This is a genomic window from Spirosoma aerophilum (assembly GCF_054782495.1).
In genome coordinates, this window is sequence record NZ_BAAGSJ010000019.1 from 57,672 (window position 1) to 115,342 (window position 57,671).

At 51.7% G+C, this 57,671-nt stretch carries 41 protein-coding genes, 1 tRNA gene and 2 pseudogenes (2 of these 44 cut by a window edge); 24 read left to right on the forward strand and 20 right to left on the reverse strand.

From position 1 onward, the window contains the following. From ACYVK4_RS25535 to ACYVK4_RS25595, 13 genes and pseudogenes are all read left to right on the forward strand, one after another. Nucleotides 1–569, forward strand: partial view of a FecR family protein gene (locus tag ACYVK4_RS25535; protein ID WP_461130408.1) — the 3' portion only. 433 nt of this gene lie to the left of the window's left edge; only the last 569 of its 1,002 coding nucleotides appear in the window; its start codon lies off the left edge, out of view; it ends in the stop codon at nt 567–569. A 130-nt stretch (nt 570–699) separates the two neighbouring features. Next, nucleotides 700–4,197: a SusC/RagA family TonB-linked outer membrane protein gene (locus tag ACYVK4_RS25540; protein WP_461130409.1), complete on the forward strand. Its 3,498-nt coding sequence runs from the start codon at nt 700–702 to the stop codon at nt 4,195–4,197. Nucleotides 4,198–4,217: 20 nt separating this feature from the next. Continuing rightward, nucleotides 4,218–5,723 carry a RagB/SusD family nutrient uptake outer membrane protein gene (locus tag ACYVK4_RS25545; protein ID WP_461130410.1) on the forward strand — a complete coding sequence of 502 codons (1,506 nt, stop codon included), beginning with the start codon at nt 4,218–4,220 and terminating at the stop codon, nt 5,721–5,723. 182 nt (nt 5,724–5,905) lie between these two features. Then, nucleotides 5,906–6,808, forward strand: a complete 903-nt coding sequence (locus ACYVK4_RS25550; protein WP_461130411.1) for a ThuA domain-containing protein — start codon at nt 5,906–5,908, stop codon at nt 6,806–6,808. Nucleotides 6,809–6,812: 4 nt separating this feature from the next. Next, nucleotides 6,813–10,046: a PVC-type heme-binding CxxCH protein gene (locus ACYVK4_RS25555; protein ID WP_461130412.1), complete on the forward strand. Its 3,234-nt coding sequence runs from the start codon at nt 6,813–6,815 to the stop codon at nt 10,044–10,046. Nucleotides 10,047–10,315: 269 nt separating this feature from the next. Next, nucleotides 10,316–11,209, forward strand: coding sequence for a sugar phosphate isomerase/epimerase family protein (locus ACYVK4_RS25560; RefSeq protein ID WP_461130413.1), 894 nt, complete (start codon nt 10,316–10,318; stop codon nt 11,207–11,209). 712 nt (nt 11,210–11,921) lie between these two features. Further along, on the forward strand, nt 11,922–12,368 hold the full coding sequence (locus tag ACYVK4_RS25565; RefSeq protein ID WP_461130414.1) for a cold-shock protein: 447 nt from the start codon (nt 11,922–11,924) through the stop codon (nt 12,366–12,368). Between the two features lie 120 nt (nt 12,369–12,488). Beyond that, entirely contained in the window at nt 12,489–12,668 is a 180-nt protein-coding gene (locus ACYVK4_RS25570) for a hypothetical protein (protein ID WP_460940605.1), read from the forward strand. Nucleotides 12,669–12,887: 219 nt separating this feature from the next. After that, nucleotides 12,888–13,574, forward strand: a complete 687-nt coding sequence (locus ACYVK4_RS25575) for a response regulator transcription factor (protein ID WP_461130415.1) — start codon at nt 12,888–12,890, stop codon at nt 13,572–13,574. Beyond that, complete coding sequence (locus ACYVK4_RS25580) at nt 13,571–14,947, forward strand: sensor histidine kinase (RefSeq protein ID WP_461130416.1); 1,377 nt, start codon at nt 13,571–13,573, stop codon at nt 14,945–14,947. Before ACYVK4_RS25575 ends, ACYVK4_RS25580 begins: the two co-directional genes overlap by 4 nt. Nucleotides 14,948–15,034: 87 nt before the next feature. Beyond that, a pseudogene (locus tag ACYVK4_RS25585) lies at nt 15,035–15,619 on the forward strand (TolC family protein); the annotation flags it as partial. Nucleotides 15,620–15,622: 3 nt separating this feature from the next. Next, nucleotides 15,623–16,228, forward strand: a pseudogene (locus tag ACYVK4_RS25590) (efflux RND transporter permease subunit); the annotation flags it as partial. Between the two features lie 274 nt (nt 16,229–16,502). Further along, nucleotides 16,503–16,898 (forward strand): LytR/AlgR family response regulator transcription factor, encoded by a 396-nt coding sequence (locus ACYVK4_RS25595; protein ID WP_461130417.1) that lies wholly within the window; start codon nt 16,503–16,505, stop codon nt 16,896–16,898. Nucleotides 16,899–16,948: 50 nt separating this feature from the next. On the opposite strand, the gene ACYVK4_RS25600 is transcribed toward ACYVK4_RS25595, so the two are convergent. Then, on the reverse strand, nt 16,949–17,953 hold the full coding sequence (locus tag ACYVK4_RS25600) for a YpdA family putative bacillithiol disulfide reductase (protein ID WP_461130418.1): 1,005 nt from the start codon (nt 17,951–17,953) through the stop codon (nt 16,949–16,951). Between the two features lie 342 nt (nt 17,954–18,295). Here ACYVK4_RS25600 and ACYVK4_RS25605 point away from each other — a divergent pair, with 342 nt between their 5' ends. Further along, on the forward strand, nt 18,296–19,150 hold the full coding sequence (locus ACYVK4_RS25605; RefSeq protein ID WP_461130419.1) for a M12 family metallopeptidase: 855 nt from the start codon (nt 18,296–18,298) through the stop codon (nt 19,148–19,150). 85 nt (nt 19,151–19,235) lie between these two features. On the opposite strand, the gene ACYVK4_RS25610 is transcribed toward ACYVK4_RS25605, so the two are convergent. Then, nucleotides 19,236–22,454, reverse strand: coding sequence for an SdrD B-like domain-containing protein (locus tag ACYVK4_RS25610; protein WP_461130420.1), 3,219 nt, complete (start codon nt 22,452–22,454; stop codon nt 19,236–19,238). A gap of 212 nt (nt 22,455–22,666) precedes the next feature. Between ACYVK4_RS25610 and priA the strand changes: the two genes are divergently transcribed. The 3 genes from priA (at nt 22,667) to pyk (ending at nt 27,100) form a co-directional block, all read left to right on the forward strand. After that, entirely contained in the window at nt 22,667–25,195 is a 2,529-nt protein-coding gene (gene priA, locus ACYVK4_RS25615; protein ID WP_461130421.1) for a replication restart helicase PriA, read from the forward strand. Nucleotides 25,196–25,397: 202 nt separating this feature from the next. After that, the gene (locus tag ACYVK4_RS25620; protein ID WP_461130422.1) at nt 25,398–25,550 is read left to right on the forward strand and encodes a PIN domain-containing protein; all 153 of its coding nucleotides are present in this window, start codon (nt 25,398–25,400) and stop codon (nt 25,548–25,550) included. 113 nt (nt 25,551–25,663) lie between these two features. Continuing rightward, nucleotides 25,664–27,100: a pyruvate kinase gene (pyk, locus tag ACYVK4_RS25625; RefSeq protein WP_461130423.1), complete on the forward strand. Its 1,437-nt coding sequence runs from the start codon at nt 25,664–25,666 to the stop codon at nt 27,098–27,100. Nucleotides 27,101–27,427: 327 nt separating this feature from the next. Here pyk and ACYVK4_RS25630 read toward each other — a convergent pair whose 3' ends face one another. Then, nucleotides 27,428–27,952: a DUF5606 family protein gene (locus ACYVK4_RS25630; RefSeq protein ID WP_461130424.1), complete on the reverse strand. Its 525-nt coding sequence runs from the start codon at nt 27,950–27,952 to the stop codon at nt 27,428–27,430. 162 nt (nt 27,953–28,114) lie between these two features. Next, entirely contained in the window at nt 28,115–28,717 is a 603-nt protein-coding gene (gene yihA, locus ACYVK4_RS25635) for a ribosome biogenesis GTP-binding protein YihA/YsxC (protein ID WP_461130425.1), read from the reverse strand. A 183-nt stretch (nt 28,718–28,900) separates the two neighbouring features. Between yihA and ACYVK4_RS25640 the strand changes: the two genes are divergently transcribed. Continuing rightward, nucleotides 28,901–29,374, forward strand: coding sequence for a thioredoxin family protein (locus tag ACYVK4_RS25640; RefSeq protein WP_461130426.1), 474 nt, complete (start codon nt 28,901–28,903; stop codon nt 29,372–29,374). Between the two features lie 72 nt (nt 29,375–29,446). Here ACYVK4_RS25640 and ACYVK4_RS25645 read toward each other — a convergent pair whose 3' ends face one another. From ACYVK4_RS25645 to tgt, 14 genes are all read right to left on the reverse strand, one after another. Continuing rightward, nucleotides 29,447–30,472 (reverse strand): MraY family glycosyltransferase, encoded by a 1,026-nt coding sequence (locus ACYVK4_RS25645; RefSeq protein WP_461130427.1) that lies wholly within the window; start codon nt 30,470–30,472, stop codon nt 29,447–29,449. Then, on the reverse strand, nt 30,469–31,386 hold the full coding sequence (locus ACYVK4_RS25650) for an NAD-dependent epimerase/dehydratase family protein (protein WP_461130428.1): 918 nt from the start codon (nt 31,384–31,386) through the stop codon (nt 30,469–30,471). Before ACYVK4_RS25650 ends, ACYVK4_RS25645 begins: the two co-directional genes overlap by 4 nt. After that, nucleotides 31,383–32,597: a glycosyltransferase family 4 protein gene (locus ACYVK4_RS25655; RefSeq protein WP_461130429.1), complete on the reverse strand. Its 1,215-nt coding sequence runs from the start codon at nt 32,595–32,597 to the stop codon at nt 31,383–31,385. The genes ACYVK4_RS25650 and ACYVK4_RS25655 overlap by 4 nt, the downstream gene beginning before the upstream one ends. Beyond that, nucleotides 32,594–34,249 (reverse strand): heparinase II/III domain-containing protein, encoded by a 1,656-nt coding sequence (locus ACYVK4_RS25660; protein ID WP_461130430.1) that lies wholly within the window; start codon nt 34,247–34,249, stop codon nt 32,594–32,596. The genes ACYVK4_RS25655 and ACYVK4_RS25660 overlap by 4 nt, the downstream gene beginning before the upstream one ends. After that, nucleotides 34,236–36,440 (reverse strand): bi-domain-containing oxidoreductase, encoded by a 2,205-nt coding sequence (locus ACYVK4_RS25665; protein WP_461130431.1) that lies wholly within the window; start codon nt 36,438–36,440, stop codon nt 34,236–34,238. The genes ACYVK4_RS25660 and ACYVK4_RS25665 overlap by 14 nt, the downstream gene beginning before the upstream one ends. Before the next feature lie 16 nt (nt 36,441–36,456). Beyond that, nucleotides 36,457–37,590: a non-hydrolyzing UDP-N-acetylglucosamine 2-epimerase gene (wecB, locus tag ACYVK4_RS25670; RefSeq protein WP_461130432.1), complete on the reverse strand. Its 1,134-nt coding sequence runs from the start codon at nt 37,588–37,590 to the stop codon at nt 36,457–36,459. 56 nt (nt 37,591–37,646) lie between these two features. Next, complete coding sequence (locus ACYVK4_RS25675) at nt 37,647–38,798, reverse strand: Gfo/Idh/MocA family protein (protein ID WP_461130433.1); 1,152 nt, start codon at nt 38,796–38,798, stop codon at nt 37,647–37,649. Nucleotides 38,799–38,802: 4 nt separating this feature from the next. Then, a complete protein-coding gene (locus tag ACYVK4_RS25680; RefSeq protein WP_461130434.1) occupies nt 38,803–39,930 on the reverse strand; it encodes a glycosyltransferase in 1,128 nt (375 codons plus the stop codon). After that, complete coding sequence (locus tag ACYVK4_RS25685) at nt 39,927–40,946, reverse strand: glycosyltransferase family 4 protein (RefSeq protein WP_461130435.1); 1,020 nt, start codon at nt 40,944–40,946, stop codon at nt 39,927–39,929. The genes ACYVK4_RS25680 and ACYVK4_RS25685 overlap by 4 nt, the downstream gene beginning before the upstream one ends. A gap of 7 nt (nt 40,947–40,953) precedes the next feature. Further along, the gene (locus tag ACYVK4_RS25690) at nt 40,954–42,285 is read right to left on the reverse strand and encodes a hypothetical protein (RefSeq protein ID WP_461130436.1); all 1,332 of its coding nucleotides are present in this window, start codon (nt 42,283–42,285) and stop codon (nt 40,954–40,956) included. After that, a complete protein-coding gene (locus tag ACYVK4_RS25695) occupies nt 42,282–43,316 on the reverse strand; it encodes a CgeB family protein (RefSeq protein ID WP_461130437.1) in 1,035 nt (344 codons plus the stop codon). Before ACYVK4_RS25695 ends, ACYVK4_RS25690 begins: the two co-directional genes overlap by 4 nt. Before the next feature lie 13 nt (nt 43,317–43,329). After that, nucleotides 43,330–44,622 (reverse strand): nucleotide sugar dehydrogenase, encoded by a 1,293-nt coding sequence (locus tag ACYVK4_RS25700; protein ID WP_461130438.1) that lies wholly within the window; start codon nt 44,620–44,622, stop codon nt 43,330–43,332. 14 nt (nt 44,623–44,636) lie between these two features. Then, nucleotides 44,637–45,761: a Wzz/FepE/Etk N-terminal domain-containing protein gene (locus ACYVK4_RS25705; protein ID WP_461130439.1), complete on the reverse strand. Its 1,125-nt coding sequence runs from the start codon at nt 45,759–45,761 to the stop codon at nt 44,637–44,639. 191 nt (nt 45,762–45,952) lie between these two features. Continuing rightward, complete coding sequence (tgt, locus tag ACYVK4_RS25710; RefSeq protein WP_461130440.1) at nt 45,953–47,083, reverse strand: tRNA guanosine(34) transglycosylase Tgt; 1,131 nt, start codon at nt 47,081–47,083, stop codon at nt 45,953–45,955. A gap of 248 nt (nt 47,084–47,331) precedes the next feature. Between tgt and ACYVK4_RS25715 the strand changes: the two genes are divergently transcribed. The 4 genes from ACYVK4_RS25715 (at nt 47,332) to ACYVK4_RS25730 (ending at nt 49,858) form a co-directional block, all read left to right on the forward strand. Continuing rightward, nucleotides 47,332–48,543: a glycosyltransferase gene (locus ACYVK4_RS25715; protein ID WP_461130441.1), complete on the forward strand. Its 1,212-nt coding sequence runs from the start codon at nt 47,332–47,334 to the stop codon at nt 48,541–48,543. 100 nt (nt 48,544–48,643) lie between these two features. Next, nucleotides 48,644–49,273: a 16S rRNA (guanine(527)-N(7))-methyltransferase RsmG gene (gene rsmG / locus ACYVK4_RS25720; protein ID WP_461130442.1), complete on the forward strand. Its 630-nt coding sequence runs from the start codon at nt 48,644–48,646 to the stop codon at nt 49,271–49,273. Nucleotides 49,274–49,380: 107 nt separating this feature from the next. Continuing rightward, nucleotides 49,381–49,683 carry a hypothetical protein gene (locus ACYVK4_RS25725; RefSeq protein WP_461130443.1) on the forward strand — a complete coding sequence of 101 codons (303 nt, stop codon included), beginning with the start codon at nt 49,381–49,383 and terminating at the stop codon, nt 49,681–49,683. 101 nt (nt 49,684–49,784) lie between these two features. Continuing rightward, nucleotides 49,785–49,858, forward strand: a tRNA-Asn gene (locus ACYVK4_RS25730). Nucleotides 49,859–49,967: 109 nt separating this feature from the next. On the opposite strand, the gene ACYVK4_RS25735 is transcribed toward ACYVK4_RS25730, so the two are convergent. Further along, nucleotides 49,968–51,488: a S41 family peptidase gene (locus ACYVK4_RS25735; RefSeq protein ID WP_461130444.1), complete on the reverse strand. Its 1,521-nt coding sequence runs from the start codon at nt 51,486–51,488 to the stop codon at nt 49,968–49,970. A 444-nt stretch (nt 51,489–51,932) separates the two neighbouring features. On the opposite strand from ACYVK4_RS25735, the gene ACYVK4_RS25740 reads away from it, so the two are divergent. After that, complete coding sequence (locus tag ACYVK4_RS25740; RefSeq protein ID WP_461130445.1) at nt 51,933–53,993, forward strand: hypothetical protein; 2,061 nt, start codon at nt 51,933–51,935, stop codon at nt 53,991–53,993. Between the two features lie 252 nt (nt 53,994–54,245). On the opposite strand, the gene ACYVK4_RS25745 is transcribed toward ACYVK4_RS25740, so the two are convergent. Then, entirely contained in the window at nt 54,246–55,574 is a 1,329-nt protein-coding gene (locus tag ACYVK4_RS25745; protein ID WP_461130446.1) for a glycoside hydrolase family 2 TIM barrel-domain containing protein, read from the reverse strand. Between the two features lie 327 nt (nt 55,575–55,901). Between ACYVK4_RS25745 and ACYVK4_RS25750 the strand changes: the two genes are divergently transcribed. Further along, a protein-coding gene (locus ACYVK4_RS25750; protein WP_461130447.1) for a glycosyltransferase crosses the window boundary here: on the forward strand, nt 55,902–57,671 show its 5' portion. It continues 756 nt past the right edge of the window; the window shows 1,770 of its 2,526 coding nt (coding positions 1–1,770); it begins with the start codon at nt 55,902–55,904; its stop codon lies off the right edge, out of view.

The following is a 57,671-nucleotide window of genomic DNA, read 5'->3' on the forward strand; positions in this document are numbered from 1 at the left end:
CCCAACTACAGGTACCCCGCTGGGGGTTCGGCGAAAGCACCCGGGAGGTTACACTGACGGGCGAAGCCAACTTCGATGTAGCCCATACACCCACGAATCAAAAGTTCATTGTAAAGACCAGTAAGAACCTGAATGTCATCGTCCTGGGCACTAACTTTACCGTTTTTACCCGCCAACGGGGCAGTCGAGTGACCCTGAACCAGGGGCAGATCAAACTTCAGTATAAAGAAGGCGCTACCACCCGGCAACTGCTGATGAAACCCGGTCAACGGGCCACCTTCGATCCGCAAAATCACATCGCCCTCAATACCACCCGGCAACCCGAACAACAGCCGGTCTGGAACGGAAAACGCTTTGTCTTTAATGAAACGCCCTTGCTGGAGGTCGCTTACATGCTGGAAGAGAATTACGGTTTGCAGGTCGAAATCCGTGATCCTGAACTGGCCCGGCGAGTGCTGATCGGCTCTATTGACGCCGAAAGTGCCGACCAACTGCTGCAATCCATTTCCGAACTACTTGATATCAATGTTATCCGGCAGGGTAACCGGGTACAACTCATAAGCCATTGATCCAGTAAACGAGCCTCAAACCACACAACGGTTGGCTTGAATGAAAATATAACCTATGTAATCGACAGAATCTGTGTAATCATTTTCTCTCAACCTCCTAACTCCAACAAATCAACTTCCTGTTCTTCTTATGAATAATCATCTACCCCGATTCCTGTTTTCAGGAATCACACTCTTGCTATTGCTTTTTGGGTTACAACCCGGATGGTCGCAGGCCGTTATATTGGCCAGTAATATGCAGCCGGGGCAGGTTCATCCAGCCAGCACGCAGGTCCGACAGCTCAAAGACGTGCTAAACGAACTGAACAGTCGCTATGGTGTCAACATTCTTTTCGAACTCCGGTCTGTCGAAGGGCTCTCGGTGCCCATGGAAACGATCCGCAACAAGGCCACGCTCGAAAAAAATCTGGAAAACGTACTGGGTCCGCTGGGCCTGCGCTACAAAAAAGTGAATGCCAGTTCGTACCTGATCGTTGGCAGCCGAAAAGCCAAAAAAGTGGCCGAAACGAGCGTACGGCTATCCGATGGTGAGCTATCCGGGCTAAACAGCCGTCAGCCCCTGATGGCCGACCGCAGCCCGAATATCCCTCAGCCGACCGCAGCTGCGGCCGAAGTCGCCGACCGAACCATTACGGGTACCGTAAAAAGCGAAACGAACGAAGGTTTACCGGGGGTTAGTGTGGTCATTAAAGGCACCACCCGCGGCACCACTACGGACGCTACCGGCGGCTACAAAATGACGATACCCGACGAAACCGGTACAGTACTGGTGTTTTCATTTGTAGGCTATATCAATCAGGAAGTTGCCCTTGGCAACCGCACCACCGTTGATGTGCAGCTGGTACCCGACGATAAAACACTAAACGAAGTGGTCGTGATCGGCTACGGTGTTCAGAAAAAGTCTGACCTGACCGGAGCTGTGGGCACCGTGAAAGCCGAAGCCCTTCAGGAACGGCCGGCAGCCTCGCTCAACCAGGGGCTGGCGGGTCGTATCACCGGCGTCAATGTATCGGTTAACTCAGGGCGCCCGGGTGGTCGGGCCAACATCCGTATCCGGGGAAATACATCGGTGAGCGTGGCCAATAACCCGCTCTATGTGATCGACGGGGTGATCCTGAACGCGTCTGGCCTGACCAATGGCAGTACGCCAATCGACTACATCAACCCCAACGACATTGCCAGCATCGAAGTCCTGAAAGATGCGTCGGCAACGGCTATTTACGGGGCCAGAGGTGCCAATGGCGTTATTCTGGTGACGACCAAACGGGGCAGCTCATCGGGCGGGCGCATCACCTACGACACTGACCTGAGCGTGGGCGTACTACCCCGCAAAATTCCGCTGCTGAACTCAAAAGAATTTTTGGCGGTGGAAGATGTGGCGTACCAGAATGCGCAGAAATACGACCCCGTTGGCTGGGCGGGCGGCAAATACAAAGACCCTAAGCTGAAGCGGACCAACCCCCTCCTGTTCGATCCCAGCGGTAATCCGCTCTACGACACCGACTGGCAGGAGGAAGCCTTCCAGAAGGCGTTTACCCAAAACCACCAGCTGTCGTTCTCGGGCGGCAATGCCAAGGATAGCTACGGGGTGTATCTGGGCTACCGCAACGAAAATGGTCTGGTCAAAGAGTCGTTTCTGAAACGCTACGCCGGTCGGTTTGTGTTCGACAGTCAGATCAAGAACTGGATCAAAGTAGGCGGTACGCTGAGTTACAATGACCAGAAAGAGAACCAGGTCGACCCCCTGGGTGCGGGCGGTATCATTGCCATGCGGCAGGTACTGGAAGCGCTGCCCATTATTCCGGTCAAATACCCCAACGGACGCTGGGGCGGCAACGAGGACTATCCCGGTATGGAAGGCGGTGGCAACCCCATCAATATTCTAAAGGAACGGTTCTATTACGTCAAGACCCAGACCATGCTGGGCAACGTGTATGCCAACATCAATCTGACAAAAGATCTGGAGTTCCGAACGACCCTCGGCACCAACGTAATCAATCAGGAAATTGACGAGTACGCTGGCCGAACCCTCAACTATATCTCCCGAAATCAGGGCGGTATCGCCAGTGTAACCAACGAACGACACAACTCCTGGCAGTTCGAAAACTACCTGACCTACAACAAGCGCTTTGCCCAGCATCATTCGGTTACGGGTCTGCTGGGTCTGGCGTGGCAGCACGTCGATCGGTTTACGAGCCGGGCCGCCACGCAGAATTTCCAGGACGACTATTTCCAGTTCAACAACCTGGGGGCAGGTTCCGTCCCGCTAGCTCCGAGTTCATCGGCCGTGGCCTATGGGTTGAACTCTTACTTCGGTCGGGTCAATTATGGTCTGAAAGACAAGTACCTGCTCACACTTACGGGCCGGGTAGACGGCTCCTCGAAGTTTGGTTCGGCTAACCGCTACGCCTTCTTCCCCTCGGCAGCACTAGCCTGGCGGGCAATCGAAGAGGACTTCATGAAAAACGTCCGGCCCGTGTCGAACCTGAAATTACGGAGCAGCTTCGGCGTAACCGGCAACTCGGAAATTACGGCCTATCAGGCGCTGGCGGGCATGAGCAACTATTCCGTCATCTTCGGCGGGGCGCGGGCCATTGGCGTTGGTATCGGACGATTGGCCAACCCGGACCTGCGCTGGGAGAAAACCTATCAGGTCGACGCGGGTCTGGAGCTGGGCCTGTTCCAGAACCGGCTCTCGCTGGAAATGGACATCTACCGCAAACTGACAACCGATATGCTGCTGAGCGCTCCCGTGCCCTATAGCAGTGGCTACGAAACGGTGTCGAAGAACGTTGGCAGCATGGAAAACCGGGGTATCGAACTGGCGGTGAACAGTGTCAACATAAACCGGGGCGGGTTCTCCTGGAATACCACCTTCAATATCTCGTTCAACAAAAACAAAGTAATCGCCCTCACCGGCGGCTCCGACATCTTTGTGGGCTATACCGTAGTGCGCGAAAAGGAGCCCGTTGGGTCCTATTTTGGCTTTGTGCACCAGGGAACTTGGAGTACCGCCGAAGAATCGGAAGCGGCCAAATATTTGAAACGGCCGGGTGACGTGAAGTATCAGGATGTGAACCAGGACGGGGTGATCAACGATAAAGACCGCGTCATCATCGGAAAAGGTATTCCGGACGGGTTCGGCACGCTGCTCAACAGCTTCAAGTTCAAAAACTTCGACCTCACCGTCGATTTGCAGTTCATGTACGGCAACGATGTGTTGTTCCGAAGCCAGCACTCGGCCGAAGACCGCCAAGGCATTGCCAACAGTTTCAAGACCGTGCTGAATGCCTGGACGCCCACGAACCAGGACACGCCCATTGCCCAGCTACGGCCCGTATCGGCGGGGTACAACACCAACGAAGATACCCACCGGGTTCAGGATGGTTCGTTTGTTCGGGGCCGCAACCTGCTGCTGGCCTACACCTTCCCATCAGCAATTACCAGTAAGTTGAAAATGAACCGTTTGCGGGCGTATGCGTCGGTGCAAAACTTCTTCCTGAAAACAAAATACGTTGGTTATGACCCGGAAGTATCGACAACCGGCAATGCCTTCGATCAGGGAGTGGCGCTGTACGACTATCCCAAGCCACGGGTGTTCATGTTCGGTTTAAACATTGGCCTTTAACCTAATCTGATTCTTTGATTATGAAAACGTATAAAAAAATCATTACCCGGTGGCTGTTTCTAACGGTACTGGTCATTAGCGGATCGTCCTGCTCCGATTTCCTGGACGAAATGGACCGAACCAATTTTACCGTCAATAATTACTTTACCAAACCCGAACACGCCACCAGTCAGGTCAACTCTATTTACGAGAACCTGAAAACAACTACCGGGGGCGGCTTTGGGGGAGCCCCCTGGATGATGCTGGAGTTTGCCACGGGACTGGCCAATACCGAACTGGGACAGGCGCAGAACAGTATTTTTGTTCGTAACCTCGTCAACACCTCCGACAATGAATACAGCCGGGTATACTGGGTGGCCAGCTATCGGGGCATTGGCAACGCGAACCTGGCGATTGCCAAAATACCCGCTATTGCCATGGATGAAGTCGCGAAGAAAAAATCGCTTGGCGAAGCGCGTTTCCTGCGTGCCTACTATTACTATAATCTGGTACGTATTTTTGGAAAGGTACCCCTGATTACGGAACCCATCGAACTGACGTCCACCAACCTGTATCCCGAACAGGCAAATGAGGAAGACATCTACAAACTGATCGTCGATGATCTGCTCGTGGCCGAAGCAGCCGGACTACCCTTTACTGATCCCAGCGGCCGTGTATCGACCGGGGCGGTCAAGTCCATGCTGGCCAGTGTATACCTGACGATGGCAGGCTATCCGCTGCAAAAGGGTGCGGAATATTTCAAAAAAGCCGCCGACAAGGCCAGTGAGGTAATCGCAGCGAATCAGTACAGCCTGTTTCCAACGTATGACGACCTGCACAGTCCATCGAAAAAGAACATTGGCGAAAATATCTTCATGGTTCAGTTTGCGACCAACATTCAGCCGTCGGGCTGGCAAACATCCATTATCCCCTACAATCAGGGAATCTCCGCTTACTCCGACCAGACAGGGGCTATTTTCGCCAATAAAGAGTTTGTGGAATCCTACGAAAAAGGTGATTTACGGGCGCAGGAAAAGCAGTTCTATTACCGGTCGTTTTCGCTCAGCCGCGACCGTTCGATCGTCGTTGATCTGGGTGGCTACTACATCTACAAGCATTTCGATACCCAGGCGCAGCTGGTTACGGCCAACAGCGATTTGAACTGGCCCCTGTACCGCTACGCTGAAGTGCTGCTGACCTACGCCGAAGCCGCCAATGAGGTGTCGGGCCCAACCGCCGACGCCTACGAAGCCGTCAACAAGATTCGCCGGCGAGCTAAGCTGCCCGAGTTGACTGGTCTGACAAAAGAGCAGTTGCGGGAAGCGGTCTGGAAAGAGCGGTGGTATGAACTGAGTTTCGAAAACAAAACCTGGTTCGATATGGCCCGGCTCCGCAAGGCGTTCAACGTAACGACCAAAGCGTTCGATAATTACGTTGGGCACAAATTCTCCTACGGACCCGTGCTGAAAGAGCGGGAACTGCTCTTCCCCATCCCCACTGCCGAAATCAGGAACAACAGCAAGCTGAAACAGAACCCCGGTTATTGACCTCAACCACTTAAGCCTACAAAATCTATAAGATATTGTAGGCTTAAGTAATAGTCTAAGATTCAACAGCTCCATCAGTCATCCAAAATGAATAACTTACTATTGAGTAAGTAAAATCAGGTAAATTTCAGCCCCGGATGTCTTCTATAGTAGCTTGAGTTAATTGTACCGTCTTGCCCTTTATGAGAACGAAACGCCGAGTTTTTCTTCAACAAGCCGCAGCTCTGCTGGCCCCTATCTCCCTGAACTGGACCGATGCGTTTGCCAGTTTCGCCCAGTCAACAGGAACGAAAGCCGATAAACCGCATGTGGTGTTTGTTACAGGCGACCATGAATACAGTGGCGAACTGACCCTGCCCCTCATTGCGGCCGAACTGGAAAAGAACTACGGCATTCGCACAACCGTGCTGAAAGCCTATCCCGACTACAACGGCGAAAAAGACATTCCCGGCCTGGAGGCTCTCAAAGACGCCGACCTGGCCGTTTTTTACCTGCGCTGGCGGCAACTGCCCGAAGACCAGCTCAAGTTTATTGATGACTACCTCAAATCAGGAAAACCCGTAATGGGCTTCCGCACCACCACCCACGCCTTCAACTATCCCGACGGCGATCCAAGAAAGCGGTGGAATGCCTTTGGTGAATTTGCCTTTGGTGCCCCTCCGGGCTGGGGCGGTGCGGCCAAACACACGCACTATGGCCACAAGAGTACCACCGACGTGACGATCATCCCGGCAGCGGCCAAAAACCCGATTCTGACCGGCGTTGAACCCAGTTTCCACGCGTCGTCCTGGCTCTATCGCGTGCTACCCGATTATCCGGCCAAAGGAGCCGTTCCGTTGCTCATGGGTAAGTCGGTCAATCCCGATAAAGAGGCCATCGACAACCCGGTTGCCTGGACGTGGCAAAACCAGTGGGGTGGCAAAGCCTTTCTGACAACCCTGGGCCACCCCGAAGACTTCCAGGTCGAGTCATTTCAGCGCCTGGTTATCAACGCCATTCATTGGGAACTTGGCAAACCAGTTCCTAAAAAATGGAAAGGAAAAATTGCTATCGACGTCCCTTATGGTCACCCTAACAAATCCTGATTAGATGAAAGCTTTACTTCCCAGGAAATTCACCCTTAACGTAGTACTCGCCGGATTGGGTCTGGCCGTTATTGCGTTCAGTGCCTTTCAGTCGATCATGCGCTCGGGCAGCGCATCGCAGACACTGAAAATCAACCGGGGCTCCCATATCGCCTTGATCGGCAACAATTTGGGGTCGAGGATGATGAACTATGGCTATTTCGAAACCGAAATGCAGCTTCGCTACCCCGACAATCAATTGTACATCCGCAACATGTGCGACCCCGGCGATACGCCCGGTTTCCGGCCCCGTTCGAGTCGTTTTTCGCCCTGGGCTTTTCCGGGTGCCGAGAAATTTCAGACCGAGTATGCCAATCCATCCGACAGTCAGGGCACGTTCGAATCGCCCGACGAGTGGCTGGCCCGGCTCAAGACCGACGTGATCGTTGCATTCTTTGGCTACAACGAATCTTTCCAGGGCAAAGAAGGGCTGGCGAATTACAAGGCTGAACTGGAAGCCTTCATCAAGCACACGCAGAACCAGAAATACAATGGTGCTACGGCTCCGCAACTGGCTCTGGTATCGCCCATTGCTTTCGAGGACTTATCGGCCACCTACGATCTGCCGAACGGCAAAAAAGAGAACGAGAACCTGTTGCTGTATACCAAAGCAATGAAGGAAGTGGCTGAACGGAACAACGTGCTTTTCATCGACGCCTTTACGCCCTCTCAGCAATGGTATAGCGCCAGCAAAGCCCCCTTGACCATTGACGGGTCGCAGCTTAACGATGCTGGTTATCAGAAATTAGGTCTTCTGCTCGCCGATCAGGTTTTTGGCAAGACACCCGCTAAAGCCGAAGCGAACCGCAAACTCGTGCATGAGGCCGTTCTGGAAAAGAACTGGATGTGGCACAACGACTACAAGATTCCGAACGGCGTTCACGTTTACGGTCGTCGGTACAACCCATTCGGACCGGACAACTACCCGGCGGAGATCGAGAAAATCCGGCAGATGACCGCCATTCGGGATACCGCCGTTTGGCTGGCCGTTTCGAAGGGTCAGAAAATGGACATTGCCGCTGCCGACAAGAACACCCGCCAGCTACCGCCGGTAAAAACCAACTTCAACCCCGAGAAGAACGGAAGCCTGAAATACCTCTACGGACAGGAAGCGCTGAGCAAACTAAAAGTGCCGCAGGGTTATAAGATCGAGCTTTTTGCGTCGGAAGAAGAGTTCCCCGATCTGGCGAAACCCATGCAGATGTCGTTCGATAATAAGGGGCGGCTATGGGTAGCGGTAATGCCCAGCTACCCCCACTACAAGCCCGGCGATGCCAAGCCTAACGATAAAATCCTGATCCTGGAGGATACCAACAACGACGGGAAGGCCGATAAGCAAACCGTTTTTGTTGATCACCTGCACCTGCCGCTTGGCTTCGAAATTGCCAAAGAAGGTGTTTACGTGTCGCAGGGGACTAATCTCAAACTTTTCACCGATACCAACGGCGACGACAAAGCCGACAAGAGTGAAATCCTGCTGAGCGGCTACGACGACCATGACACCCACCACAACAGCCACGCGTTCTGTGTTGATCCATCCGGGGCTATCTACTCCGGCGAAGGAGTGTTTCTGCATACCAACGTCGAAACGTCCTATGGTCCCGTTCGGGCAACCAATGGTGGTTTCTACCGGTATGCTCCCCAGCTTCGTAAACTGGAGCGCACGGCCCAATTAGCCATTCCGAACCCCTGGGGCATTGCTTTCGATGATTGGGGGCAACCCTTTTTCGCCGAAACATCCAGCCCCGATGTGCGCTGGATGATGCCGGGCACCGTGTTGCCCCGATATGGCGAAGCTACCCATAAATCAGTCCAGTTAGTTGAAGAAGCACATCGGGTTCGGCCCACCTCGGGTCTGGAGTTTGTTTCCAGCCGTCACTTCCCCGACGACATTCAGGGTGATTTCCTGATCAACAACACCATCGGCTTTTTGGGCATGAAAGAACATACCCTCGTGGATGATGGCACGGGTTACAAAAGTCGCCACCGGGCTGATCTGGTCGTGAGTGAAGACCGGAACTTCCGGCCCGTCGACATGGAGTTTGCACCGGATGGTTCGCTGTACCTGATCGACTGGCACAACATCCTGATCGGTCACATGCAGCATAACGCCCGCGACCCCCTGCGCGACCATTCGCACGGACGCGTGTACCGGATTACCTACCCATCCCGTCCGCTCGTAACGCCCGCCAAGATCGACGGTGCCAGTATCGAGCAGTTACTGGATAACCTTAAACTGCCCGAATACCGGACCCGCTACCGCACCCGGCGCGAACTTCGGGGCCGCGATGCCGGTCAGGTACTGGCTAAATTGAAGACCTGGGTGGCTGGCCTGGACAAAAAAGACCCTCGCTACGAGCACCACATGCTAGAGGGCCTTTGGGTAAGCTGGGGCATGGATAAAGTAGACCAATCCCTGCTGCGCCAGCTTCTCAAAGCGAAAGATTACCACGCCCGGGCCGCTGCGGTTCAGGTAGTGCGCTACACAGGGCATCAGGTACCCGATCAGGCTGACCTGCTGATGCAGGCTGCCCGGGATGAGAACAGCCGTGTTCGGTTGGATGCCATCGTAGCCGCATCCTGGATCGGCAAAGAAAAAGGCCTACCCATTCTGGCCGAGGCCGCAAAAAAACCGCTGGACGATTGGATGATTCACGCGCACGAAACCGCCGTGGCACACCTGAAAGGCATGAATGTGGCGAAGGAGAAAGAGATCGCTGTAAAAACGAACCTGAAAGGCGAAGAACTGGCTCTGTTCAACAAGGGCAAAGAAATCTACACACGGGATGGCTATTGTTCAACCTGTCATCAGGCGGATGGCAAAGGGCTCGCAGCCTCGGGCTTCCCCCCACTGGCAGGGACCAAATGGGTATCGGGCAATGAGGAACGGCTCATCAAAATTGCGTTGAAAGGCTTGATGGGGCCCATTGAGGTGGAGGGCAAATCCTACCCCGGCCAGGTGCCCATGACGCCCTTTGGCGGCTTGTTGAAAGACAACGAAATAGCTGCCGTGCTCACCTACGTCCGCAACTCCTTCGGGAACGAGGCACCGGCCATTCTACCGGCCAAGGTGAAGCAGGTACGGGCGGCTACGGTAGCCAAAGTCGATTTCTATTCACCGACCCAGTTGCTCAAGGAGCACCCAATGGAAAATGAAGGCAATCGAGCCACGAGCAAAGTAACCGGTGGCAGTAAGTAAGTCCAGTCCATTAGGTAGGTTGTACCCCTTAACTGATGTACACGGAGTTTACTTATAAAATGGGATCCGCACGGGTGGACCCGGCGGATGAGACGGAGTAAGCGGATAAACTTGTAACCGGTCATTTTATTGGTAAAAATCCGTTCGATCCGTCTCATCCGCGATCCTATTATTTTCGGTTTATGTACGTTAGTGGAGCCACTTGACCATCCAAAATCCGAAATCACAGATTCGGAATCATATTACTCATCACCCGATACCCCTTTTCTATGTCATTCGAGAATACATCGGCTGAACCGGCAAAAAAACTAACCTCGCCCGTTGGGTTTAATATCCTGGTCTGGACAGCCGCTTTATCCGAAAAAATGAATCCGATTGCCGACCGGCTTAAAAAGATTGGTTACGATGGCGTCGAATCCTTTGTCGATACGCAGGATGTCAGTGTTTATCGAAAGTTTGGCGATCACCTTCGGCAGGTAGGCTTACAAAGCACCTGCGTTACGGTGGTTGGTCCGGAGCAAAACCCGGCCAGCGAGTCGGCCAGTGTGCGCGAACAGGCGGTTATCCATCTGAAAGGAGCCATTGACCGGGCACACGCCATGGGGGCCTCGGTTTTGTGTGGTCCCTTTCATTCAGCCTTTGCCACCTTTAGTCGGCGCGAGCCGCAACCGGACGAATACGCCCATAGTGCCGAAGTGCTGCACACGGTTGGTGACTACGCCAGGCAAGCCAACATCATTCTGGCACCGGAAGCCCTGAACCGTTTCGAGTGTTATCTGTGCAACACCATGGGGCAGTTGCTGGAGTTAGTGCGTCGGGCCGATCACCCAAACGTACAGGCTATGTTCGATACCCATCACGCCAATATGGAGGAAAAGCGTTTCCCGGAAGCCATCCGCACGATAGCGCCGGTACTGGCACACGTCCACATCAGTGAAAACGACCGCGGAACGCCGGGCGATGGCCATATCCCCTGGGACGATACGTTCAGAACACTGGCCGAAATAAACTACTCCGGCTGGATGACCATTGAGGCTTTTACGCGAAATGACATTGATTTTGCCAATTCGATCAATGTATGGCGGGAATATAATGACCCCTGGAATATTGCCGAAAACGGTTTCAAATTCATCAAAGAGATGCAGGCGCAGTATGCGGGCTAATGCGGACAAAAAAACCATTCGCGTTTAGACCCAGCCATTTCTTTTCTTATGTATGGTGAATAAGCTTGTTTAAGCGAGTAGCAGAGCGATCGAACCAACAGATAAACAAAGCCCCAATCAGCTGACACAGGCGTTTATGCTGATTGGGGCTTTGTTTATAATTATTCGGTATTGACAACCAACCACTTGCTATACCGAAACGTAAATTAATTCCTTTTTAATGGGATCCGTTGGGGAAAAAGACATAAGTTTACTTATTCTGTCGTTTATCAATTGTTTTATTGAACGAAATTTAGGTATAGTAACATAAAGCCCGATTACGCTGTAATCGGGCTTTATTGATATAGGCTACACTACCCGATCAGATGAACTGATTCACACTAAAGCCGCAGCATAGATACCTGGTCAGAAGTAACTAATTTCTTTCCATTTATCCGTCCTATTCAGCAACGGAATAAGCCCTTTACAGTGAATACGCACCCTTTTCAGGCAATATAATAGGGTAAAAGGCGGCTTAGGTGAACGCTATACGTTAGTAAAATCAACAATCAACCACAGGTCAACCAACTTATTTCAACTCTTTATGGTTCTTAATAAGGTGGGGCGGTTAAATCCGCTTGATAATCAGGTTTTCAATCTATTTACGCCACCTCTGTTGCAACACACTATGCCCAGAACAGGCATGATAACCTCACACGAATAAACACAAGGAATGGAGACATTTAGTAAAAAAGAAAAAGAAAAGGCAAGACAGAAAAAGAGAAAAGATAAAGAAGAAAAAAGAGAAGACCGGAAAGCAAATGCCGTGAAAGGACAGGGCCTGGATGAAATGCTGGCCTACGTCGATGAAAATGGCAATATTTCGTCGACACCTCCCGATCCCCGCAAAAAGAAGCGTATCGATCAGGAAGACATTCAGATTGGCGTTGCCAAACAGGAAGCCGGGGCTCCTCAGGACTTAACCCGGCAAGGCATCGTGACCTTCTTTAATGACTCAAAAGGGTACGGTTTTATCCGGGATCTCCAAAGTCAGGAAAGTATTTTCGTCCATATCAATGGGCTGAAAGACGCCATTACAGAGCATGATAAAGTGTCTTTTTCTGTCGAAATGACCCCCAAAGGGCCAAATGCCGTTGACGTAGCTAAGCAAGTCGCGTAACGTTTTAGACTTATTCTAAGAGCTATTTGTCTCTATATGACACTAATCCTAATGAAATAGGGTTATGGGGATAGACATGCACTCATGAGGTCGCATGCACTCATTATTATCCCCTAGGTTATGAGCCAACAAACGTACACCTCCATTCCCCCCACCACTGATAGTGTCTACTGGATGCTCAAATCTTCGGACGGCAAAACAAGCATTTTCGTACCTCGCGATAAAGAGCTTGATCGGAAGTTAAAAGTGAAGTTTCAGGCTGAAGTTGCAGCCAGAACATCGGTTAAGCGGAAACGGTAAGGAAAGGAGTTAGTGACTTATTTGTTTGTAATAACATGGCCCGGCCCTTAAAGCCGGGCTTTTTTGTTGACCAAACCAGATAGTTTACTACATTATCCGTCGAGTTAACCGAATGATGAGGTTTTTCTGTTCAGTAAGCGCTCATGCACTGTAGAAAATTAAACAACGTTTTGTGGGTATGAGCCTCGCATACGAGCAAAAAAGGTATAACAGCACCGTATGAAAACGATTCTGCTTGTTGAAGACGACCGACGCATTGCCCAGAATATCAGCCGTGGACTAACCGACGAAGGTTATGCCACGGATGTTGCCTATAATGGACTTGATGGTCAGGAAAAGCTGCGCACTCACGAGTTCGACATGGTCATCCTGGACGTTAACCTGCCGGGTATAAACGGCTACGAGCTCTGTCGGGAAATACGAAGCCACAACCCGCATTTGCCGGTCCTGATGCTCACGGCGCTGGGCGAAATAGAAGATAAAGTTACCGGCCTCGGCGTAGGTGCCGACGACTATCTGGTGAAACCCTTCGATTTCCGGGAGTTGCTGGCGCGGGTAGCCGCCTGCCTTCGTCGTACTGACCATCGGACGGGAGCCGACGATATCATACGGGTAGCCAACCTAACGCTGAACCGCACTGCCCGGCAAGTTCGGCGGGATGATACCATCATTGAACTGACCACACGGGAATTCATTTTGCTAGCCTATCTCATACAGCACGCAGGTCGGCCTGTCTCGCGGCTCGAACTGACCGAACACGTCTGGAGTATGCCATTCGATACCGGAACCAATGTGGTGGAAGTGTACATCAATTACCTCCGCAAAAAAATTGACCGGGATTTCTCACCCAAATTAATCCATACCCGGAGCGGGTATGGGTACGTTTTGAAAGAAGAACCTGTATGACTATACGCAACCGTATTTCGGGCCAGTTCACGCTGATCGTTGCTTCCATTCTGATCGGGTTCTCGTTACTGATCTACCTGGTTTCAGCAACCTACCGACGGGAGGAGTTTTACGAACGGCTGAAAAATAAAGCTCGTACAACAGCCCGGTTTCTGGTAGAAGTGAAAGAAGTGGATTACGATCTACTACGGATCATCGATCGAAATACACTGACGGCCCTCATCGACGAAAAAGTACTGGTCATCAACGATAAAAATCAACTGGTTTACAGCAGCGTCGATGACCATCCGGTACGGTATAAGCCAGCCCTTCTGGACGAAGTTCGCCGGAGCAAAGAAGTGGAAACCACTAACGGTGATAACGAACTGGTTGGCATTCTGTACGAATCCAACGGTCGGCGGCTGGTGGTGCTGGCTTCGGCCTACGATCAGTTTGGCCAGAGTAAACTGGCGAACCTGCGCCTGACACTTTTCTGGGGGTTACTGGGCGGTATTGGCCTCACCGTCGTGTTAGGCTTTTTCTTTGCCGGGCAGTCACTTCAGCCCATTGGTAATATTAACCGGCAGGTACAAACCATTACGGCCCGAAATCTCCGGCAGCGGCTCGACGAGGGCCGCCGACAGGACGAGATCGACCAGTTAGCCGTTAATTTCAATGCGGTGTTACAGCGTCTCGAACAGGCTTTTGAGCAGCAACGCAGTTTTGTCTCGCATGCGTCGCATGAGTTGCGGACACCGCTGGCTGCCCTGAAATCTGAAATTCAGCTTGGCCTCCTGCGCCCTCTTTCGCTGGAACGGCACACCGAAATTCTTAAGAACCTGCTGATGGATACCGATCGGCTCATTGCCCTGTCGAACAGCCTGCTTCTTTTGGCCCGAACGCTGGAGAATCTGGATGCTGTCATGATGAAACCTATACGACTGGATGATGTGCTCTTTTCGGCGCAGGATGAACTCCTGACAACTCATCCTGACTACACGGTGCAGTTTCAGTACGATCAGGTCCCCGAAACCGAAACCGATATGATTGTGGCTGGCAACGAGACGCTACTGTCGCGGGTGGTGTTCAATCTGCTCGACAATGCCTGTAAATACGCTGGTGACCATCGGGCTCGGGTCAGTATCGGTACCAGTTCTCAGCATGTCTGGCTGAGTGTAACGGATACCGGCATTGGCTTGAGTGCCGATGAACAGGCGCATATTTTCGAACCCTTTTACCGGGCTCCCGGAGCTATCCAATTTGAGGGATTTGGCGTCGGACTTGCTGTATGCCAACGCATTATGGAACTCCACAATGGCAACATCAGCGTGGATAGTATACCGGGTCAGGGCAGCACCTTTACCATTATCTTACCCACCATTAAGTCTACTTAAAAAAACTAATTTTTCCTAATTCCTTAACGACGGTCTTCCTGAGTAGCCTTAGCAACTTTGTGGCTGGTACCAACAAAACCACCCGTAATGCGTTCCTGGCTTTTACTTTTAATTCTGCTTCTGGCTGGTCAGGTCAGAGGGGAGAATTCTCTTCGTCTGACCCGACAGCCGGCTGATAGTCTGTTCATTAAAAATAACCTGTTGCTGCTGGCCGAACGATTTCGGATCGATATTAGCCAGGCACAGATTTTACAGGCCAGCCTGCGCGATAACCCCACTGCTACGCTTGAATTTAGTGCGTTCAACAACCAAACCAGCCGCGTGCTGGACGTAGGTCGTGGGGGCGTGAAAATCATTTCGATCCAGCAACTGCTTTATACCGCCGATAAACGAAACAAACGAATTGCACTGGCTATCGAAGCCGCTCACCTGAGTGAACTCGAACTGCTCGATCTGCTACGCGGCCTTCGGTTCGACCTGCGCAGCCGGTTCTACGCCATTTATTTTCAGCAGCAGACCCTTGCCCGCTATGATCGCCGGATCGCCACGATCCAGACAACCGTGACGGCCTATGAGCGGGAGTATGAACGCAATAACGTATCGCTTCGTGAATTACTGCGACTTAAAGCCCTGCTGTTTCTGTTAAGCAACGACCGCACCGAAATCCGGTTTTAACTCGCCGAAGCCCAACAGCGGGTGAAGGAGACAGTAAAAGACATACCAAAAGGCTACGGTATTAACTGGACCGGCGAATTTGAAAATCAGGTACGGGCAACGGGTCGTCTGGCTCAGGTGGTACCGATCAGTCTGGCAACTATTTTCGTCATTCTGTTCATTCTCTTCGGCAGTGCCAAAGATGCAGGGCTTGTCTTGTTGAACGTACCTTTTGCGCTCATCGGGGGCATTCTGGCCCTGCACGCTACGGGCATGAACTTCGGAATATCGGCCGGGGTGGGCTTTATTGCCCTATTCGGCATCTGCGTGCAGAATGGCGTTATTCTCATTTCGGTATTCAATAACAACCGGAAGGTCCATATGCCGCTCGATCAGGCCATTCGCGAAGGGGTGCGATCACGCATCCGGCCCGTGGTCATGACTGCCCTGATGGCGGCTATTGGCCTGTTTCCGGCGGCCATCTCAGCCGGTATTGGCTCCGAAACCCAGAAACCATTGGCAATTGTCGTTATTGGGGGCCTCATCACGGCTACGATACTGACACTACTTATTTTCCCGATCATTTACCGAATGTTCAGCCGGAAAGACCACACGCTGGCCAACTGATACGACGATAGCCTGTTTATCAAAAACGCCCGTCTACCTGATGTAGACGGGCGTTTTGTGTTCTGGCCTGCGTGCGGATCTATCAGCCGGTTACCCCGTCTGCTGGATAGGACTCAACGATACTGACTTTCAGCGGCTTTTGTAACTCACGTCTATTTTACTGCCGTTCAGCTACTATTTCTGGTTACTGACAACATAATTCCGATAGAGTCTATTTAGTCACTTATGTTTACCTACTGGTTATCACACACATCCTTCTTTTTAATGAATAACTATGGTACCACATCAATGCCCTGTCACATCAGCCGTTTCCCCGCCTACCGCAGGTATTAAGATGTATGTCCGTTCCAGCGGGCAACTTACCTTACCAGTAGCCGACCTACAATTTTTGCAGGCTACAGGTAACTATACGTGGCTTCACTGGCGGGATGGCCAGCGCATGCTGATGCCCCGCACGCTGAAATATTACATTCCGCTATTGCCCGCCGACTGGTTTATTCGATTACACCGCAACTGCGTGGTAAACCTTGACTGCATTGAGCGAATTGAACGGATCGACCCGGATAAAGGTGGGCTTGTTTACCTACGATCCGGGGTTGTTTTGCCCGTTTCGCGCCGTCGTTGGTTTGCCACCAAGCGGCTCTTAGCCAGGCATTCTCTATCTAATTAAATCTAATTGATCTGGTACGGACAAATTTAAATTTGTCCGTACCAGATCAATTAGATTCGCTGAATCAGCTCAGCCACTTTGTGGACCTCTCGCCCTGCAATGTGGTCGATGATCGCCTGAGCGTGTTCCCGGCCATTCTCAATAAATACTTTCTCGGTATAAATACCAGCCATTACCGTTCCGCAGACGTACAAACCTGGCACCGTCGTCTCAAATGTTTCTTTATTGTAGGTCGGTACTTGTGTAACGGGGTCCAGTTCAATACCACATCGGCGCAACAGAGCAGCATCCGGAATATAACCGGTCAGGATAAAGACAAAGTCGGCTGGCAACTGCGTTTCCTCACCTGTTTTGAGGTTGTTGACCGTTACGAATTGTTCATCGATCTGGGTCACACACGAGTCGAAGGCCGTTTTGATGCGGCCTTCCTTCACCCGGTTTTTCACGTCGGGCACCAACCAGTATTTCACCGTGCTTCTAAAATCCTCACCCCGGTGAACCACCGTAATGTTCACATCATGTCGATATAATTCCAGAGCCGCTTCGACCGCCGAGTTCGAACCGCCAATGATCACCACATTGGTAAACGAATATTTGAATGGTTCGTCGTAGTAATGCGACACATGAGGCAGATTTTCACCGGGAATATTGAGCCAGCGTGGGCGGGTAAAATAGCCCGTTGCCATGATCACCTTATTCGCGACAAAGCGTTCGCCCGATTTAGTTGTCACAACGAACAGATCACCTTCTTTGTGTACCTCCCAAACTTCCTGAAACAGGTTGACATTCAATTTATAATAGGCGGCTGCTTTCCGGTAGTACTGAAGAGCCTCGTCCCGACCAGCCTTCACATCGGAAATGGCAAAGGGCAGTCCACCAATTTCAATATTTTCGGCGGTTGAAAAGAACCGCATTCGGCGAGGATACTGCCGAATCGATTCCGTTAGACTTCCCATTTCCAGAATCAAATGAGTTAAGCCAGCTTTAGCCGCTTCAATACCAGCAGCTAACCCACAGGGGCCTCCCCCAACTATAATGACATCGTATGGCTGCATGCGTTCGTTCGTTAATGATTTTTACCGCTATCTATTCAGTAAGGTTGCTACTGATTCTTGAATGAGGTAACGATGCTTAATCACGAGTAACCAAGGGCATTTCGCAAAGATTCCTCGTGAAATTACATTCTCTATCTTCCTAACAGGATTCAGCGAGAAAAAATTTTCGTTTGATACAATCGACCAAAAGCCGTTTACTATTACTTATAAACATTAGTGTACCTTTTAGTAGATATATAAGGAATCACTTTTTTAAAATAAATAAAACCGTCTACATTATCACCTGGTATATATGCATACCTCTAATTAACTCATATAACTAATAGTAAATACAGTAAAGCTATGAAACTCCTGTTTACATGTGCGCTGCTTTGGGTTTCCTTATTTATTCTACCCGGTTGCTCCCGAAATCAAACAGAAATTGATCTTGACAAGGTCAGTTCATCGACAATAAAAACGCGCCCGGAAGAAGCCTTCCCCAATCAGCGGGGCATACCGGGCAGTGCTTATCTGAATGGTCAGAAAATAAGTTATCAGCTCATTGGCGACCAGGCAGTCTTTGAGAGCGACATACTCCTGTTACCCGATAACTTACAGGAGCGAAACGATGTACATACAGAGGGTACGGGAAGGAGCCGTACCTCTTCGCGCTGGCCTAATAAAATAGTTTATTATACGATCGATCCCACGCTTCCCAACCAGACGCGGGTACGGGATGCCATTGCGCATTGGCAAGCAAACACACCTATCCGATTTGTTGAACGTACGACTCAACGGGGTTATGTACTTTTTCGACCGGGTTCCGGCTGTTCGTCGAATGTTGGCTACTCGGGAGGGCAACAATATATCAATTTGGGCAGTGGTTGTTCAACAGGAAATACGATCCACGAAATCGGCCATACAATTGGTCTCTGGCATGAACACACACGCGTTGATCGGGATACCTATGTGACGATCAATACCGGAAACATAATAACTGGCTACGAAACTGATTTTCAGACTTATGCACAGCGTGGACTGGATGGGTTCGACTACCAGGGCGGGCTCGATTTTGGCTCCATTATGCTTTACGGTTCGTATGATTTCTCCAAGAACGGGCTGCCTACAATGACCAAAAAAGATGGATCAACCTTCACCAGTCAGCGTACAGCTTTATCAAAAGTAGATATCAATACCGTGAGTTACATGTACCCTTGAACGCACGAAACAGGTTCAGAACATATGGGTTTTTATGTGTTCTGAACCTGTTTCGTGTACCGTAGTAAACGCTTACTTCTGCCCTTTACTTAATTCGTTTTATCAGTATCGGCAGGCAGGCAGGCACCGGACATGGCTCCGCTTCAATGGGCGATAATTCAACAACTGTCGACACCTCACAACCATTTACGCCTTTTGCGGTAACGGTGTAATCGCCCGGAACTGTAACAGTCGGCTCAGCCAACGCACTGGTAAATCCACCAGGGCCTGTCCAGAACAGGGTGGCTTCAGGTGCATCAGCAAACAGTGTGGCACTACAGCCCACACAGGGCAACGCAGCCCCCCCTGCTGTTAAATCCGGCACGACCGTATCAAATGTGACCGTGGCGGTGGCTGTGGTCAGGCTGGAAGGACAAGCCGGATCGCTAACCGTCAGGGTGTAGGTGCCCGCTTCGGCCACCACGGGCGCTGCCAGCGTACTGCTGAAGCCGTTGGGACCGCTCCAGCCATAGGTGGCTCCCGAAGCCACCGACCCATCGCCGTAGAATGCCTGTCCCTGCAGGCTAACCGCCGTCAGTGAGCAGGTCAGCGTTCCGCCCGTTGCTGTTGCCGATAATGAGGGCGATACCTTAATAACAGTAGCATCAGACTGACGGCAAGCGATGTTTGCTGGTGTTGGGTAGATGATCGCATAGACGTACTGGTCGACCACAGTTCCCTGATTGTTCACTGTTGAAATAGGTGGGTTGTAAAAAACTGCCCGATTCGTGATCGTGTCCGGCTTTACGGTGCCGAGCACTACACCTGTCGAACCATACATAGCCGTTCCGGACTGCGGACTGCTGAACATGACGAATCGAACAGAATCAACACGACTAAAATGATCGCCAACGGCAGCCATGGAATCAAGCTTTACGTCGGAACAAAGCGATACAATGTCTTTTTCCATCCTGATTGATGGACAGGAATAAATAGAGACATCGTACGTGAAATCGTTCTGCCCGGCATCGAGCGTTGTCAGCCCAATCACGGCCGAGCTTCCCACCAATTGGGCATCAGAATCGCGCGTATCCGGATCGGCAAAACCGGTTTGGTTAGCCGGCGAGAGAAAATAATATCGCTGTGGGCTGGTTAGCGCCTGTCGGGCACCGGCCGCCCGTCGCCCGCCCGATGGTGCCAGGATTTTACTCCCGGCAAGTGTGATATCGAAATTTGACAGTTGGGTGGTATCCAGCCGAACTTCGTATTTATGGTTAAATTGCAAGCCACCCGGCACTACGCTATCGTTAAAATAATACTGGCCACCATCGTGCGACGTTTGGGTAGCCAGCAAAGCCCCCCCGTTCTCCATATCGTGCAGTGTCAATACAATACCGTCAATACCTGGTTCGTAAGCATCCTGGATACCATCGCGGTTATCATCGAACCACACCCGGTTACCAATCTCAACACCGGGTGGATCACACAACGCCTTCGAATCTCCCAGACCCGCGGCTTTACCAAATGAACCGGGTGTACTGTCCAGTGTGTACAAGACATAATTCCGGTTGACCGCTCCGGTTTGGGTATTAAATACCTTTAATCCACCAGATTGGTAAACTTCGGAGATCGGATCGAATGCCGATGACAGAACTTCTTTGTAGCCGGGAATAAGCGATAAAGCACCGTTCGTTACTTCGGCGTGAGCAACTCGGTTAAAGAACAACCAGTTGTCCAGTCCAAAGAATTCACCCCCAACATTATTGGCATCAACAGGTCCTTCATTGTTACCAACACCGCTGCCCGTTAGATTACCACTTTTACCATTTTTTTCTAATTCGAGCTTCCCATTGTTATTATAGGCCCTCAGGATGTCACCCCCTGTAAAACCATCGTAAAAGCCTTTTCCTTCGGGGTCTAAATTAGCGACTCCTACCAGATGGCCAAAACGATCCATGAAACCTACAATCATGGATCCGTCATCGTCAAATTCCAGATCGGATAAAATGGGTTGTGGGTACATGACAAAATTGGGCGTGTTGCCTTCCCCACACGGCGTTGGAAAGGCATCGGTCCAGGGCAACCAATGGTCATACTGTACACAGGTACCCGTTAAATCAGCTGCCCCCCGCCGGAAATCAAGTGGAAACGATAATATCTCTTCGAACACAGGTGTGGCACTCCTGGGATCGAATCGGTAAATCGTGGCTTTAAGATCACTTTGCTTTTGCGACGTTTCGGCCGAACAAACAACGCCGACATAAATTTTGCCCCGGTACACCTTAAGGGCCCACGGACGGAAATCGCCGTCTGAGCAGCCAGGATCAGGAATAGCCCATGAATTGACGGCTGAAACCGAAGTTGGAGCAACCGCTGGTGAGTTTATAAAGACGCTGTATAACTTCCGGTCCTTAAGGTTAATGAAATACAAGGTTTTATCATCTTCCGATATATCCATACCGCCAAAGCTGACGCGACCCATAGCCGTCATAGAAGCTGGATCGGTGCTGGCCTGAGTTTTGTCGGCAAAAATCCCGGAATGAAAGTCATCGCCGGTATCGATGCCGATCGTTTTAACATCCAAAAAGTTAGTAGTTGTATTCGTCTTTACATCAGTGACATAAATTCCACCTGTACCAAGTGGCCCGAAGCTGGTATGTCGCTTCACCACAGCCGCACTGAACGCCTTTTTGGTTCGTCGATGATACGCCAATGCCCAGATTGAGCCTACCTCTCTACCGGTTGCCAGGTGATCGGGCGGGAAATTAGAGGATCCTGCCACACCGTTAGCATTGTAGGCAATACTAACAAGTGCATCCGCCTGACCAGCCTGTTTATCAACTGGCACAAAATTTCCATTAGCATCGGTTGTCGTCTGGGTATTTCCATTAATATAGCAAGGCACCAACACCCGAACGTCGGTCCTCTGACAATAGTCGGATGGATAATTTATGCCAATATTTACCTGATCGGCCGGCGCTTTTACAAATTGTACGGTTGTTCCGCTACCTGCCCCATACGGGCCGTTATAGTCGCTGGATGGCAGCTCACTGAATTCAATGCGTACGGACTTCCCGGCAGGCACATCGGTTGCATTGAAGGTATAGTTACCGCGTGCGTCAGTAACCGTCTGAATAGGTATTTTACTTAGATCAACAAACGCTAACACCTTTATGCCGGAAACGCCCACCTCAACGGGAAGCGTGTCAGACCGAATTCCATTCAAGTCAAAGTCTCGAAAGACGGTGCCTTTGACCTGAGCGAAAGCTGACCCAGCATAGCCCAAAGCAGCTATAAAGGCAATAAATTTGTAAAGTTGCTTCATAAAAAGAGGCTGTTGACGTCTATTAAATATGTTACTCAGCATATCCGGTCCAAACTGGAAATTTGTATACTTTTCAATCCAGAAAAAAAGTATATAATATTACTAAAGTAAACTTTTAGTTACATCGATCGGTTTGCTAGTCCATAGTAGGCAAAAGCTTTGCCAGTGACTGGGGGTTTTGTATGTATATTTACTGACGCATTACTTCTACTGTGGAAAATCAAGCCATTACATTATTTTCGTCTTTTGACAGTGAAGAAATAACTTTCTTTGCTGATTTGATTTTACCAATTCCGGTACCAAAATTGTTTACCTACCGGGTCCCCAGAGGAATGGCGGACACGCTCAAAATTGGTGCCAGAGTTATCGTGCCCTTTGGAAAGAAAAACGGGAGAGTCCTCACGGCCATCGTTGCCAGGCTTCATAATACCCCTCCTACAGGCTATCAAGCCCGTTACATAAATGAAAATTTAGACGAATATCCATTAACAACAAGTTACCAATTAGAGCTTTTTAGGTGGATTTCAGAGTATTACATGTGCTGTATTGGCGAAGTCATGAATGTAGCTTTGCCCTCTGGCTTGAAAATATCGAGTCAATCAAAAGTGCAGTTCAATCCTGATTTTGACTATCCGGAGCTACTTAGTGAGTTTGAGACAATTCTGCTTAACGAACTAAAGAAACATTCCTCCCTGACGTATGAAGAGTTAGAGCGGCTTGCCGGTGATGGCGGCAATGTAACAGCGTTGATCAAATCGCTGGTTGGCAAAAAAGCTATTATCGTTTTTGAAGAAGTCAGGGAGAAATACATCCCTAAAATGGTGCGAAAAGTGAGGCTGAACCGCAACTACGAAGAGCGGGAACAACTGCTGGTCTTATTGCAACGGCTCGAAAAACTACCCAAACAACAAGAGGTAGTCATGCGGTACCTGAGCCATATTCCGATGCAGCGGACACCCGCTCTGAACGAGAAAGGCCTGGACAAAACAATTCTTAATCAGGACGATGATGTTTCGCAGTCATCGCTGTCAACACTCATTAAAAACCAGGTTTTTGAGACATTTGACGTTATTCAACCCCGCTTCTCAGATAATGGCGATGTCCCTCAGGCAGAGATAAAATTAACCGATGCCCAACGAGCAGCGTCAACGCAGATCATGGCTCAGTTCGAGCGTCAGAACATTGTGCTGCTGCATGGCATTACCGGTAGTGGCAAAACAGAGGTATACATCGACCTTATTCAGCAAGCCCTCTCCAGTGGCTCTCAAGTGCTGTATCTATTGCCCGAAATTGCCCTGACGACCCAAATTGTGGTACGCCTGCAGCGGGTGTTTGGCGATAAAATGGGCATCTATCACTCCAAGTTTTCCGATAACGAACGGGTAGAAGTCTGGAAAGGTGTCGTGTCAGGTCAATACCAGTTTGTGGTGGGGGTTCGGTCGGCGGTGTTCCTGCCGTTTGACAACTTAGGCTTAATTATTGTAGACGAAGAGCACGAAACAAGCTATAAACAACATGATCCGGCTCCGCGCTATCATGCCCGCGATGTAGCCATCATGCTGGCGCACTGGCAACAGGCCAAAGTGCTGCTGGGGTCGGCCACGCCCTCCCTCGAAACCTACTATCAGGCTAAACAGGGGCGCTATGGACTGGTGGAACTCTTTCAGCGATTCGGCGATGCAACGCTGCCCAATATCGTGCTTGTGAATGTGCAGCAGGAGAAAAAGCAAAAGACGATGAAAAACGAGTTTTCATCGGCTCTGCTCGGGGCACTGGAAGCTAACATGGAGCGGAAAGAGCAAAGTATTCTGTTTCAAAACCGCCGGGGCTACTCCCCTTACATGCAGTGCGAAGACTGCGACTGGACAGCTGAGTGCCCCAACTGCGCCGTCAGCCTTACCTACCACCAGCGTGATGCCGAATTGCGCTGTCACTACTGCGGCCATAAGGAAGCGGTTCCGCGAACGTGCCCAACCTGCGGCTCTACCAAAGTGAAGACTATTGGGTTCGGGACAGAGAAGCTGGAAGACCAGTTGCAGATCTTCTTCCCCCAGTCGCGGGTGCTGCGGATGGATCTCGACACAACCCGTGCCAAGAATGCCTATCAGCAGATCATTCAGGAATTTGAAGGCGGGCAAGTCGATGTGCTGGTCGGTACCCAGATGATCACCAAAGGACTGGACTTCGATAATGTTAGTTTAGTCGGCATTTTCGACGCCGACCGGCTTATTCACTTCCCCGATTTTCGGGCTACGGAGCGGGCGTTTCAGATGATTACTCAGGTAAGCGGGCGGGCCGGACGACGGGCCGGACGGCAGGGAACGGTGCTGATTCAAACCAGTAATCCGCACCAGCCGATTCTCCAGAAAGTAATTGACAACGATTATAAAGGCCTCTTTGAAGAGGAGCTCAAAGAGCGGCAGGACTTCAACTATCCACCATTCTCGCGGCTTATCAAACTGACCATTCGCCACACCGACCGGGCTATCAGTCAGCAGGCCGCCCAGCGCCTGGCTACCGAACTTACCGACGCACTTGGCAGTAGCCGCGTGCTCGGCCCCGAAGAACCCCTCATCGAGCGAATCAGGAATCAGTTCTTATACGATATCCTGATCAAGATAGAGCGCGACAAAGTCAACATAAAAGCGGTCAAGTCATTCATTCAGGACCGCATCAACGACATCCTGACCGACAAGGGATTACGTCAGGTAAGCATCGTAGCCGATGTGGATTGTTTGTAAGGTTTTACGGTATGTCTAAAAAACGCATACGGTCGTGCTGGCAACGGTAACAGGAACGCATAAAAACGGGCAGCCTATTCTAGGTGAAGAGCGGCCGGTGAGGAGCGTCACGACCAAAGTAATTGTGACATTAGGTGAAGAACCCCTTACAGAGGAAGCGGTCTTTTTGCATGTCGGATGATTTTAACGATCGGAACAACACTTGGCAGCGTATCAAACGACTCCCTTTTTCGACCACCATCGCGACCCTTTCGACCGCTTGTTATTAGCAACAGCCCTTGCCGATGGCGCAACCCTCGTTTCGTCAGATCATAACTTTCCGCGCTATAACGAGCTCGTGGAAACCATCTGGTAACGGACGGTGGTGCGTCTTCTTGTAAAATTTACACAAATACCACCGTTTATCAGCGCATACGGTTATTTTTGCATTGGCTTATGGCCGATTCTGCGAAATTTTTCCCGCCCCTCATGTCTAAGAAAACCAAGATCGTGGCTACTGTTGGCCCGGCTTCCGAAACAAAAGAGCAATTGCTGGCCTTAGCCAAAGCAGGAGTAAATGTATTCCGGCTCAATTTTTCTCATGGCACCCACGAAGATCACCTGATGCGTTTAAGCCGCATTCGCGAGCTGAATGCAGAATATAACCTCAATCTCTGTGTACTTCAGGATTTGCAGGGCCCTAAAATCCGCATCGGTAATGTTGAGCATAAAGATGGGGTCATGATCGTACCTGGCCAGGAGCTTGTCTTCACCAACGACGATATCATTGGCACCGCTCAGCGGGTAAGCACACCTTATAAAGATATGTACCGGGATGTACATGCGGGTGAGCGTATCCTGATGGATGATGGCAAACTGGAAGTGAGAGTTCTCCGGAAAGAAGGAACCGATGTCGTGACCGAAGTCGTTTACGGTGGTTCCATGAAGTCGAAGAAAGGCGTGAACCTGCCAAACACGAAAGTGTCGATGCCTGCCGTTACCGAAAAAGACTGGGCCGACCTGGAATTTGGTCTGGAGCACAATGCCGAGTGGATTGCTCTGTCGTTTGTGCGCGAGGCTTCTGAAATTCTCGAGATCAAAGAGTATATCCGGTCGAAAGGAAAGACCAGCCGCGTTATTGCGAAAATCGAAAAGCCCGAAGCGATCCAGAATATCGACGAAATCATTGCCGCCACTGACGGCCTGATGGTAGCGCGTGGTGACCTGGGTGTCGAACTACCGGCCGAAGAGGTTCCGATGATTCAGAAAATGCTGGTGGAGAAGTGTAACCGGGCGGCTAAACCCGTTATCGTGGCTACGCAAATGCTCGAAAGCATGATCGACTCTCCACGCCCAACCCGCGCTGAAATCAACGACATCGCCAATTCAGTGATGGATGGTGCCGATGCCGTTATGCTAAGCGCCGAGACGGCATCGGGTAAATACCCGATTCTGGCGGTCGAAAGTATGGCCAACACCATCCGGCAGGTCGAAATGTCGACCGATAAGATTTACTATCGCTACCACGCCCAGGTCAACGAACAGCCGATCGAGAATGCCATCAACGACAATGTCGTGATGAGTGCCTGCCGGCTGGCCCGTGATACGAAAGCCAAAGCGATCATTGGTATCACGAATTCAGGCTATACTGCCGTGCGTCTGTCGCACCACCGCCCCAAAGCGGGTTTGTTCGTGTTCTCGAAAGATGTACAGTTACGGAATACCCTGGGTTTGTACTGGGGCGTTCAGGTACTGCCGTATGAGCCAGACCTAAGCTTAACCGTCGATCAGACCGTAGACGGCATCAAACAAACGCTTGTCAGCCAGGGCCACCTGGCATCTGGTGATATTTTCATCAATACCCTCAGCATGCCCCTCACCCAGGCCCGCCGGACAAACACGGTGAAGTTGAGCACGGTGGATTAGTTTCTTAAGTCAGTCAGTAAGCGGCTTCGCCCAAGTTGGTAAGTTGGTAAGTCAGTAAGTCAGTAAGTGGCTGACGCGTGCAACCAATACTCGCGTCAGCCACTTACCAACTTACTGACTTACCGACTTACCAACTTACTGACTTACCAACTTACCGACTTACCGACTTACCGACTTGGGCGAAGCCGCTTACTCACTTACATAAAAACTAAAAAGCCGCGAAACCAATGGTCATCGCGGCTTTTCTGTTCTCACTGAAAATGAAGAATTTTATTCGTCTTACCTACCTGACAAACACTGTAGGCTAGCCTATGTTTAGGCTTTTTCTTATTTTGATGCTTTTTTAGCTTTCTTTTCTTCGGCCACCGGCGCAGCTGCGGCTTCATCAACTGCCGGCTCCTCAGTGGCGGCAACCTCATCCGTTTTTTCTTCGACAGGCTCCTCGGCTACCACGAACACGTCGGGAGCAAACTGGCGCAGGATGCCATACCAGCTAATTAATTTTTTGATGTCGGTTGTACGAACACGTTCCCGATCGTAGGCAGGAACAACCGAAGCCATAAACTCCGCCAATTCCTCATTCGAGCCTTTCGGATCAACTGATAACGTATCACCGTACTTTTCATTGATTGCCAGCAGCACCTGGCTGAGCGATACAGACTGTTCTTCACTATCGTCGTCGACGTAGATCGAAATATCATTCAGCACCGATACGCGAGCCGTAGGGCCCATCATCGTTTTAGCCTTTTTTTCATCTAACGACTCAACGATGACGCCAGCCCGGCCGGGTTTTACAATTCGGTAAAGGCCGCTGTAGCCAGCCACATTGGCAATCTGTTTTAATGCTTCCATAGAGAGACTTTGTAAAATAGTAACGTGCGTTTTGTTGGGTGTATTGCCTTAACTAAAGGTGAAATCGGACCGCCGAAGCGGAGTGAAAGAGTAAAAGAGCAAATAATTTATACGAAGCATTCATACGTCTGTTTTCACTCGTTCCTTCTTGCGCTCTTTCGCTTATTTCTTATACCCCTCATTGAGGGGGCGAATGAAGGAGAGGATTTCTTCGCGGCCTACGGCGGTTATGGCCGATGTCACAAAAAACTGAGGAGTCTCCTCCCACTCCTCCAGTAGTCTTTCACGGTAGGTATCCAGCGTATTTTTTAATTTCGTTGGACCAAGTTTTTCTGTTTTGGTAAAGACGATCACGAATGGCAACCCTCTTTCGCCCAGATTAGACATAAAATCGAGGTCTATTTTCTGTGGCTCAATGCGGGCATCGACCAAAACGAAAATGCAAAGCAGATTAGGGCGACCCGTCAGATACCCATCAATGAGGGCGGCAAACTTTTCGCGTTCTGTTTTGCTCACCTGCGCATATCCATAACCCGGCAGATCGACAAGGTACCATTCATTATCAATAATAAAATGGTTAATGAGCTGTGTCTTACCGGGTTTGCCCGAAATTTTGGCCAACGAGGTCCGGCTCGTCAGCATATTAATCAGCGACGACTTGCCCACATTCGAACGGCCAATGAAGGCATACTCGGGCCGGTCGGGCTTGGGACAAAGGGTCGGGTCGGAATTACTGACGAGAAATTCGGCTTGCTTAACAGGCATACGATTGTTGACTAAAACGGCCGCAAAGTTCGGAAAGATTAAGGAGAATGGCACACGATTTGCAATTTGGTGTTCTATCCATTAATTATGTTCTATAAAACAGCTCACCGGCGGAAACGAAAAATGCCGGTTCGATCGTTATCATCCCGAAACCATAAAGACTACCGGTACTCCGGTTCGACTATGAAACAAGTAATTTGGCTACTGGCGATCCTGCTGGTGGGAATTCATTCAGTACCAGCTCACGCAGCTCACCCACCCAAGCTAAACCGCACTGTCGACAGCAAACGTGTTTTGAGTAATGATGCGGAAGGCATTCAGTTTACCGAAGCTTCCTGGAGAGAGATTTTGAAGAAGGCAAAGGCTGAGAAGAAAGTCATCTTTCTGGATGCCTACGCCAGCTGGTGCGGCCCCTGCAAACTGCTTCAGAAAAACGTATTCACGAAAAAAGCCGTTGGTGACTTCTACAATGAGAAGTTCATCAATGTAAAGATGGACATGGAAAAAGGCGAAGGCCCTGCATTAGCTCAGGTTTACCCGCTGGAAGCCTACCCAACCTTACTGTTCATTGATGGTAACGGCAAAATATTGAAGAAGGTACTGGGCCTGCAAACTCCCGAAAACCTGATTGCCATTGGCAAAAGCGTGAAACCCTAGTGTCCTGGCAATTACCTGAAAAAATACTCGTTTATGGGGTCGGTTTCTCGAAACCGACCCTTTTTTATGTCCTTACCCGATTGGTGCCGGTGCGTTGGTTGAAGACGGTGAAGATAGTTTCTCAAAACCGGCTTTCTGCCTGGCACGGTTTATCCGATGCCTCGCCCACCCATATATCCCCATTAGTACACTCAACAATGATACCGCTAAAGCTAGCTGCTTCAGCGGTAACCAATCCATGGCTGTGATGACGAGCAGGTTGATGACAGCCTGTACAATCGTGTATAACGCCGACACACGCAGGTGTGGCCAACCCGCTTCGTGCACCAACTGTTGAAAGAGGTGCAGTCGATGCGCCCGAAAAATCGGTTGCCGGTGATAGAGCCGGTAGATGATCGTTCCAGCCGTATCGACACCATAAACCGAAAGGCACAATAGCGGCAGGTAGGTATGGCCCCGAAGGATCGCTTCCATCAGGCCGTAGAGCACAATAAATCCGATAGAAATACTCCCCACATCTCCGGCGAAACAAATGGCCTGTCGACGCACGTTGACATAGCTAAAGATCAGAAGCGCGATAAAGACAGTCGGCCACAACGGATCGGTCTCTTCCGACGACCAGGCTCCCCAGTACCAGAACGTTCCAATCGTAAGCAGGCTATTCAACGCAGTGATCCCGTTAATCCCATCCATAAAATTATAGGCATTCACGATACCAACGCCGACGAATAATAATCCGGCCACCCCATACCACTGACCGGGAACCAACCTTTCCTGCATTAGAAATAATCCTACTGCCAGCAGATGAACAGCGAGTCGATAGCGTTTAGGCACCGATACAAAATCATCCCGGAAGCTGACCAGCGCAAGGATCGTTAAGCCAAAACCGAACAGTGATGTGTCAGCCTTCCCCAGCCAGCAGCTACCCATCGCGGCCAGATAAATGATAAAGCCGCCCGCCCGAACAATCGTTGCTTTTTCGTGGGAGCTACGCGCATTCGGGGCATCGTACCAGCCTGCCCTCCGGGCCAGCCGAATGTAAAGCCATTCGGCACCGACCAGAAAAATGGTGAGTAGCAAATAGGCTGTCAGGCTCATAGGAAAAGGTCAAGCACCGGCCGGGGGCTCCAGTTAAGTTGCTGACGAGCCCGTTCATCGGAGAAGGTAAGTGTACTTGTTAATTTTTGTAAGGCAATCGAATCTAGTGGGAACCGTCGACCGGCAATGGCATTGATACCATCACCCATACAGGCGACCAGGCTGGCAAGCGGGGCTGGCACGACTGGAATACGATTCTCGCGCCCTACCTGGCAGGCAAGAGCCGCTTCCAGCTCGCCAACGGTTGGGTGATAACCATCCGTCAGATTGAAGATGCCGCCAACACTGGCAGCCCGGAGGATCACGGCAGCCACGTCGTCGGCCCGAACCATACTGCGACGGGCCAGCCCCTTGCTGAAACGCACATAATATCGCTTCCGAATAGCCTGCTGCATAGCCGCCAGGTTACCTTTGAGGGGTTGGGCAACCACCAATGGCAGCCGCAGAATAGTTAGCCGAACACCTGTTTGGGCGGCCCATTCCTGCAGAAGCTTCTCGGCCTCTATTTTACTAACACCGTATGGATCAATGGCTGAGCGTGAAGTCGTTTCGGTAAGTAGATGACCTGCAGAACAGCCATAGACCAGCACGGTGCTCAGGTGAACAAAGGCGGCTGGACGTACGGCCATCGTATCCAGCGCCTTGAGCAGATGTGCTGTCCCCTGTACATTAACACGCTGATAGTCGGCACGTTCCTTGTCTGTTCGGGGCACCGGATCCGCCTTCCCGGCTGCATGAATCACCAGATCAAACCGTTCGTTGGGCATCACGGGAACCTGTTCGGCCAGGTCGCTATACAGATGCCGGGAGCTGTAAACCGTTCGGCCCAGCGTTATAACGCGGTGGTTTTGAGCCAGTATCTGGTAGATACGGCTACCCAGATAGCCCGACGCGCCTGTGAGCAGAATAGTCATAGCGGCCCGGCAGATTCGTTACGAAGTGCATCATTCAGTATGTTTACCACTAACCGGGCCATGGCCTGACTGATTGCCTGACGTTGAAACAGCGCCCGAAATTTCGTTCTGCTTTTCGTGTAATAAGGTGTAGTGCGCAATTGACTGACTAAATCAGCCACATCACCAGGGGCAAACAAAATGGTATTGGTCAGGTGATGGCGCACGAAGGAAGCCGCATAACCCGAAACGCCGGCCAGGATGGGCTTATCTGTCGCGCCGAGTTCAAACAACTTGGAGGGTAAGGCCCGCGTTAACGAATCCAGATCATTCAGGTGAACAAACAAGTAATCGGCCGTTTGGTAATGGTCAGCTAACACGTGTTGGCTGATGGGCTCTCTAACCTCAACATTGCTCACCCCTTCAGTCTCAATGGCGGCTTCAAGGGCTTTCCGGGCACCGCCATCGCCAAAAATCACGAACCGGTACCCATTGCCCAATTGCCGGGCAACTTGCGGAATAATCTTGTGCAGCCCCTGCCCTTCACCAATATTTCCCGCATACAGTATCGTTTTACAGTCCAAATCGCCATTAGGGTGACTGGCGGGAATTGTCAGAAAAACGTCGTCGATTCCGTTTGAAAAATAGCTGTACGTCGCCTTCGGGAAACGCAGAAAATAGGGCTTATAGCCTTCAGAGACTAAATTTATGTGCCGGGCGTAGCTGAATGTGTATTGCTCAACAAGGCCTAGCCCCCAGGCTAACGCAGCCCGAAGCAGCGAATTTCTATACATATCGAGCATGACCTCCCGAAACAGATCACGGATGTCGAGAACCAACGGAATGTGTCGTTTTCTGGCGAAGATTGCCCCCAGAAAGGCTGTAAACAGACGGGATGAAGAGGCCACGACCAGCTTGTATTGTCGATTCCGGGTAAGCTGGTACACGGCACGACAGTAAACTGCGAAGGCTCGGATTTGACCGAATTGCCCACTTTTATGCGCCGGCACGCGGATACGCTCAATAACCACCGGGCACTGGCCTTCACTCCAGATTTCGCATTCGGGAGCGGCTGGCCGATAGGCCTGATACCGGTTTGGCTGGGTAGTTATCACATGAATCGTGGCACCTGAATAGAGCTGGCTGGCCAACTCCCGCACGAAGGCAGTATTCCGAAAGGAACCAGGGCCAATATCCGGCTCGAAATAAAACGTTAGGTAAAGTATTGTCATCCAGTAAAGTCTTCACCCGTCAAAGGGGACGTATCAGATAAAGAAATCGTGGTTTGCAGGCTGATGGTAAATAAAACCTCCAGACATTTTCCGGGCCGCAACCGGTTAAAGCCCTCGGCCATGTGGTACTTGACAAGACGTATGATCGGTTTGGTTTTTGACACAAACGACAGTTGCAGGGGTCCGGCCATGACGCCGTCGTTCAGTTGGCGTAGTACTACGTCCGGGTGAAAATGAAAGCGGGCCACGCCACACAAATCGGCTCTTTTTCCGGAGCGGATCAGCTGATCGCTAATGGTCAGGCAGGTTGGCTGTACAGACCATTCCCGTTCATGAATGACGCCAAGGTGGTGGTAGCCGGTATGTCGGGCTTTTAGTTTGGTTTGGGAATCTGTAATGACCGTCACCCTGGCCTGCCGACCCACCCGAAATCCGGCCCAGACTTCGGAGGAATTTTGGCTGCCAACTTCTACCGTATTATGAGCCGCTGTACTTCGCTCCAAATCCCGGCGCGGACCGATCTGATAAGTAGATGTGCTGCTGTCCACAAGGACGGGGTGGTTATCTACATAAAGCACGAGCGAAAACGTATCTGCATGGGCATGACCGGGTTGAACACGGGACCCCGGCGGGCCAACATCGGCAAAAAGCTCATAACGGGCGGTGCGAAACAAGCGGTAGCCGCTCTCCTTTAGACTAGCCACAGGCTTATCCACAACAAGATCATATTCAGGCGTTAACACATGCCTTGCCTTAGCCCGAAGCTGGGCCATTGTGGGAGCAACGCCCAAAGTTGAGTCCTTCACCAGGGGAATGTCGCCATTCGCAAAAGAGATCGCATTTAACCAGGCAAGCATTTGCTGGGCTTTCTCCGTCAAAAAAACAAGCAGTGTAGGGTTGCCCTGCCAGGTATCAAACTGTAAGGCGGCAACAACCGTAAGCAGCCGGTCAAGCAGGAGTTGATGGTACATGGGGCTGCGTTCGTCATGCCCGCCATCGGCCAGAATCTGCCGGGTTAGTTCAGTATCAAGAAGCGATACCGCCTTTTGAAACCAGTGGATATGGCGAAAAAAGAGGGCTCCCAGGAGCAGGGCGAAGCCATTTTCGAGCAAATGATTCCCCCCGATATGGTACTCCAGCCGATAGCTAAGCAAATCGACCTGAGCGGCCAGATGCCGATTGATGGCCTGACTGTGAATCTGATGTCGACTTAGAAACTGTATCCAGTTAACGATACGCACTGAGGTTGGATACGACTCCAGACCGTCTTCCAGCGCGTGTGTTTGATCCATAAAATCCTGAATCAGCGCAAGCCCCTCCTCCACATTTACATCCGGTTGATTCAGAAAGTCGAAGTAATTGAGGTTGTAAGTCCAAAGCTTACCATAAGTGGCCAGGTTCGGGTGGCGGCAATTCCAGTCGATAGGCCCCGCCCCCGGCGAATAGGACTTCACCAAAAAAGTAAACGTACCCGAATGCCACGAAACAGGTTTGTCGGCCTTCAGCACAACTAGGAAGTGAGCCGTTGGCGTTGGGTGGGCAAAGCGAAGTCGGGGGCGTCCACATAGTCGTACCCGCAGTTGAAAAAACAACTGTCTACGGCTCAATTGCGTGATTGTTCGCCAGAATAGACCAATCTTATACATTGCCATCCTCCAAAGGTGGTTTCACCGGTAACAGGCCACTATCAGCCACAGGCACAAATCGATTCTCGTGCAGACTCTGCAAGGCGGCAAACATCGTTTGTGTCGTATTGATGATGTCGGCGAAAGGAATCCCCACTTGTCCCACCGGGCAGGACCCGGCCAGTATTTTCCCGTCACGTACGGCCTTGATCAGCTGCCTCATTTGCTCGGTATGGCCTTTGTTCTGCTTCCCTGACATTCGGGAAAACCCTTTGAAGCCATAGCCGGTCAGCGTCCGAAAATTATCCAGCACCAGCGTTCGCTCCTGCGAATATACTTCCAGTCGCTCTTTTGCATACGCTTTGCTACCGTTACTGAAATAATTAATGGCCGCTGTCGAACCGTTTTCATAACGCAGGAGCAGGGATGCAGAATCACTCGTTTCGGTGGGTCGCTTGCCCATGGCATTCAGACAAACGCTCACCACCGCGCTACCCGTCAGGAAGGTAGCCAGATCCACAAAGTGGCATACTTCGCCCAGTATTCGACCGCCCCCAACGGCCCGATCGTGTTGCCAGTCTGTTGCCGGAATAACACCCGCATTGATTGTTATGACGATGTTCATGGGTAGATCACCCGCTCGTTCGCCACCCAGCAAGGCGTTCATTTTTTTAACGTAGGGCGAAAACCGTCGGTTGAACCCTACCGTCACGATCCGGCCCGACTGCTGTTGCTGTTCGATTAGCGGACGTAGTTCGTGGGCATAAAGAACCAGCGGTTTTTCCACAAATACGTGCTTTCCCGCTTGCAGTGCCTCAATGGCCAACCGGGCGTGGCTGTCGTGTCGGGTGGTAATCACGCACAGGTCGATAGCCGGGTCATTCAGGATTTGCTGGTAATCGCTGGTACTTTGGGAAATGGCAAATTTTCGGGCAAGCCATGTTGCCTTAAGGCCGCCCGCACTGGCAATGGTCTTCACCGTTCCACCGGCCGTTCTCAACGCGGGGAGCAGGACGGAACCGGTAAAGTTGCCCGCCCCAATGATGCCAATAGTGCCCGTTCCAGGAGGGCATGAATACGCCCGCAGGGTAAGCACCGGATTGAGTTCTACCTGCTCAGCGTAAGTTAGTAGTGACGCGATCCGGTCCGGGGCCTTCAGCGTACCGTATATTTTCTGGTAATCGGTCAGGAGTATTTTTTCGGTAATAAATGACTTCACCGACAGCTGCCCCGTCGACAGGAAGGTAAGTACGGTCTGAAAGTTTCGGTTTACCGTCCGGGGCACATAAGCCTGTGGGTAGTCATGCCCTTTCTGTTCGTAGTTATCGTCGTAGCGGCCGGGCCCATACGAGCATGCAACCTGGAGGGTGAGTTCTTTTTCATAAAGATCGGCCCGGCTCAGGGCCATATCCGTCACACCGACCAGGATAATTTTCCCGCGTTTCCGACTCATCTGAGCCGCCTTCGACAGAAGTTTATCCGCTTGAGCCGAGGCCGTAATGATCACCCCATCGGCCCCTACCCCATGGGTCAGTAGCAGAACGGCCTTGACCGGGTCCATCCCAACGGATAAATGAACGACCGTTATACCCCGTTGGGCCGCTACCTCGCATCTGGCTTCGTGAATGTCTATGCCGATCACCTGACAGCCGCTTATCCGCAGCAGTTCGGCCGTGAGCAGCCCGATCAGGCCCAGTCCAACGACGACAACCGTTTCGCCAAGGGTTGGCTTAAGCAGATGGATACTGTGCAGGCCGATAGCGCCAACAACGGTAAAGACCGCTTCGTCGTCGCTAACCGGGTCGGGAATGGATGCAACCAGGTTACGGGGCACACAAACCACTTCGGCATGCGGCCCATTCGACACCACCCGATCACCGATTCTTATATCTGTCACCCCTTCGCCGACCGCCAGTACGGTACCCACATGGCAATAGCCAAGCGGCAGGCGTTGGTCCAGTTTATGGCCTATCGCTTTCACCGTCGGCCATAATCCGTCGGACTGCATTTTTTCAAACGCCTGCTTTACCCGGTCGGGTTGCTGACGCGCCTTGGCCAGCCACCCTGCTTTTCCAAATTCCACCAGCATACGTTCCGTACCTGGCGATACCAGCGACCGCCGGGCCTGAATCAGCACCTGGCCCGGCCGCACAAGGGGCACAGGAACCTCATCGAGTTGGATGTCGCCGGTTTTGAGGTTCAGCGTAAGTTGTTTCATAACAATTGCGGATACACTAAAATGCTTCACCCGGAATCTGCCGATCAACACAGTGCAGCCTTGTGCTGCCTAGTATACGGGCGATTCGGGCAGCGGTTTGGCCATCCCACAAAGGAGGCACCTGGCCCACTTTGACCCGACCGTTCAGGATTTCCCGTATTTTTTGTAAGGCAGTCGCCGGGTTCAGATCGGCCATCAACTGATTCGTGCCCAGTTCGACTGTTACCGGCCGCTCCGTTGTCGTACGAAAGGTGAGACACGGTACGTTCAAAAACGTCGTTTCCTCCTGAATACCCCCCGAATCCGTAATGACAATAGCCGCATGCTCCATCAAATTCAGGAACTCCAGATACCCCTGAGGTTCCAGCAAACGCACATTTGGCCTAAAAGCCAGCTGGTTTAGCAGACCAAAGCGAATCAGGCTCTGTCGGGTACGCGGGTGAAGGGGAAACAGCACCGTTTTGTAGTGAGCGGCATCTGCCACCAATTGCAGCACTTTCTGTAATGCCGACAGAGTATCTACATTCGACGGCCGGTGCATGGTGATCAATATATAGTCACGGGGGTGCAGCCCGAGTGTTCGAAGGGTATTAACCTCCCCCGCTCGCTGACGGCACTGCATGAGCGAGTCGATCATGACATTGCCAACGAAGTGTATCTTCTCCTCAGCAATGCCCTCTCGCCGGAGATTGTCCACTCCGGCCTGTTCCGTTACGAACAGCAAATCGGCAATGGCGTCGGTCTGGACTCGATTGCGCTCTTCCGGCATTTGACAATCGCCCGAACGCAGACCGGCTTCCACATGCGCTACCCGGATACCACTTCTTGCCGCCACTCGTGCACAGGCCAGTGTACTCGTTACATCGCCAGCCACCAAAACCCAGTCGGGCTGTTCGATATGGAGCACGGAGCCGAACTTGTCCATGATCTCAGCCATTTGCTGCATCGGCGGTCCCGGCTCTACGTTGAGCGAATAATCAGGAGGGGGCAGGTCAAGCTGATGAGAAAAAATATCGCTCAGCTGAGGGTCGTAATGCTGCCCGGTATGCACAATTTTCGACTGAACTCCCGGCTGCCCCTGAAAGGTCAGATGCAAAGGGGCTACTTTCATAAAATTCGGCCGGGCGCCAACGACATTAAGAATGTTCATTCGATGAATGGGTTGTCTTGCACCTCGTCAGGAAAGGCAGATACAACGCACAATCATCAGGGCGAAAAAGGGTCTTCGTGAAAGCCTGTTACTTCGATGACCGCGTTTGTTTCCAGGGCCTCTTTGGTTTTGAGCATGAGATAGCCCGACTCCCATATCCTGGCAAGTTTGTCCTGCTTGGACGGATCAAGCCGCCCTAAGTAACTATTTACGATAAATTGTTTATGTCCATGATCCCGCAACCATAGCCGTCGCCCAATGACCGCTGCCTCTACATGTAACCGGAGGTCGATAAAATCGGTCAGCGTGGCCAACAGGTTGCCCTTGTGGACATTCAGGGTTTCGCGAACGCCCTCAAACGTATGCCCTTTCGCGGAGAACGTGATCGTTCCGATGGAGCCGTCGGCAAATACATACGATACGCTGATGTTGCAGTCAGTCTGAATCGACCGCGTGGGTATAATCTGAACAGGGAAGCGATTCGATTCAGGGATCAGCTGTAACGTGAAATCAATCCAATGGCAGAGATTACCCATAATTCGCCCACCCTCCTGGTCCTGAAAATACCAGTGATCGGGGTCAATGGCGTGTCCCGCCACAAACCAGTTCAGCATGGCAGGGCCGGACTGAGCCTCCACATAACGCCTGAGCAGCCGACCCAACGGGCTGTCGGGCCGATTGAAGCCTACCCTGACACGCCCGTTATGCTCACGAATGGCGGCACACAACCGAATCAGCTGCTCTTCATTAACAACGGGCGGTTTTTCGATATGCACCGCTTTTCCCTGCTGGATGGCAGCAATGGCATAGTCGGCATGAGACGCGTGATTCGAGACAATATAGATCAGGTCGATGTGCGGGTCATTGATCACATCGCTGGCCTGAGTGGTATAATAATCGGCTCCGTACCGGCGTCCGAGCGAAATGGCTTTGTTACGATCGGTATCCATAACACCACGAATGACCGCTCCGGCATGGGCCTGAACATAATAAGCCACGTTCGCATAGGCAAATTTCCCACAACCGATAATACCCACATGCTTGCCGGTAGCTTCCGCAGGTACGCTGGTCAATTCCGGCTCGGGAAACGTGCGGTTCATGTGGTAATGTGCCTGCACTTTGGTCCAGGTGCGAACAAGGCCAAATAGCCGCACATACCGGATGACTTTCCGAATCCGGATGGGCAAGGGTTGCCGGGTGTAGTCCATACTATTACGGATAAGTTTGTTGACTGGCGGCTTCGTATAAATCGGTCCAGACAGCGGAGTTTGTCGTTATGTCGTAGTCACGGCGGGCCAGCCGCAGCGCCCGTATCCGATACTGATCATAGGCACTGGCAGGCATCCCGATAAAGGGTTCGATAGCTTGCCGAAGTGATTCGGGATCGTTAGATACCCATCGTCCCGCCCGCTCCTCATGAAGCACCTGCCAGGGCGTATGGGTCGATGCGATGACGGGTGTTCCCTGCGCCAGCGACTCGATTACCACGTTACCGAAGTTCTCGGAATGGGATGGCAGGATCAACAAATGGGCATCAGCATAAAGCAATTGTTTGAGTTCTCCCTCCACGCTGCCCACAAACCGTACCTTATCGGAAAGACCCAGCCTGGTTGCCATATCCTGTAGTGTCTGCGCATAGGCTTTGTCTGAATCGGGTCCGGCAATGACCAGGTAATACGGGCTCATCAGAAAAACCGTCGATCCGCTAAGGGCCATTAACAACCGGTCAACCCCCTTTATGGGATGCATTCGTCCCACAAACAGGAGATACGGCTGGGCCACACGCGCCCGCTGCCCCGGCAATTCCATCATCGTGCGAATGGCACAAACGCGGGCATCCTCGCCAAAATGCTGTTGAATCTGACGCATTTCTTCAGCACAGGTAGCATGAAACACAACACCCGAACGATACCACCGAAAAATGGACAGCAGGAACCGCTTCAAACGGGGACGAATCAACAGGGCGACCGGGCTCAGTTCACCATGGGGCGACCAGACAACGGGTTTGCCGAGCAGCCGACATAGGAGCACCCAAACAAATGAAGCAGGATAAAACAGGCTGTTCACATGCACTACCTCAGCCTGCCTGATAGCCTGCCAGCCGTACCAGATATGACTGACCGGCAGGTAGAAATGTGGATTTCGTGAATATACCACCCGACCAAAATCCAGTTCCAACCAGCGATTTACGGGTACCGACGGGGGCAAGTCCTGCGAAGTGCCCACCACCGTCACTTCGTGTCCGGCGTTTGTGAGTGCCTTCGCCAGCCAATAGATCGAATTAGCAGAGCCACCCATCTGGGCAGGGTAAAGCCAGTCGGCCGAGATAGCTATCTTCATGAAACAACCGGTGCTGAGTGATGAATGGAACGACACTGGCGGTATACGCTGCGGTATTGATCGGCGACAGACGCGGCCGTAAACCGCTGTGCATTTTTCAACCCGGACTCAATCAGACTCTGGCGGTACAGATCATGTTTCGTGAGCCGTAAAATACCAGCCCGTATGGCCGTAATATCTTCCGGATCAACCAGATGAGCGGCCCCGGCAGCCACGTCCCGCATAGGTGATCTGTCGGATGTGATCACCACCCGCCCCACGGCATTGGCTTCGAGAATGGGCATGCCAAACCCTTCGCAAGTCGACACAAACGTGACAATGTCGCAGTCAACATACAACTGAACAAGCGCGGCTTTAGTCAGATCACTATACTGCCGAAACCGGATCTGCCGCTGATGCAATTCGGTAATGAGTTTGTTGGTCAGCGACCCCACAATAACCAGTGTACAGGAAATACCTTCGATGGCGGCCAGCAGACGAAACAGGTTTTTATGATCGGCCGTCCCGATCTGTAAAAGTGTTGGCTGGTCGCGGTTAAATGGCCTGGGGCTATACGAAAACAGTGGATCATACCCATTTGGCACTACCTGCACCCGAGTGGCCAGACGGCCTACATGGCGAATCAGGTCCTGACGCGTTTTCTCCGAAATCGCCGTCACCACCCCCGCCCGACGCATGGGCAGATAGTACCAGAACAACCAGAAGGTGGCGTATCGGAGCGGCCGACGACGGTTATTTTCCAACAGGAAACAGTCGTGGATGGTGAGAATCGTTCGTGATGCCGGTAATGCCAGCGCGGCATAATGCACATCGCCGGTAATATGGATCAGGTCGGCCGTCAATCGCCGGGTGAAGCGCATATTCTGCCAGACCGTATATAGTCCACGGCTGATCCGGGGCATCAGAACGACCTTGACGGGTTCGTCCTGTTGGTCAATTTCGGAGCGAATTGTATGGAATAGTTGCTCAATACTATGTCCGGTACCGGGGCTTCGGAAGAGGTAAATAATCGTCATAGAAAAATTATAGCTGAATACGTATCCGCTTCAGCAACCAGAACAGCAGCGTAATGAATAGAGCATTATTCAGTAAACTTCCCCAGGTTGAGAGCAGGTCGGTCTCCATGGTCAGACAGCCGATGTATACCATGGGTAACCAGAGGATAACCGAGGGAATAGCGTCGGCCAGTTGCAGGACGTACTGAAAAATACCCCCCAGCAGCAGACCATAGAACAGGGAAAACAGAATGCCTCCGTAGCCAAAATTTACGTACCCCTCTCCCAGGGGCGATAGGTTGATACTCGTATTTTCGGACTGAGGCAGACTTGTAAACCGGTGAATATTTTCATACCCGCCCGTTTGCGGCTTAGCCGGCCAGAGTAGTCGCGGTACAAGCGGATGTACCAGGGACATTAGCACCTCACCACCGGCATAACCCTCATGCACAGGTACCTTGACCATCGCACTGCCAATCATAAGGCCCTGGTTGAAGCGGGCAACGGACAGCAATACCTGATCTGGTGTCAGCAGTTTCTCCGGGTGAGCCAGTCGGTCGAGGAGTAGCGTGGCCATCAGATTCATATCCCCGCTGCGTTCGGTACGCTGACTTCCCCAGGTATTGTAGCGATATTCTGCTTTGATCGACTGGATCAGCAGCAGACAGACTAAAGCCGCCGTTATGGCTATTGCCTTTCGTTGAGTTGTTATCCGACCGGGCCGGCCGGCTGCCAGGAAAATTATTGCCAGCAGACCCCAGGTAAACAAGTCGCCAAACATACCGGTCCAGACGGTGTGTACGAGAAGCACCAGCAACACCACGCCGGTCATCAGAAAACGGTATGTACTGGCAGAATAGTAGCCGTAAAATGCGCCGATGAAGAGGCAGTACGATGGCAGCAGGCCCAGAAAAGTCGGTGCTGTGGGCACCAGCATTTTAACCGCAAACCCCATCAGACCAATGATTAACAGCACAGTAGCAGTTTCGGGATGTGGCTTGAGGTAGTCGGCGGCTGCCTGAAGATAAGCCGCATGCGAACGGCCTGACTTACCCGTACTGAATTGGCTTACGCCCACATAAAACGCGGTGTAAGCGGGCAACGCATAAGAAAAATAGGACGCCGACTCAATGGGCATCGACGCCGGAAAAATGAGGTACGTCAGGGCGGGCACCAGTAAAATTTCCACCGATGCGATGAATCGGATACAAGCCAGCAACGCAATCGTTTCGCCCAGTTCTGCCATCAATTGTGCGAAAGTGTAAACAGACAGGGCGATCGACACGGCCTCAATCCAGGAACTATCCAGGCCCTGATAAACCGCCCAAAAGACCAGCAAGCTCATCAGTACACCTTTCATCCGGCAATGTAAGGGGCTTTAGCAGGCAGCAGAGAAGGCATTTCTACCGTATGTATCAACTGGTCAACGCGCCGGTCGAGGCTGTGATGCTGCTGAAAATGAGTGTATTGCCGGTCGGCGAGTTCATGCCGCTCTTTAGGATGAGCCAGAAAATACCTAATTTTGTCAATGGCCTCATACACCGACCGATACGTCACCTGATCAGCCGGAACGCCGGTGTACTCATCAATGGTCGGTTTGTAGTCCGACAGTTGAAAGCCACCAATGGCATTGATTTCAAAGTATTTCTGATTGACCGACGTCACCTCGGCATAGTGGAAGTTATTGAAAACAATCTTTGCCCCATACAGGAGTCGATTCTTTTCGGCGCCGATCAGATACTTTTTCCGAAACGCCGACCGGACCGATGGCCGCAGGTAAGGACCCTCCGTACCGTAGACGGCCACTTTAATGCCCGCTTTCATCAGTTGTTCGATCATCCGGGCGCGATACGCGTACAAACTCCCGAATACCAGCACGTCAATATTGGTCAGCCACTCGGCAACGGCTTTCTCGACCTGCGGCTTCTGGTGAATGCGGGGGTTGAACCCTTCGGGCAAATAATGGGCGTTGGCACCAAGTTTCTCCCGGAGAAAGTTGACGATATACGGTTCTTTCGAGAAATAACAGTCGAAATCTGCGGCAATGATCTGTTGTTTTTCAAGGTTCGAGAGGGCGTCCGGATTCATCTGTACTACCGGAATACCCGGCCAATGGTCCTTGATCTGCTTCACAATCAACGGGTGCAGGTTCCGGTAGACAACCAGCACCAGATCGGGCTGAAGCAGGGCAACACAATGGGCCAGCCGAACGCTGACCACGCGGTCGTAGGATTCAATAAAACGCGATGCCCAGTAACTCACCCTGACCGAAACGGGCAGTACATCCGTAATATCCAGAATGGACACGGTATGCCCCAATGCCCTGAACGAATCGCTCAGATTGTATTCGAACGAATCGAATGCCCTGTTTCCTACAATAACTACTTTCATTGCCTTGTTGCCTTTATAACCGCCAGTACTCGATTTCGTCCGTTGCCTGTATGGCATATAAGCCTTTCAGATCCAGCAGGATCGGTGATTCGCCCATCAGCGACTTGAGATAATCGACCCCAAGTGTCCTGTAGGCATCATGACCAACCGCCACGATGACCGCATCATACTGACTGGCCGGGTTTTCCATCAGGTTCAGCCCGTATTCGTGCGCGACTTCGTTGGGCGATGCGTGGGGGTCAACGATATGGACGTTGATGGCATACTTCATCAGCTCTCGTACCAGATCAGCCACTTTCGAGTTTCGGATATCGGCAACATTTTCCTTAAAGGCGATTCCCATCACCAGCACTTTTGTCTGCGCCGGGTTCTTATCCTTGTGCAGCAGCAACTGAACAAGCTTCGTAGCGATAAACGCGGGCATGCTATCGTTGACCCGCCGACCCGAGTGAATGACCTGCGGGTCATAGCCCAGCTGCCGGGCTTTGTAGAGCAGGTAATACGGGTCGATGCCGATGCAGTGCCCCCCAACCAGACCCGGCGTGAACGGCAGAAAATTCCATTTCGTTGATGCGGCCCTGATCACCTCCTGCGTGTCGATACCCATCCTGTCGAAAATGATGGCCAGTTCATTCATGAGGGATATGTTAAGATCCCGCTGCACGTTTTCAATGACTTTAGCCGCTTCGGCGACCTTAATACTCGGGGCCGTATACACCCCCGCCCGGATAATGCAGCCGTACACATCGGCAATAACCTGAGCCGCTGCCGAATCGCTGCCCGACACGACCTTGAGGATATCCGGCAGCGTCCGGACTTTATCGCCGGGGTTGATCCGCTCCGGTGAGTAGCCCAGTTTAAAGTCGTCTCCCAGCCTGAGACCCGACTGTTTTTCCAGAATGGGCAGGCAGTCCTCTTCCGTACAACCCGGATAAACGGTCGATTCATAAACGACATAATCGCCGGGTTTCAGGGCCTTGCCGATGGCTTCCGATGCCCGTTGCAAAGGCTTCAGGTCCGGCACTTTATAGTCATCTACCGGGGTCGGCACCGCAACCACGAAGAAGTGGGCCTGCTTCAGGTCCCTGGGGTCGGCCGTAAAAACAAGATCGGTGCCGTCGAAGGCATCGGCCTGCATCTGCTGCGATGGATCGTCGTGCTGCTGCAATCGGGCCACCCGGTCGGCGTTGGTGTCGAAGCCCATTACCCGAAACTGGCGGGCAAACGCCAACGCCAGCGGCAACCCGACATAGCCCAGGCCGATAACGGCAATTTGTTTCTCTTTCTGTCGAAGGGCCTGTAGCAACGGAATGTCTCGTTTTAGTATATGTTGAGTTTTTTCTTTCGGGTGCGTATCCGCTTTGCCCACCTCACCTGTCGTCGTTCGGCGGGCTTTCCGTGTCGTACCAGCCCGTATACCGCGCCGAGCAACAGACCCGACAGCGTAAAAAGCAATGTCAGGAGTGTTCGTTTGGGCGATACGCGTTCGAGCGGTACGTTGGGCGGTTCAAGCACTTTAAAAACGGGCGTTCGGGCCTGAACTTTAAGTTTCGACTGCTCAAACTGACTGGCCAACTCCGTATAAACCGTTTGGGCGATGCTCAGTTCAGCTTCCAGCAACTGCCTGTCCATTGTTGTCGCCAGCATCACCACATGCTTGTGCTGGTCGTTGTACCGAAAAACGGCGAGCTGTGCCTGTTGATAGCGGTTGTGGGCGTCGGCCAGCTGACGACGGTAAAAGTCCAGATCCTGCCGGGCTTTCTCCGTTCGGTAATTGACCACATATTGCTTCAGGTAGGTCATAGCCCGCTGCGCCACGGTAGCGGCCACCTGCGCATCCGGCATTCTGGCGGTAATGGTAATAATTCCGGAGCGGGTATCGAATTTAGCTTTCACCCGCTCGCCAATCTCCTCGGCCAAGACCTGCTGACGAAGGGATAACCGCACCGTTCCATCCGCATTCTGGGCCATACCGCCCGAAAACGTATCAGCCTTAACCGGTAATAGCCGTCGCAGCAACGACCAGTGATGACCACCAGACTGCAGAAACTTGCCAAGGGTTTGCACTTGCCGGTCGGTGGTTGTCACGCGTTGATCGATCAGATATAGTATACAGGGAGTACTCTGCAGCACATTGGGATACAAATCCGGCCGGATGGCATCCATACCCTCCGCGTCAGAAAAGTCAACACCGGCAAATCCCGCTACCGACGCCAGCCGCTTCAGCACATTATCGGCGCCATTGTCCATTTCGGGAATCAGTCGCGCTTCAGAGCTAAACTCCGGTCTTAGCAGCAAGGCCGTTGCCACACCCAGACCCGCACAAAACAACGTTATCCCCAGCACCGTCATTTTTTCTCGCCACAATACCCGCCCCATCACCTGAACTGGCATGTGCAGCCAGCGATCGACGAACGGGATGGATCTAAAAAAAGAGGGTACCATTTGGTGAAAGTAGCCGTGTGGATTGGTTTATTGCCTTCAAAAAATCAGGAATAGAGTTGAGACGATAAAAAATAAAAAAAGTCTCCAAAGCGATTCGTTTGGAGACTTCAGATGAATGATGTATTCTCTGGATACGGGGTAAGAACCTCTTTTAAAGGCTACCCCACCCCAGCGACCGACCACTCCAACTCTTACAAGCGCTGCATCAGGCGAACGACCATTTCATTTTTCCAGGAAACGAAATCACCTTCGGCAATGTGTAGTCGTGCCTGCCGCACCAGCCACAGGTAAAACGTCAGGTTATGGATACTGGCAATCTGACCACCCAGTAACTCATCCGATTTGACCAGATGCCGCAGGTATGCCTTTGAATAGAACGTGCTGGCATAGCCCCCCAACCCGGCGTCGATCGGGCTGAAGTCGCGGCTCCACTTTTCATTTTTGATATTGATAATCCCTTCTGTCGTGAAGAGAAGACCATGTCGGGCGTTGCGCGTGGGCATCACACAGTCGAACATGTCGACACCCAGGGCGATGGCTTCCAGAATGTTGGCGGGCGTACCAACGCCCATCAGGTAGCGGGGTCTACTGACGGGCAGAATACCATTGACCAGCTCGATCATGGCGTACATCTCCTCAGCAGGTTCGCCTACTGCCAGCCCCCCAATGGCGTTTCCTTCGCGCTCTTTGCTGGCGATCACCTCCGCCGACTGACGCCGTAGATCCGCGTAAGTGCTCCCCTGCACGATCGGGAACAGCGTCTGCCGGAAGCCATAATGGCTCTCGGTCGAATCAAACCGGTCGATGCAGCGATCCAGCCAGCGGTGCGTCATATCCATCGACTTACGGGCATATTCGTACTCGCAGGGGTAGGGCGTACACTCATCGAACGCCATGATGATATCGGCGCCAATGGTCCGCTGAATGTCCATTACCCCTTCGGGCGTAAACGTGTGTTTAGACCCGTCGATGTGCGATTTGAAGGTAACACCCTCCTCCTTGATCTTTCGGGTATTTGATAGAGAGTACACCTGATACCCCCCGGAATCGGTCAGAATAGGCCGGTCCCAGCCATTAAAGGCATGTAGTCCACCAGCTTGGCTCAGCACATCCAGTCCGGGCCGCATGTAGAGGTGATAGGTATTTCCCAGTATAATTTCAGCGTTGATATCCGTTTCAAGCTCGCGCTGGTGCACGGCTTTCACGGTGCCAGCCGTGCCAACAGGCATAAAAATCGGTGTCTGAATAGGTCCGTGATCCGTTGTCAGCGTTCCCGTTCGCGCCTTCGACTGCGGGTCGTGGGCAGTAATCGAAAATGTCATAGTACAAAGATAGGGAAAAGGGGATTAAGGGGGAGGAGGGGGAGTAAAGGGAGGAGGGGGAGTAAAGGGAGTAAGGGGAGGAAAGGGAGTAAGGAAAAGCTAAGGAATATCTTCTTCCTCCCTTTACTCCCTTTACTCCCTTTACTCCCTTTACTCCCCCTCCTCCCTTTCCACCCTTTATTTCCCCTTTTCTCCTATCTTTGTGCCCTTCAATAAAAACCCTTGCATTAGCGAGTAAACGTCTCCCCTTGGTGATTACGATCGTGCTGATAACCTGGCTCTTTGTCGTCGGCATTCAGCTTCTTTACATTCTCTTTGTCTATTCAAGAATTGCGTTCTATCGCCAACCTGATCGAAGCCCCCCGACTTTACTATCTGTTCCATCTGGCAAGTCTACTGCCCCGGCCAACGATCCATCCGGCATAACCGTTGTCGTGTGTGCCCGAAATGAGCTGGATAACCTGACCGAACTCCTGCCCCTGCTGGATGCCCAGCAATACCCGGCCTTCGAGGTGCTGGTCATGGACGACCGCTCGACGGATGGCACCAGTCTTTTCCTCGAACAGGACATTGCCCATCTGACGAAGGTGCGGTTTATCCGGATCGACAAGGAATACGAACACGTGACACCCAAGAAGTACGCGCTTACGATTGCGATCAAGAAAGCGACCTACCCCACCGTACTGCTCACCGACGCCGATTGCCGACCTGCATCGACCGACTGGCTGGCGGGCATGGTAGCGCCTTTGCAGACCGACGGCAAAGACATTACGCTGGGATTTTCACCTTACGAACACCGGCCCGGCTTCCTGAATCTGCTCATCCGCTCCGAAACCCTCTTAACGGCGGTCCACTATTTTTCACTGGCACTGGCGGGCTACCCCTACATGGGCGTAGGCCGGAATCTGGCTTATCGCACCCGCCTGTTTCTGGCAAACAAGGGCTTTTATAACCACATGAACGTGACGGGGGGCGACGATGACCTGTTCATCAACGAAGTAGCCACCCGCCAGAACACGGCCATTAGCCTCGACCCCGATACGTTTATGTGGTCGAGACCCAAAGAAACCTGGGCCGACTGGCGGCTTCAGAAACGACGACACCTCAACGTTGGCAAGTATTACAAACAGGGCCATAAAATCAGGCTGGGGCTCCTCAACGGCACGCACGTACTCAGCTGGTTACTGGCGCTGGTCGTTGGCCTGATCGTTCTGGTACATGAGCTCCTGCCAGCTTCCTTTAGCGCCAATGAATGGTTACTTTTGCTGGTGGGAATGGGTCTTTTTCTCGTTCGGACATTCGCGTTCTGGGGTACTGTTGGCCGGGCAAGCTACCGGCTGGCGCATACCGTACACTGGGCAATTGTTCCCTTTATGGATTTGCTGCTGGCCGCCTATTATGGCCTCGCCGGTATAAAAACGCTGTTCAGCCGTCGTAAAAAGCGACTTTACTGGCGATAAAACGTTATATGAAGCGTGATGAATGGAGCATGAAGAATAAAGGCCAATGACCAACTCATTATCTATTCTTCACCTTTATTCAACACGCTTCACTAAAATTATGGACATCGATCTGATACTAAAATATTTCCCCAACCTGACGGCCGAACAGAAAGAACGTTTTGCGGCCCTGGATGGCTTATACCGCGACTGGAACGCCAAGATCAACGTGATCTCCCGGCAGGACATCGACGCTCTGTACGAAAAGCATGTTCTTCATTCGCTGGGGATTGCCAAAATCGTCTCGTTCAAACCCGGCACCGAAATCCTCGACGTAGGCACGGGGGGCGGCTTCCCCGGCATTCCCCTCGCCATCCTCTTCCCCCTGGTCGACTTCCATCTGGTCGACAGCATTGGCAAGAAGATAAAAGTGGTGCAGGAGGTTTCCGACGCGCTGGGGCTACAGAACGTGAAGGCCGAACAGATGCGCGTAGAACAGCTCACCACGACCTACGATTTTGTAATCAGTCGGGCCGTTACCCGCTTAAAACCGTTTTTAGGCTGGGTACGCTACAAAATTCATAAATCGGGTAACAACGACCGGCCCAATGGCGTTTTGTACCTCAAAGGGGGCGACCTGGCCGAGGAACTTGCCGAAGTGCCGGACCGTTACCGCGTGTATGACCTCTCCGACTATTTTGAGGAGCCCTTTTTCGAAACCAAGAAAGTAATTTATGTACCTAAAAAGTAGGTAGGAGTTGGAAGCGAGGAGGTAGGCGCATAGACCGGCGCCAACAGCGTGCACGCGCTATCCCTCCTACCTCCTCGCTCCTAACTCCTACCTACTCCAAATAAACCATGGCAGAAAAATTCCGCTCCAGCAGCTTTAAAGACCCGATTAACCCCGATGAGGTTGAGTTCAACGACAAAGGCGTTACGTTCCGTGCCCGCAAACTGATTGGCGGCACCGACAACTTCGTCTTTTTCTCCGATATATCGGGTGTAGAGATCGACAACGGCCTCTTCTTCGCGACCATCCGGGTCATTCCGCGTGCCCGTCCCGAGATCATCATCCGCAATTTCTCGAAAGGAGACGCCCGGCGCATCAAAGAGCTGATCCTGGAGAACGTACCCAACCACCGCCCCGACGCATTTCGGTAAAAATAATCGGACTGATTATCAGTCCGATGGCAAAAAAGCAATATTTTTTTCAGCCAAATGCTTGCGTAGTATAACCGTACGGGCTACTTTTGCACCACGATTCCCGAATAGCTCAGTCGGTTAGAGCATCTGACTGTTAATCAGAGGGTCGCTGGTTCGAGCCCAGCTTCGGGAGCAAAAAGCCTCAAATCTTACGATTTGGGGCTTTTTTGTTGTACTTACCATACAAGCTGGCATCATTCACACCAATGACTGTTCACACAGTACTTAGCCGGAAAGACGCACTACCGACTTCGCGCCCGAATCAATTCCAGCGCCTTCTCCAAGTCCAGATCCTGCTGGTTGATGACGGCTTCTGCCGAGTAATCGACCGGGTAATCAGGCAGGGTGCCGTACCCCTCTTTGGGGTTGTGTGATGCCGATACGAACCGCATCCAGGGGAATTGCACAACGATCTGCGAGTTTGGTAAGGTCAGTCGATTGGTGTTTCCCCCGCAACCTGATTCGGCACCACCGGTCTCCTGACCGATAAACACCGTCTTTGGCCGGGCCACCTTCAGCGCTGAGGTAAAATTAGCCGCGTTCGAGAAGGTTCCGCCCCCAATCAGGACATACAGATTACCCCGAAATCGGTTGGCTTTCGCGGGTTGATAGGTCATCAGGCGATTCATCGGGGCTCGAAACGAAAAGGTATACCAGTCCCCGCTTTTTTGGCCCGGCTCGTAGGTAGCCTGGAAACTTCGGGTTATGTTGGCGTCGAAACGGTGGGCGAAACGGCTCTTGCCTGGATCAGCGACCCGAGCCATGGCTTTTTGTAGAAATACATAGTTCGAGTCTGCCAGAAAGGATAGCAGTTCATTGATGATGCGGGCATCACCGCCGTGGTTTCGCCGGATGTCCAGAATCAGGTTCTTCGCTTGCTTCTGGTGGAGTGCCTCGAACGCCCGCTGGTAAAACTGTTCATTGCCATATTCCAGTCCATTGACCGTTAAGATTGCGGTTGTTGAATCAGCCAGCCATCGCATAGTCAGGTAGCTTCGTTTATGGGCTTCTTCCTTTTGCCGGGCCAGTGCTTTCGCGGCACTGGCGGATTGCTTGAGCGGGGGTTTAGCTGGCTGCGGTGGGTCGATGGGCTTTGGTCGAACCGAAACGGTTACTGTGCGCTCGAAACCGGTCGGGCTGCGAACCTGGAGTTTGTACGGTCCCGACCAGCCATACACCCGGCCGCAAACATCCTCAAAAAAGTCGTACTCGTTCAGGAAGAACTCTTTCCAGGTCCGGTTGAAGCCATCGGCATTCCATATGTTGAGCCCGGCCTGAATCACATTGGCGATGGGTACGTCGTTGATCGACAGCAGTTCATCGCCAGCCGTTACGGTGGTGTCAGTCGCATTGACAGCGACAATCCACGCCCGTTGGTCTCGCACAAACACATCGACCGGCAACCGGGCCAGCTTCGGACGCACGGGCGACGACTGCCAGGCCTGACCAGGCTCCAGTTGCGTATGACCGCACCGAATCTGGCAGATCAGCGGGTATAGTACATGTAGGAACGTCTGCTCCGTTAACGGCTGGGTAATGGCAGCCCGTGTCCGGGCAAAAGCTGCCTGTAATGAATCTTTCGGCGTATACCAGTATAAGCTCGGGTGCAGCTCGTCCAGGGCGGCCTGCATCAGGTCGAAATCAGCCCGAAGCTGCTCCGGGGCGATAAGCCGGTTTGGATTGTAAGCAGTCCGCTGAACCTGCGCCGACGCACATTGACCGATTATGACAAATAGCCAGACCAAATAGAGGTAACGAAACATAGCCGAGAGTAAGCAGTAGTGGCGTCTACAATAAGTTTACTAATCTAATCCATAGTCCTTAACAATTAATCCTTGTCATGGATATTTGCTATCTATAGACGAAAGGGCTTTCACGGAGTAAACGAAATGAGTTTTTTGATGCTGTCAATTCAAGAGAAGTGCTTTTCTGTTTAAACCCCTTCTTACAGCCAACAGAAAGGTACCTGGAGCGTTAATCGGTAGAGCCTTCACGGTTGAAACTACTCTTGAAAGAAAAAATTTCAGGTTTTCCTTGTTACATATGTTTACTTTTTTTACTTTTGGTAAATAAATAGTTAACAATATTTAATCATTATACAATACCAACGCATACTACCATTCACTATACATAAGACCTTATACGGTCGATAAACTTTTATAAAATCTGCCAGATGGTTCAGGCCGTCTGGCAGGCGCATATGTACGATGAAAAAACAATTAGGTTTTCTATTACTGGTATCGGGCTTCGCCATGGGGCAGCCTTCGAGCCAGCCCCACAAGCCCGATTACAATTACACAACGAAGGTAGCCGCACAGCCTGCATCAAAAAATCCAACCGCACCGACAACCAAACAGGTCTATGGTCCTATTCCGGTTTCTCCGGACTGGATCTACGTTCAGGATTACTCGAGTCAGAATACCCGCGGATTTGTCGACGGCTCCGTAACGGTAGAATTTTCGCTGGGACAGGGGTCGGGCATTGTCCCGAAGTCGACCATTACCGTAGCTTTCCCGAAATCCATGTCGGTGGTGCTGGATTCGGTCAATTACGGCGACGGGGCGGGTTCTGGCTCAACCATGCAGGCCTGGACACGCAACGTGACAACGGGGGCCAAAGAGGCCGCCTTTCCGTTTGTAGGGCCATCTTATAATAGAATACAACGCAACAAATTTACCACGCCCCGACGAACCGACTACTACGAGTTCCAGCGGACGTACCCAATGCCAACCGAACTGTATTTTTATGGCTGGTACTACCCCTATCAATCGACACCGTATACAATTCCGCAAGTCCCCATTCAGAACCACTTTGGCGCGGTTACCTATCAGTGGAACTTCCAGTTCGATAGTGGACGCGGACTGGATAACAACAAACTGGCGGTTGCCGATGCGGCCCAGATCTATCGCAACTATATAGATTTTAGTCTGGTTAGCCGGACGGATGGTACGTATGCTTTTCAGCCGGCCGCCACCGGAGGCTGGAAGATCGACAGTGTGTTTGCCTGGCAGAAACGGACGGGTAAGATCAATATCCTGTGTGCAAAAAACAACGAGCCATTGCCCCGATATGCCGATCTGTACGCTCAGCTGGCACTTCGATACGGGCCGAACGCGTCGTTTTCGTCGAAGCTGAGTAAAGTGTACCGGGGTCCCAGTTACCCCGCCAACGATCCGCGCGTGGGCCTGAACCTGGTCCATTACTATCAACTTGGCAACGAGCCGAACCGCTGGTGGTCGGGCAAGGTGGGGCTGGGTACGATCTGGACCGCCGAAGGCCACACAACCCGGTACGACAGCGTGGCACGGGGCCAGCTTCCCGAAAGCGCGATCACATCGCCGGGCGGTATGATGACCCCCTGGGAAATCGCCTTCACGAGCAAAATCGTTGCCGACTCCATTCGTAAGTATGACCCCAACGCACACATCATTCTGGCGGGTTTGGCCACCTCGCATCCCGGCTACATACGCGCCATACTCCAATGGTGCGATTTGTACAACAACGGGGTTTGTTTCTTCGACGGCGTGAGCTACCACGACTACAACAATAGCGCGGGGATGCAAAACCAATCGGGCGTCAACGTAGGGGTAAGTCCCGAAAATACGGCCTATCAGGCAAGGATCATCAAGTTCAAACAGGCGCTGAAAGACCTGGTTCCCCAAAAGGAGATTTCGGTCTGGATCACTGAAACCGGCTATAGTATTCAAAATCCGGTTACCGGCAATCAGAACAATGTTGCGAAAACGCTGCCGAACCGGGACCGATTTCAAACCCAGGGCGACTGGAGCCTGCGTACCGCGCTGGCATCGCTTCGGTGTGGCCTGAACGGCACCATGTTCTATCAGCTTTACGATGACTCCAACTTCAAGTATAACCCCAATGCCTATCTGAACTGGGATTTGAGCTGCGGGATTGCCAACGAAAGTCTCACCGAACGGGGACTGCGACCAACCACCGAGTTTTTTGCCCAGGTGAACAGCTTCGCCAGAGACTATGTGTTTAGCTCCACCACGACCGATGCCAACACGGGAGTCATTATCGACAAGCTCATAAAGACGGGCGCGAAACCCATTTATGTGGTCACCAAGCCGAGTGAAGACGGCTCAACGGCTGCCGTTACGCTCTCCCTTTCCGGGGTTACGAGTGTTCGGCGCTATGACCTGAAAACCGGCCAGCGAACGCCCGTTACCTCAACCCTAACGGTGCCCGGCGGAAAGCTAAAGGTCACAGCCACCGAAACGCCAACGTTTTTTATGGAATTGCCGTAAGACCCACGCGCACCCTCTTTAGTTTTAATCATTCTATCTGGCCCCCGCTGTAGTCTGGCCCAGACAAAACACAAGGCGTGCCACGGGTTAAATCCGTGGCACGCCTTGTTATAAACGCGCTTATGGTCTGAATTCCGCACAAAGGGGTTTCGTTGCCCGGATGCCCTACCTGAGTTACAGCCTATCCTAAATCAGGCCCCCCGCTTCGTGCTTTTTCATCAGCGCCATGATCCCGCTGGCTTTTCTGTCAATTTACTGAACCTCCTCAAGCATACCTATACGAAGCGGAATATTGGCCGATGCGACATGGTTATGCGTATCGTATACATGAACAAACAGGCGGTAGATGCCCGGTCGCTGGGGCACCCGAAAAGACGTTTCAGCGTTCATTTCTCCATCAAACAGACCTTCGATTGGCTTGATAGGCGTGGTGTAGTAATTGTAAAGAGACGACTCCTTGGCCTGCGCTCTGACTTCCCAGACATACGTCAGCGGGTCATTATTGGGGTCGGTTGCCACCACGCGTACCCGGTGCAGCGATCCGTTGATGGGAAACGACCGGCTGGTGGAATCACTCCCATCCACGAATACCTGTTCGATAACCGGAGCTACGTTTTTGGGCGACTGACCGGTCCATAACTTCTGCATCGTTTCGACCATGGCCGTTTCCCGCCCTGCTTCATCGAAGAAGCTAAACCACGTATGGGTACATTCCTCTTTTTGACCCCATAAAAAAACGTAGGACCCCAAACAGTTGGGAAGTTTGGCGCCAATGTAATTTTCATAATTCTCCCGGATGACCGCGCTTTTCTTCTGATCGTAGGGCTCAAGCGGCACTCTGGGCTCTTCCCAGGATGCCACCAAGCTCTCCCAGGGCCCGCGGCCACCAAACTCGGATATAATGTAAGGGCCGTTCCAGCCCTCCTCCATCAGACGTTTACGCAGGGTCGGTATACCCCCATAAATATTGACGGACAGCACCTCTACTTCGGGGCAGCGGTTTTTAATGAGCCAGATGAGCCGGGGCGATGTCAGACCAATAGCGGTTGTAACGGGGTGGTCGGGATCAAGTTCATGAATCATTTTTGCGATTCGGTTCACCTCATCATACACGCGAATATTCTTGGCTTTAAAGTGCCACTCATTGCCAACACACCACATCAATAAGGCCGGATGATGACGAAACTTCAGGACGGTCTTGCGTATACGTTCATACTGCCGGGCAATGGCTTCTTCATCATAATAATTGAACCCATCCAGTTCCCGCTCTATCCAGACACCCAACAAAACCGTCATGCCGAGCTTGTCGGCCTGGCCCAAAACCCGGTCGGCATCGCTATCATCCCAGATCCGGACGGAGTTGCCACCGCACTGTTTCAGCCGGTCAAATCGGCTGAAACCCGCTACTCCCTGTATAAAATACGGCTGTCCGTTCCTTAATAAAGAAGCGGCATTACCCGAATGGCTTATACTGGTCGCTCTGTTAGTCGACGAGATTGTTTGAGGCTTTTGTTTCGAATGATCACAACTACTAAAAACTAAACTAATAAGTATAAATAAACTACAAAGCTTATAACACATAATTAAAAAACATAATACTTAATAAACTAACCGATCAGGTTCACCAACAAATTAGACATAATTGATAATTGTCACGCCAAATTTTATTTTGGAGTACGTATTACAACAACTCAAAGCGTGGAAAAATCCAATTCAGGGTCTAGAGAATGCGCAATTAAGGGTAATTTATTTAACAATTAGTAACGATTGAATGACCAACTAGTAACATTTGAATAAATAAAGAGCAACTCATCTGAGGCTTGCCTCAACATTCCCTAGTTTTATATACCAAATGCTGCGCATACCAAAGATATATATTACAAGTTCTACCATATTATACAGTTAAAAATGTACTCTATCCACCAAAAAATAATAAAGTATTTTAATATCCCTAAAGAAGTTTTTCTGGCCCGGCTGTTGATTCTGATCAGCCTGGTTTTTCTGCTTTTTTTCACGTTTATTTTCTTTCAGCCTAAAAACCAGGGGTATTCGTGGCTTTTTATCCTATTAAGTATATCGGTTGTATTTAAGCTCCTCCGACTGCTGCACGAGTGGTATCACTGCTGGAACGTTATCCCTCCTACGCCACCGGTATCCACCCGAACCTGGACCGTAGATATTTTAACTACGTTTTGCAAAGGCGAGCCTTACGACATGATCCTGAACACCCTGAAAGCGGTTCAGGCGATTAAATACCCGCATACAACCTATTTGTGTGACGAAGCCGACGACCCTTACCTGCGCCAGGTTTGTCTGGAAATGGGCGTAAAACACGTTACCCGAACCATCAAGATCGACGCCAAGGCGGGCAACATTAACAATGCGCTGCAACAGGCTACCGGTGAAATCTGCGTGGTGCTGGACCCCGACCATATTCCCGTACCCGATTTTCTGGATCATGTACTCCCCTATTTTGAAGATCCGCAAATTGGCTTTGTCCAGTGTGTGCAGGCGTATTACAACCGCAAAGAAAGTCTGGTAGCCCTCGGAGCGGCTGAGCAAACGTATAGTTTCTATGGCCCCATGATGACCTGCATGGGTACTTATGGGACTGCTCAGGCCATTGGTGCCAATTGTACCTTCCGCCGGGCGGCTCTCGACTCCATTGGCGGTCATGCAGCGGGCCTTTCGGAAGACATGCACACGTCCATGCAGTTGCACGCCAAAGACTGGAAATCCGTTTACGTTCCTCTTCCCCTATCGTGTGGCCTGGTGCCCGCTACCCTGGCCGCTTATTACAAGCAGCAGTTAAAATGGGCAAGAGGTACGTTTGAGCTGCTGTTTACCACCTATCCAAAGTTGTTTAGCCGGTTGACCTGGCGGCAGCGGATTCACTACTTTACCATACCCCTGTATTACCTCATCGGGGTCATTCAGCTCATCGATCTGGCCATACCGATCTGTTCCCTAACCATGCAGCGACTTCCGCTGCGGCTGGACCTGGGTCTGTTTGCGGTTGCGTATGTTCCGTTGCTGGTGATCTCTTTCCTGATCCGGCAATACTCGCAGCGGTGGCTCACCGAGCGGCACGAGGTTGGTTTTCATATTATCGGGGGATTACTGACCAGTGGCACCTGGTTTATTTATGTGCTGGGCCTTATTTACACGCTGCTGCGTGTCGATGTTCCTTACCTGCCAACGCCGAAAAACGATCGACCCCGCAATAATTTCTTACTGTGTTTACCGAATATACTGGTTTGTGCTGCCACCCTGGGCGCTATTCTGTACAGCCTTTACTACTACGGAAACCTTAGCCTGGGTAACATCTATTTCCGGATGATGATTGCGTTCGCGCTGGTGAACGTGGCCATTCAGGGCATCAATGTCCTCATCGGGCAGGAAAGACTGCTGGCCTGGATAAAGAACTCTATTCAGCAAAGTTCCTTCCGCCAATCCTCGCGCTGGTCGCAGGGGGTTGCCCTCTGGCGAACTCGGTATGGGATTTACGGATGGCTCCGCTTACCAACGTTTCAGTTATACGGAACCCTGGTGATCCTGATTATTGTGCTGGTAAGCTTCACCTATGAAGGAACAATTGGCCTGCGCCCGGTCGATATCAAGCACGCGAATACCCAGCCGTTTTATTTCGGCGACGAATCGAACGCTCTTTATCAGCAG

Coding starts and splice junctions, on each gene's coding strand:
- ACYVK4_RS25540 (WP_461130409.1), top strand. CDS start 700: ATGAATAATCATCTACCCCGATTCCTGTTTTCAGGAATCACACTCTTG.
- ACYVK4_RS25545 (WP_461130410.1), top strand. CDS start 4,218: ATGAAAACGTATAAAAAAATCATTACCCGGTGGCTGTTTCTAACGGTA.
- ACYVK4_RS25550 (WP_461130411.1), top strand. CDS start 5,906: ATGAGAACGAAACGCCGAGTTTTTCTTCAACAAGCCGCAGCTCTGCTG.
- ACYVK4_RS25555 (WP_461130412.1), top strand. CDS start 6,813: ATGAAAGCTTTACTTCCCAGGAAATTCACCCTTAACGTAGTACTCGCC.
- ACYVK4_RS25560 (WP_461130413.1), top strand. CDS start 10,316: ATGTCATTCGAGAATACATCGGCTGAACCGGCAAAAAAACTAACCTCG.
- ACYVK4_RS25565 (WP_461130414.1), top strand. CDS start 11,922: ATGGAGACATTTAGTAAAAAAGAAAAAGAAAAGGCAAGACAGAAAAAG.
- ACYVK4_RS25570 (WP_460940605.1), top strand. CDS start 12,489: ATGAGCCAACAAACGTACACCTCCATTCCCCCCACCACTGATAGTGTC.
- ACYVK4_RS25575 (WP_461130415.1), top strand. CDS start 12,888: ATGAAAACGATTCTGCTTGTTGAAGACGACCGACGCATTGCCCAGAAT.
- ACYVK4_RS25580 (WP_461130416.1), top strand. CDS start 13,571: ATGACTATACGCAACCGTATTTCGGGCCAGTTCACGCTGATCGTTGCT.
- ACYVK4_RS25595 (WP_461130417.1), top strand. CDS start 16,503: ATGGTACCACATCAATGCCCTGTCACATCAGCCGTTTCCCCGCCTACC.
- ACYVK4_RS25600 (WP_461130418.1), bottom strand. CDS start 17,953: ATGCAGCCATACGATGTCATTATAGTTGGGGGAGGCCCCTGTGGGTTA.
- ACYVK4_RS25605 (WP_461130419.1), top strand. CDS start 18,296: ATGAAACTCCTGTTTACATGTGCGCTGCTTTGGGTTTCCTTATTTATT.
- ACYVK4_RS25610 (WP_461130420.1), bottom strand. CDS start 22,454: ATGAAGCAACTTTACAAATTTATTGCCTTTATAGCTGCTTTGGGCTAT.
- pyk (WP_461130423.1), top strand. CDS start 25,664: ATGTCTAAGAAAACCAAGATCGTGGCTACTGTTGGCCCGGCTTCCGAA.
- ACYVK4_RS25630 (WP_461130424.1), bottom strand. CDS start 27,952: ATGGAAGCATTAAAACAGATTGCCAATGTGGCTGGCTACAGCGGCCTT.
- yihA (WP_461130425.1), bottom strand. CDS start 28,717: ATGCCTGTTAAGCAAGCCGAATTTCTCGTCAGTAATTCCGACCCGACC.
- ACYVK4_RS25640 (WP_461130426.1), top strand. CDS start 28,901: ATGAAACAAGTAATTTGGCTACTGGCGATCCTGCTGGTGGGAATTCAT.
- ACYVK4_RS25645 (WP_461130427.1), bottom strand. CDS start 30,472: ATGAGCCTGACAGCCTATTTGCTACTCACCATTTTTCTGGTCGGTGCC.
- ACYVK4_RS25650 (WP_461130428.1), bottom strand. CDS start 31,386: ATGACTATTCTGCTCACAGGCGCGTCGGGCTATCTGGGTAGCCGTATC.
- ACYVK4_RS25655 (WP_461130429.1), bottom strand. CDS start 32,597: ATGACAATACTTTACCTAACGTTTTATTTCGAGCCGGATATTGGCCCT.
- ACYVK4_RS25660 (WP_461130430.1), bottom strand. CDS start 34,249: ATGGCAATGTATAAGATTGGTCTATTCTGGCGAACAATCACGCAATTG.
- ACYVK4_RS25665 (WP_461130431.1), bottom strand. CDS start 36,440: ATGAAACAACTTACGCTGAACCTCAAAACCGGCGACATCCAACTCGAT.
- wecB (WP_461130432.1), bottom strand. CDS start 37,590: ATGAACATTCTTAATGTCGTTGGCGCCCGGCCGAATTTTATGAAAGTA.
- ACYVK4_RS25675 (WP_461130433.1), bottom strand. CDS start 38,798: ATGGACTACACCCGGCAACCCTTGCCCATCCGGATTCGGAAAGTCATC.
- ACYVK4_RS25680 (WP_461130434.1), bottom strand. CDS start 39,930: ATGAAGATAGCTATCTCGGCCGACTGGCTTTACCCTGCCCAGATGGGT.
- ACYVK4_RS25685 (WP_461130435.1), bottom strand. CDS start 40,946: ATGACGATTATTTACCTCTTCCGAAGCCCCGGTACCGGACATAGTATT.
- ACYVK4_RS25690 (WP_461130436.1), bottom strand. CDS start 42,285: ATGAAAGGTGTACTGATGAGCTTGCTGGTCTTTTGGGCGGTTTATCAG.
- ACYVK4_RS25695 (WP_461130437.1), bottom strand. CDS start 43,316: ATGAAAGTAGTTATTGTAGGAAACAGGGCATTCGATTCGTTCGAATAC.
- ACYVK4_RS25705 (WP_461130439.1), bottom strand. CDS start 45,761: ATGGTACCCTCTTTTTTTAGATCCATCCCGTTCGTCGATCGCTGGCTG.
- tgt (WP_461130440.1), bottom strand. CDS start 47,083: ATGACATTTTCGATTACTGCCCACGACCCGCAGTCGAAGGCGCGAACG.
- rsmG (WP_461130442.1), top strand. CDS start 48,644: ATGGACATCGATCTGATACTAAAATATTTCCCCAACCTGACGGCCGAA.
- ACYVK4_RS25725 (WP_461130443.1), top strand. CDS start 49,381: ATGGCAGAAAAATTCCGCTCCAGCAGCTTTAAAGACCCGATTAACCCC.
- ACYVK4_RS25735 (WP_461130444.1), bottom strand. CDS start 51,488: ATGTTTCGTTACCTCTATTTGGTCTGGCTATTTGTCATAATCGGTCAA.
- ACYVK4_RS25740 (WP_461130445.1), top strand. CDS start 51,933: ATGAAAAAACAATTAGGTTTTCTATTACTGGTATCGGGCTTCGCCATG.
- ACYVK4_RS25745 (WP_461130446.1), bottom strand. CDS start 55,574: ATGTGTTATAAGCTTTGTAGTTTATTTATACTTATTAGTTTAGTTTTT.